Raw genomic sequence first — 57,500 nt, 5'->3', positions numbered from 1 at the left:
CGGACGGAAAACGGTTCGGTGCCGGCACCAGGCGGCCGTAGGCGTCCATCGCCAGCTGCGCATCCTTGCGGTACTCATAGCCGTTGGCGCCCGGCTCGTACCACTGGATGTCCACCGTGAACACGTCGTAGCCGAACGGCAGCAGCTGCCGTGCCAGGATGCGTGCATTCTCCAGTGCCTGCGCTTCGTTGATCGTGGCGCCGAACGAGTTCCAGCTGTTCCAGCCCATCGGCGGGCGCAGTGCCAGGGCAGCGGTGCTGCCTGATGTGGCGGCGCGCGTCGACAACGGCAGCTGGGCGGCTGCGGCCGAGACGAGCGATGCGGCCAGCAGGCGTCGGCGGGTGTTGTTCATGTCAGTCCTTTCGTGGCAGCGCGACCTGCCGGATGCGGCCGTCGGCCTCGTAGTCGAGCGGCGCGATCGCGATGGCGCGCCGGTGGCTGCCGCCGCCCGGCAGCAAGTCGTCATGGTAGAACAGCCAGGTCTTGCCCTCATGCTCGAGGATGGCCTGGTGGTTCGTCGAAATCTTCAGGTAGTCCACCACCACGCCGCGATACGTGAACGGCCCGAGCGGCGAGCTGCCCGTGGCGTACACGATCTGGCCCGGCCAGCCGGTGGAGAACGTGAAGTAATAGATACCACCTTTCTGATGCAGGAACGGCGCCTCGCCGTACTTCTTCTTCGGGTCGGCGGCCGGCAAGCCGTCGATCGCGACATTGCGGATCGGCCCATCCAGCGTGATCATGTCCGCCTTCAGCTTGACCACCTTCGGCACGCGCGTGCCGAAGTAGAGATAGGCCTGGCCATCCTTGTCGACGAAGACGGCCGGGTCGATCGGTTCATCGCCGGCGTTCACGTCGCGCGCCTTGTCCACCAGCGCGTCGCCGCGCGCATCGCGGAACGGCCCGGCCGGGTGGTCGGCCACCGCCACGCCGATCCGGTCGCCACCGACAGGCGCATAGAAATAGTACTTGCCGTTGCGGTAGGCCGCTTCCGGCGCCCACGCTTTCGCATCGGCACGTGCCCACTTGAACACCGTCACGTCCAGCGGCACGCCGGCGTCCGTCCACATCTTCATGTCGCTTGACGTGTACAGGCGCCACGCCACCGAGTCCCAGTATTTGCCGGAGTTCGACGCGTCGTCCGTCGCGTACAGGTAGAACTGGCCGGCGAAGTAATGCGGCGACGGGTCGGCCGCGAAGCGCCGTGCGATCGGCGCGGCTGTGGTGCGCGTATTCGTGACCGGCTCGCCGCGGTCGCCGGGCTGGAACGGCGCGGCCAGCGGGTCCATCGGGATGATGGCGCCAGCCGCATCGAACGTCATCCGCGCCAGCACCGTCTCGCGCTGGTAGCCATTCCCCACCGGCAGCGCATGGCGGTGGTAGGCTGCGTACCAGCGGTCCGTGCCGGGCACGTTGACGACGCTGTGGTGCGCCGTCGCCACGGCCGGGCCATGCCGTTGCAGCACGATGAAATCCTTGTCCGGCGACGTCACGGGCCCCAGCGGCGAGTCGCCGACACCCCAGCCGACCCGGTAATCCGGGCTGCGTGCATCGTCGATCGACCACATGAAGTAATACCGGCCGGCGCGCTTGAACACGACGATGCCTTCGCGGTGCTCCTTCAGGGCGATCGTGCGCGGCGGACCGTCCAGCGTGATCATGTCGGCCTTCAGCTTGTAGACGTTGGCGACGTTGCCGTTACCGTAGTACAGATAGGCCTGGCCATCGTCGTCGATGAACGGGTACGGATCGATCGTGTTGGTGTCGATGCCCGTGCCCTTGGCGACGAGCGGCTTGCCGAGTGCGTCGACGAAGGACCCGAGCGGCGAAGGCGCCGTGGCGACGCCGATATTGCCCTCGGCGCAGAAGTACATGTAGTAGCGGCCGTTGCGCTCGATGACGTCCGGTGCCCAGGCCTGCACGTGCGCCCACTTCAGGTCGTGCGCCACGTCGAGCACCATGCGTTCCTTCTTCCAGTCGACCAGGTTCCTCGACGACCACACGGAAAAATCTGTCGTCTGCCAGTGCGGCTTGTCCGACGTCGGGTAGATGTAATACGTGTCGCCGAACACGCGGATCGCCGGGTCGGCCGTGTAGCCGCCCAGGATAGGCGGCGGTGCCGGCACAGGCTCCGTTGGCGGCCCGGGCACCGCCGTGGCAAGGTCCGCGGCCAGCCACGCGGGCAGACGCAGTACGCTGCCGTGGCGCTGGCCCGGCGCCGTCGTCACTTGCGCCGACACGTCCGTCCACGTGTGCCAGTCCGTCGTACGCCAGGCGCCGTAGCGGCCACCGGCATAATAGTCGGCGTACAAGGTCGCCACGCCATCCCGAACCAGCACCGTGGGACCTTCCGCCCGCTGCCCGGCGACGAGCGGCTGCGGCATCAGGCGGTACGGTCCCAGCACGTGGTCGGCCACGGCCCAGCGCAGCGCGCCCCACTTGCCTTCCTGCTGGCGGTCGCCTTCCTTGAACACGGCGATGTAGCGGCCACCGTCGCGCACCAGCGTCGTGTCGATGTGATCGAAGCCGGGGTCGAACAGCAGGCGCGGTTCGCTGAACGTGACGAAGTCCTTTGTCGTCACATAGTACGTGCGGTTGTTCATCCTGCCGGTGGACTTCGTCTCCGGGAAGCGCCCTTCGATATCGGCCGAGACGGTGATCACGTACTGGCCGTTTTCGTCGTCGTGGAACGTCTCCGGCGCCCACGCGTTGCCGGCGCCGGGCACGTTGTCGAAGATGGGCAGGTAGCGCTGCGGCGACCACGTCACGAGGTCCGTCGATGCCGCGTAGCCGATGCCCTTGTCCTTCCAGCCGGTGGTCCACACCATGCGGAACACGCCGTCCGGCCCCCGCAGGATGTGCGGGTCGCGCAGCAGGCCGCTGCCGACGGACGGCTTCAGGAACACCTTGCCCAGGTCCCGCCACGCGTTGCCGTCGGTGCTGGCGGCCAGGTGCAGGCCGTCGCCCTTGCCGCGGAAGGACGTGAACAACCACGTGTCGTCGGGCCACCGCGGCGCCGCCGTGGCGGCGGCATGGACGAGCAGCGCGCCGGCGAAGGCGCGGATAAGCGTATGCTGCGGCATGTATCTCCTCTGGGTTCGGCCCCGCGCTGGCGTGGGCGGCCTAACTTAGCATGGAGAATGGACAACCGCGCGGCACCCGGCCACTTCGCTCAACCGATTGATCGATATGGGAGCCGCGCACGGAACAAGGAGAACACGATGACGACCCGCACATGGGACTACGACACGATCACCGCCAGCACGCTGCGCACACTGACGGCGATCGCCACCGATGCGCGCCAGGCCGGGCCGGAGACGGCCGAGCCGCGCTGGGCGATGGCGGCCGGCGTGCTGCGCGGCTGGTGCGACCTGATGGGCGACGATGCGAAAGACGAGGACCGCGCGATGATGGAGGAACTGTTCGAAGGCATGCCGCTGCCGCCGGAACACGAGGATTGCGGGGACGGCACCGGGCCGGGCTGGCATTTCAGCTCTGTCCTCGTGCTGCGCCCGGCCCGGCCGCGGACGGCCTGAATCAGCACTTCATCGACTCAGCACTTCACAGACTCAGCGTTTCATCACTCAGCGCTTCAACACGTTCAGCACCGCGTAGCTCATCGCCTGCGCGGCCGTCTTGATCGACGGTTCCGGCACCGGCGCATAGAACGGCGAGTGATTGAACGCGACCGGCTTGCCGCCGGGGCGCTGCGCCTCGGCCACGTCCTTCGGATCGTACACGCCGGTGAAGAAGAACATCGACGGGATGCCCTGGTCGACGAATTGCGAGAAGTCCTCGCTGGCCGTCATCGGCGGCATCCGCTGCGCGTTGGTGGCGCCGAACGCGTCCTGGAACACGGCTTCGGTGCGCTTGACGAGTTCCTCGCTGTTGACGATCGCCGCACCGCCGGCAATCAGCTGCACGTCCGGCGCCGGTGCGCCCGCCATCGCGGCCGCGCCATTGGCCACGCGCCGTACGCCGTCCAGCAGCTTCGCCCGTACTTCAGGGCTGTACGAGCGGATCGTGCCGCGCACCTGCACGGTATCGGGAATGATGTTGCCGACCGTGCCGCCCTGGATCGCGCCGATCGTCACGACGCCGAATTCCTTCGGGTCCTTCTCGCGGCTGACGACCGTCTGCACGTCGACGACGAAGCGCGCCGCGATCGCGATCGGGTCCAGCGCCTTGTCCGGCGCCGAACCATGCCCGCCGCGGCCCTTGAAGACGATCTCGATCGCATCGGAGTTCGAGGACACGGGGCCGCCGTTGTAGCCCACGGTGCCGTACGCCAGCGGCCACGAATGCAGCGCGAACGCGTAGTCCGGTTTCGGGAAGCGCTTGAACAGGCCGTCGTCCAGCATCGCCTTCGCGCCGGACACCGTTTCTTCGGCGGGCTGGCCGATGAACACCAGCGTGCCCTGCCACTTCGATTTCAGCTCGACCAGCGTGCGGGCGGCGCCCAGCCAGGCGGCCATGTGCACGTCGTGCCCGCAGCTGTGCGTGACGTAGCTTTCGCGGCCGTCGCTCTGCGTGCGGGCGCGGCTCGCATACGGCAAGCCGGTCTTCTCTTCCATCGGCAGGCCGTCCAGCTCCGTGCGCACGAGCACCGTCGGGCCGGCGCCATTGCGCAGCACGGCCACGATGCCCGTCTTGCCGACCTTCTCCGTCACGTCGAAGCCCAGCTTGCGCATCTCGGCGGCCAGCTTGCCGGCCGTGCGCACTTCCTGGAACGCGATCTCCGGATGCGCGTGCAAGTCCTTGTACACCGTATCGAGCCACGGATACATCGCATCGACGCGGCTCTTCACGTCGTTCTTCATCGGGGCCTGCTGGGCCTGGGCTGCAAGCGCGGCACCGCACGCCAGTGCGACGGCGGCGCGGGAAAAGACTTTATTCAAGGGACCCTCCTGTTCGAATGGGAGGCTTGAATATAGCAGACGATGCGGCCCTAGCGGGCCCCGTCCAGCACCGGCTGCGCGTCACCGAGGCCACCGGGCGCCAGCGGCGACTGCGTAACCAGCAACGTCACGCCGGGCATCAGGATCGGCGCCACCTGCGCGTAGAACGCCGGCGGGATCTGCACGCGGTTGCGCACCGCCTCGTCGAGCGGGCGCCCGTCTTCGTCATCGTGGCCGGACACGCCCACATAGATCCAGGTGGGCGCGCCGCCGGCCTTGGCGGCCAACGTCAGCACGTGGGTAGCGTCGCTGTTGGTCGGGATCACGGCATGCGAGCGGCCGATCTCGACGCCGTTACGCAGCACGGCCACGGCCTGGTCGCTGCGCGACATGACGATCGTGACGGGGCCGGACGGCGACTTCTCCGGCGCCCAGTAGTCGCCTTCGACAACGCCGCCTGACGCGGTCGGCGCCAGCACTTCGCCATCGTCCTGCGTGACAGGGTGGCGCGCGTTGCCGGCCACGATGACCGTCGTGCCGCGCTTTGTCGTGCCGAACAGCTCCTTCGCGAAACCGTACGGAAGTCGCACGCAGCCATGACTGTCGGGCTTCCCGGGCAACGAGCCCGCGTGCAGCGCCACGCCGTCCCACGTCAAGCGCTGGTGATAAGGCATCGGCGCGTTGTCGTACAGGTTCGAATTGTGCGTGACGTTCTTTTCAAGGATCGTGAACACGCCGACGGGCGTATCGTGGCCCGGCTTGCCCGTGGAGATCGTCGACACGCCGATGCGCACGCCGTTGCGGTAGACGGTGGCCAGCTGCTGCGACAGGTCGACGTACACCAGCACCGGCCCCTGCGGCGCGATGCGCGGCGCCCACACCCACTGCCCCGCCTTCAGCCGCGCCGCGTGCCGCGCCAGCTCGACCGACGACGATACCTTCGCGCCCGGCCCGGCCGACGCGGCGCCCGGCAGCAGCGCCAGCGCCAGCACGGCCGCCCCGATCACCCGCGCAGCCCGATACCGCCGCCCTTGTTGCCTGTCCATGCCCGCCTCCGTTGTCCAGCGCGGAACAGTACCACAGCGGCGCGGAAGCGATGCGTAAACGGGCGGCCCTGCCGAGCCGTCAGCCCGCGACCGTGCGCCGCTCGCGCACCGCGGCACGCAGCGCGCAGCCGTAAGCGACCAGCGTTGCGGCGACGATCGCGCCACCGAACGCCTGGTGCGTGCCTTCGTCCAGGCCGCACGCGGGGCACCACAGTTCGACCAGCATGACGGCGGCGCTGGCGACGCACAGCGCGACGATGGGCAAGCCCAGCCGGCGGCGGAAGCGGCGCATGCGCTCCGGCGATCCGGTCGCCAGCATGCGCGACGCGATCATCCCGTCGATGCCGTCCGTGATCGCCATGCCGGCCGTGAACACCGCCGCGACGAGCAGTGCCGCGCCCGGCGAGCCGGCCGCCCCGGCCGCATAGCCCCAGGCGATGGCCTGCAAGGCGCTTTCGAAGCCGATCGCGAACAGGGCGCCGGTCATCGCCGCGGCGCGCAGCGTGGCCATCCGCGGCAGCCAGCGTTCGAGCGCAGGACGGCCCGCGCCCTGCTCCACGGGCCGCAGCAGCTGGCGCGCGTTCAACGCGGCCAGCACCAGCAGGAACACGGGCGGCGCGTAATCGATCCAGCGCACCAGCGCCTGGTACGGCGCGACCCAGCTGGAAGTCAGCGACGCCGCCGCCACGATCGCCAGCACGACAAGCGCATGGCCGCACGCGAACATGGCGCCCATCCACGGCGCATGGCGCGGACGCTGCGCGGCGGCGCGCGCCGTCAGCGCATCGACGACGGCCAGGTGATCCGGCGCGAGGCCATGGCGCAGCCCCATGACGAGGGCCAGCGTGAGTCCGGGCAGGACGGCGTCGACGGTGTGCTGCATGATGACCTTTCGCCGCGCGGCGGCTGTATGCGGACGGTCATTGTAGGGCTGAGCCACCCTTTATTGCAAGTGAGTTGCGTTAGATGCCGAGCTTGCTGCTGAGCTTGCGCCCGCCCGACCAGTGCTCGGACTGCTAAGCGCCGGGGAACGTCCGAATGGTTGAGCTTGTGTCCCCTGGTGCCAGGCACCAAGGGACATCACCGTCGAGCCCGTGTCCCCTCGTGCCAGGCACCAGGGGACATCACCGTCGAGCTCGACAATAGTCAGGCGTACGCCCGATACCGGAAATTACGGAACCGCGCCTCGCCCTGCCCCGCCGCATACAGCGCGGGCTTCAGCGACATGAACCCGCCGCGCACGTTGTGGTGATAGCCGGAGACCTCGTAGCCGCGCGGGCCGCGCTGCCATGTCTTGCCGTCGCCGGACAGGTGGATGCTGACGATGTGCTTGCGGTTTCGGATGCGGATGAACATGCGCTTGCCGAACGCATGGTCCGGCCGGCCATGCTCGGTGCCGTAGCGGTGCAGCACCAGCTGCTTCGCATCGAACCCCAGGCCGCAGTACAGCTGGTGGTCGTAGAACAGCAGGAGGCCGGCGCGTGTGCCGGGGTCCACGTCGATCTCGCATTCGAACTCGTAATCGTGGTCCGGCGCGACGAACACGAGCGGCGACGAATTCGATGGCGCGTCGCCGCGCGAGCGCAGGTGCAGCACGCCATCGCTGCGCGCCAGCCGGCTCGCCTCGTCCGGCGCCGGCCGGAAGAAGTTCCACTGGATGCCGTATTTGTCGCTGCCAAAATCGTCCGACAGCGGCATGCCGTGCGAACCCGGCTTGCCGCCGGCCGGCTTGCGAATCGGTTGCGACAGGTCGCCGCCGCCAAACTCCGGCCAGCCGTCGTTCGACCACGTGACGGGTGCCAGCAAGGCCTGCCGGCCCAAGGTAAAGAAGCCGTTCTCGTAGCCGTGGTAGACGCCCCACCAGTCGCCCGCAGGGCCCTGCACCAAGGTCGCGTGCCCGCGCGACCACCATTTCTCGGCCTCGCTCTGCGTGCGCACCAGCGGGTTGCGCGGGTGGTGTTCCCACGGCCCGTGGATCGACTTCGACCGGGCCGCGATCACCATATGGCCCGTCGGCGGGCCGGAGGTGCCGCCCACCGCCAGGATCAGGTAGTAGTAACCGTTGTGCCGCAACACCTTCGGCCCTTCCGGCGAAAAGGCTTCCACCTCCCAGTCGTCCGGATAGCGCCACGGCTCGTACACCCGCTCCGGCTTGCCGATCGTCGACAGGCCGTCGTCGGCCAGGCGCACCCGGTCGACGCCGGACAGGAACAGCCAGCGCGACCCATCCTCGCCCACCGCGTGGCCGGGATCGATGTGGCGCGGCAGATCGAGGTCGATCGGCTCCGACCACGGCCCGCGGATGTCGTCCGCCCAGATCACCCACGACGTCGTCTTTGAGCCGGGAACGGCCGTCTGCTTGGTCGGGATGTACAGGTAGTAGCGGCCTTTGTGCTTGCACAGTTCCGGCGCCCACACCGAGCCGATGTTCCGGCGCAGCGCGGCCACCAGCGGCCGCCAGTTGACCAGGTCCTGCGAGTGCCAGATCGTCAGGCCCGGGTACGCATCGAACGTGGAGAACGTCATGTAGTAGTCCGCGCCGTCCTTCAGGATCGACGGGTCGGGCCGGTCGCCCGGCACGATCGGGTTCAGGTACGTGCCGTCGCCCCGATCGGCCTTGCGCTGCCCTTCGTGCCCGCGCCCCCACGCGGGAGGCGCGGCAGGAACGGCAGCTGGCGCCGCCACCACCCCGGCGGGGGCGGCGCCCAGCAGCAGCGCCGACTTCAACGCATCGCGTCGCGACGTCATGCTCAGAACTTGTAGCGCATGCCGAGCAGGTACTCGCGGCCCGTCACATTGTGCGTCATGACGCTGTTGCGGGCGCGGCCCACGAACTGGTCGCTGGCCTCGTTGGTCAGGTTGACGCCTTCGAACGTGACTTCCAGCTTGTCGTTGATCTTGTAGGACAGCGACAGGTCCACGTTGGTCGTCTCGTTCTTGCCCTGCACGTCATTGTTGTTCTGCGCCGGCACCACCTGCAGGTAGCCGGAGCGATACGCACCCGTCAGGCGCGCGCTGAACTTGCCGTCGTCATAGTACAGCGTCGTGTTCCACGAACGGGGCGACAGGTTCACCAGGTCGTCGCGCACCGTGCCGCTGTTGGCGACGTTGGCCGAGATGATGTAGTCGATCTTCGACGACACCCGCGTGTAGTTGGCGATCAGGCCGAAGTTGCGCCCCCACGCCGGCAGGAACGTGAACGGTTGCTGGTAGTTCAATTCCACGCCGCGCAGCTTGCCGCCGGGGGTGTTCATGAAGCTCGTCACGTCGAACATCTCGGTGCCCGTGAAGTTCGCCGGCAGCAGCGACAGCGGCAGGCCCGTCTGGTTGTACGGCATAGCCTGGCGCACGGCCTGCACGTAGTTCGAGATGTTCTTCTGGAACAGGCCCACGCCGAAGAACGCCTTGTTCGGGAAGTAGTATTCGAACGACGCGTCGAACGTCTTCGCACGGAACGGCGCCAGCAGCGGATTGCCGGTGGAGACGCCCAGCGCGCCGACGGTGGACAGGCTGCCGCCCGGGCTCAGGTTGCCCAGCTGCGGGCGCGACATCACCTTCGCCGCGGCGAAGCGGATCAGGAAGTCGTTCGTCACGTTGGCCGTCACGTTCAACGCCGGCAGGAAGTCGTGGTAGTCGTTCTCCGCCGTGACCGGGGTGCCGCCGCCCGACGCCAGGTAGCCCAGCGCCTCCAGCTCCGTCTTCACGTAGCGGCCGCCGACGTTGCCGCGCAGCGGCACGCCGAATGCCTCCATGTCGAAGTCGCCCTGCAGGTAGAAGCCCTTGTCCTTCTCTTCGATCGCCCGGTTGTTGCCGCGCGCGCTGGAGTTGGTCAGCGACGTCAGCGTGTAGTCGCCGGGGCCGTTCGCGGCGCCCGTCTTCAGGCAGTTGCAGTAGGCGTCATACAGCGCCGTGATCGCGCGCACGTCCGGCACCACCCACGCCGTCGCATTCCCGGCCGGCATATCCTGCCCCGTGCCGAAGCCGGACAGCAGCTTCGTCAGGCCCGACACATCCGTGCCGGCCGGCAGGCCGTAGACCGTTTCGGCCGTGTTCGCGCGGCGGAATTCCCACGTGTTGAACTTGTAGCGCTTCAGGTTCAGGCCCGTCTTGAACGTCCACGTGTCGGAAGCGCGCCACGACAGGTCGGCACTGGCCACGTCGTTGATGTTCGTCGTGCCCTGCGGGCGCACGCGGATCTCGCTCGGCAGCGAGTTCGCCGCCGCCGTCGCGCCGGCCGGCACGCCGTAGATGTTCAGCACCCCGGCCTTCGTCACGTCGAACGGATACGTGATCACCGGCAGGCGGTCGTTCTGGCGGAAGTCGATCGTGTAGCCGTTCACGTTCGGCGCGTCGAGCGTGACGGTGGTCTGGATCGGGTTGTCGAACGTGGACTTGGCACGGCCGATCGCCGCATTGATGCGCCAGTCCGGCGTGATCTGGTGCGAGATCGTCAGCGTAGGCTGCGTGAACTTCGTCTGCATCTCGTCGTAGCGCGATTCGGAGCGGATATCGACACCGTTGTACACGCCGTACTGCAGCCGGCCCAGCGCGTCGTACTGCGCGTTCACGACGGAGGTCTGCGGCTTGCCGCCGGAGCTCAGGTTGCGCGAGAACGAGAACGCTTCCAGGTAGTTTTCCTCGCGGGTCGCATCCAGGTCGGCATACAGCATGTCGAACGAGATGCGCGTGCCGCGCTGCGGCTTCCATTCGAACGACGCGGTGATGCCGAGGCGGTCCTGCTCATGCACCATGCGGCCGTAGCGCGGCAGGCGGGGATGGTAGTTGGCCACGTTGCTGGCCGCGTTGTAGGCGGCGATGTTCTCCGGCGTACCGGGCAGGCGCGTGGCGGCCGGGAAGCCCGGCGCACTCGTGCTGCAGTTCGGCGACGTCGACGTGCCCACGCCCATCGGCGCGCACCAGCCGCCGACCGACGGGCCGTTGTCCCAGCGGCCCGTCGAGAAGCCGTCCTCGTACAGCTTGCGGCGCCCGTAGGCAACGGAGACCAGGTAGCCCATCGTGTTGTTGTTGAACGTGTCCGAGATCATGAACGCGCCGCGCGGGTCCGTCTTCTTGGACAGGTCGTTGTAGCGGCCCTTGATCATCGCGGTGGCGTTGAAGCCGCGCTTGGCGAGGTCGAACGGGCGCATCGTCTGCAGGTCGACGGTGGCACCCAGCGAGCCCTCCTCCACTTCGGCCGCGGAGCTCTTGCGCACGGTGAGGGACGAGAACAGCTCGGAGGCGAACACGTTGAAGTCGAAGCCGCGGCCGCGGTTGTTGCCGCCGCTGTTGTCGCTGCCGCCCGTCGTCGCCAGCGCCTCGATGCCGTTGATGCGCACCCGCGTGAAGTCCTGGCCCAGGCCGCGCACGGTGATGCTGCGGCCTTCGCCGGCATCGCGGTCGATGGCCACGCCGGGCACGCGCTGCAGCGACTCGGCCAGGTTCGTATCGGGGAATTTGCCGATGTCCTCGGCCTTGACGACGTCGACGATGCTGTTCTCGGTGCGCTTCGCATTCAGCGCGCTCTCCAGCGACGCGCGCAGGCCCGTCACCACCACGGTCTGCGGCTCGGCCGCTTCCTGGGCTTGCACATTGCCGATCAAAGCGAGGGCCGAGGCCAATGCGGTCAGCGTCAGGGTCTTTCTCTCATCCATCAGGGTCTCCGTTCTTTTGCGTTGTATTGCGATACCACCTTGCCACTTGCGATACCGGGCGCCGCCGTCTTGGCGGCGTACTGCTACTGACGGCGCAATGATGCGTGAGCGTGTATGTTCGAGCAAATAACGAAAACTTAACGGAAAACCGGAAGTCGATAAAAATTATTAAACGCGGCCCACAATTGCTGACATTTGCTTCCATCTGCGCCGATCTTCAGCTGCCTAAACTCGTCTGTAGGACAAAGTCTGGTCCGGCCAGTAGGAAACCTGGCAGACCAGTGACGCAAGAATGCAACAATTGGTCAGGCCACAAGAAAAGGCGGACCGGCCACCGTAATGCCGGCGCTATGCCGCTTCGTGATAGCGCAACGCAGAAATGGAATAGCAATGACGTTTCCACAACGTCTATAGTTTCGCTATCACAATCATACGGAGACTTCATGCAACCGCTGCCACGCCTCGCTGCCCTTGCCGCGTTCTGCCTCGCCGCGCTGCCGGCCGCATTTTCAGCCGCTGCCGCCGACGGCCCCCGCGAACGCCTGTCGTTCAACGCCGACTGGCGCTTCCACAAGGGCGAGCCCGCGGCCGGCAAGGCCGACGACGGCGCCTTCAACGACGCCGCCTGGCGCAAGCTGGACCTGCCCCACGACTGGGGTATCGAAGGTCCGTTCAAGCAGGAATACGCGGGAGAGACGGGCAAGCTGCCGTGGTGGGGCGTGGGCTGGTATCGCAAGCACTTCACGCTGCCGGCGGACGATGCGGGCCGCCGCATCTACCTGGACATCGACGGCGCGATGTCGAATGCCACCGTGTTCGTCAACGGCCGCGAGGTCGGCGGCTGGCCGTACGGTTACGCATCGTGGCGCGTCGACCTGACGCCCCATGTGAAGGCCGGGGGCGAGAACGTGGTGGCCATCCGCCTCGACAATCCGCCTGATTCGTCGCGCTGGTATCCGGGCGGCGGCATCTACCGCAATGTGTGGCTGGTGAAGACGGCGCCCGTGCACGTGGCGCACAACGGCACGTACGTGACGACACCGCAGGTGGCGAGCGACAGCGCGCTGGTGAACGTGCAGGTCACCGTCGACAACGACGGCGCCGACACGGACGTGCAGGTGGCCACCGAGATCTATGCGCTGGACAAGGCTGGCCGCCGGACCGGGGCCGCGGTGGCGCGCCAGGACGCGACGGCAGCCGCCAAGGTCGCCGCCGGCAAACAGGTGCAGCTCACGCAGGCGCTCGCCGTGCCGAACCCGCGGCTGTGGAGCACCGAGGCGCCGCAGCGCTACGTGGCCGTCACGACCGTCACGAGCAAGGGCCGCGCCGTGGACCAGTATGAAACGCCGTTCGGCATCCGCACGATCGCGTTCGACGCGCAGCGCGGCTTCCTGTTGAACGGCAAGCGCGTGCCGATCCAGGGCGTGTGCCAGCACCACGACCTGGGCGCGCTGGGCACGGCGATCAACGTCCGCGCGCTGGAACGGCAGCTGGAGATCCTGCGCGAGATGGGCGTCAACGCGATCCGCACGAGCCACAACCCGCCGGCGCCCGAACTGCTGGACCTGGCGGACCGGATGGGCATCCTGATCGTCGACGAGGCGTTCGACATGTGGGGCGAACAGAAGACGCCGAACGACTACCACCGCGCCTTCCCCGCCTGGCATGAGAAGGACTTGCGCACGATGGTGCGGCGCGACCGCAACCACCCCAGCGTGATCGCCTGGAGCATCGGCAACGAGATTGTCGAACAGGGCAAGCCGGAAGGCTGGAAGGTGGCGGCGCACCTGGCCGAGATCGTGCGCGGCGAGGACCGCACCCGCCCGACGACGGCCGCGTACAACCACGTGAGCTCCGGCTACAACGGCTTCCAGAACGCGATCGACCTGTTCGGCTACAACTACAAGCCGCACGAATACGGCAAGTTCCACGCATCCGCGCCGCACATCCCCATGTACGGCAGCGAGACGGCATCGACGGTGAGCTCGCGCGGCGAATACTTCTTCCCCGTCAGCGACGAGAAGTCGAAGGGCCTGGCGAACTTCCACGTCAGCAGCTACGACCTGTCCGCACCGCCATGGGCGACGGCGCCGGACGTGGAATTCAAGGGCCAGGACGACAACCCGTTCGTGGCCGGCGAATTCGTCTGGACGGGCTTCGACTACCTGGGCGAGCCGACGCCATACAACGCCGACACGACCAATGTGCTGAACTTCACGGACCCCGTGCAGCGGGCGAAAATGGAGAAGGACCTGGCGGACCTGAAGAAGATCGCGATCCCGTCGCGCAGCTCGTACTTCGGCATCGTCGACCTGGCCGGCTTCAAGAAGGACCGCTTCTGGCTGTACCAGGCGCGCTGGCGCCCCGAGCTGCCGATGGCGCACCTGCTGCCGCACTGGAACTGGCCGGAGCGCGTGGGCCAGGTGACGCCGGTGCACCTGTACACGTCCGGCGATGAGGCCGAGCTGTTCCTGAACGGCCAGTCGCTGGGCCGCAAGAAGCGCGGCCCACGCGACTACCGGCTGCGCTGGGACGACGTCAAGTACCAGCCCGGCACACTGAAGGCCGTCACCTACAGGAACGGCAAGCCATGGGCCGAGGACACGGTACGCACGGCGGGCGCGCCGGCGAAACTGGCCCTGTCGGCGGACCGCGACAAGCTGCAGGCCGACGGCGCCGACCTGGCCTTCGTCAGCGTGACAATCGCCGACAAGGACGGCGTGCCCGTGCCGCGCACGCACAACCGCATCCGCTTCAGTCTCACCGGCCCGGGCGAGATCGTCGTCACGGACAACGGCGATCCAAACAGCTTCGAGTCGTTCCAGTCGAAGGAGAAGAACGCGTTCAACGGCAAGGTGCTGGCAATCGTGCGCACCCGCGCGGGGGCTGGCGGGAAGCTGGTGCTGACGGCGACGGCTGACGGGATGCAGGCGGCGAAGGTAGTGCTGGAGAGTACTGCGGCGCAGGGTCGCTGATACGCCGAGCCGTAACGAGCAACGTACCGCGGCTCAAAGGCCGCGGTCGCGTTTGACCGGGGCGTCGTCCCCCATCATGACGGGGCGGCCATCCTGCCACACAACCGCATATTGGCCCAGCTTACGCTTGCGCTCCAGCGCCTGCGTAACGGCATCCTGCAAAGCTTTGAGCATCGCCGCCGCTTGTGGAGAAGGGTTGCCCGATGTGTTCTTCATGCCCTTGATCCCTTGAGTAACATCTGATAATACTCCTCATGCATTACTGCGCGCCGTTCGCCTTGCTGCTCAAAGATCAGCTGCGGTACGGGGCCACTATTCATGAAGCACCTGCATGCGTCAACTGCGGAACTGAAGTGGTCCAGCAAGTTACGCAGGCTGCGGGCAAACCGCCGATCGATATCCGCTGCCGGAATGCTATGGCCGCCGTGCGCAACACGCTCGGCTACGCGGAGATGCGACATCTCCTTACTTGGGAGAGCGAGGTAAATCAGCTCCACTCTCCAGCCCGACGCTCGCAGATCCCGCACGAGCTTTATGTAACCTCGGCCGGCCAGCGTTGTTTCGAAAGCAAAATCCCTTTGTTGCCTGATGCACGAATCGATCTCAGCAAGAAAAATCCGGCTCGCCGCCGCTAGCTCCTGCTCAGGCGCTAAAGGCGACAACCCGGCAGCAATCATATCCGCGTTGACAAAGCGATAGCAATTTGCCACATCAGGCAGGTACGCCAGTGCGAAAGTAGTCTTTCCACCTCCATTTGGTCCTGCGACGATCCAGCAAGTGGGCATCGTAACTGTGCCTCCAGCGATGACGCGGCAAAAAGGCCGCGCCGACCGACCAAAGTTTACCATGGCACTGCAGACCGCATAGGCTCACCGAGCCGCACCGCCACGCTACAATCGCACCTTTGCCCGGAGCCGCCGTTGAACTGGGACTTCCCCACCCCGCACATCCACCCCGTCACGCCGCAGCTTGCGGACATCGACGGCCTCGATCACACCAACAACGCCGTCTACGTGCGCTGGTGCGAACAGGCCGGCTGGGCGCATTCGGAAGCGCTCGGCCTCGACTTGGCGGCCTACCGCCGGCTGAACCGGGCGATGGCGATCCAGGGCGCGGCGTACGACTACCTGCTGCCGACGGGCCTGGGCGACGAGCTGTTGTTGGGTACGTGGCTGACGGCCACCGATGGCCGGCTGACGATGGAGCGGCGCTTCCAGCTGGTCCGCGCCGGCGACGGGGCCACCGTGATGCGGGGCCGCTGGCAGCTCGTCTGCATCGAGATCGACAGCGGCAAGCCGCGGCGGATGCCTGCCGAGTTTTGCGACGTGTACCTGCCGGCGGTAGTGGGAACAGAACGGCCGGCGTGACACCGGCCGCGGGAGCGCTCAGCGCACCAGGCAGGGCTTCTTGTTATCGAACTTCCAGCCCGGCACAAGGAACTGCATCGCCACCGCGTCGTCGCGCGCGCCCAGGCCCATGTTCTTGTAGGCCTGGTGTGCCTTTTCCAGTTCCGCTTCATCCAGCTCGATGCCGAGACCCGGCCGCTGCGGGATCCTGATGAAGCCGCCCTCGATCTTCAACGGATCCCTGGTGAGGCGCTGGCCGTCCTGCCAGATCCAGTGCGTGTCGATCGCCGTCACCTTGCCCGGCGCGGCCGCGCCCACGTGCGTGAACATCGCCAGCGAGATGTCGAAGTGGTTGTTCGAATGCGAACCCCACGTCAGGCCGAACATCTGGCACAGCTGCGCCACGCGCACGGAGCCCTGCATCGTCCAGAAGTGCGGGTCGGCCAGCGGGATATCCACCGATTGCAGCTGGATCGAATGGGCCATCTGGCGGAAATCGGTGGCGATCATGTTGGTGGCCGTCGGCAGGCCCGTCGCGCGGCGGAATTCGGCCATCACTTCGCGGCCGGAGAAGCCGTTCTCGGCGCCGCATGGGTCTTCCGCGTACGCGAGGATGCCGTGCTTGTCGCGGCATACGCGCACCGCTTCCTGCAGCGACCAGGCGCCGTTCGGATCGAGCGTCACGCGCGCCTCGGGGAAGCGCTCGTGCAGCGCGACGATGGCTTCCATCTCGGCGTCCGCCGACAGCACGCCGCCCTTCAGCTTGAAGTCGTTGAAGCCGTAGCGCTCGCGCGTCGCCTCGGCCAGGCGCACCACGGCCTCCGGCGTCAGCGCTTCCTCGTTACGCAACCGGAACCAGGCGTCGCTCGCATCCGGTTCGGCGCGGTAGTCCAGGTTCGTCTTGTTGCGGTTGCCCACATAGAACAGGTAGCCCAGCATCTCGACGGCATCGCGCTGCACGCCTTCGCCCAGCAGCGCGGCGACCGGCACGTTCATGAACTGGCCCAGCAGGTCCAGCAGCGCCGATTCGACGGCGGTCACGGCGTGGATCGTCGTGCGCAGGTCGAAGGTCTGCAGGCCGCGGCCGCCCGCATCGCGGTCGGCGAAGGTCTGGCGCATCGTGTTCAGCACGTTGTTGTATTCGCCGAGCGTCTTGCCGACAACCAGTGCACGGGCATCCTCCAGGGTCTGGCGGATCTTTTCGCCGCCCGGCACTTCGCCGAGGCCCGTGTTGCCGGCGCTGTCGGTCAGGATCACGATGTTCCGGGTGAACCAGGGGCCGTGGGCACCGGAGAGGTTCAGCAGCATGCTGTCCTGGCCGGCGACGGGGACGACGCGCATGCCGGTGACGACGGGGGCGGAAGAGACGTAGTTGGTCATGATGTGGTTTCGGTTGATTACTTGATCAAGGAGTTCGTCAAGGTCACGCGCTTGATGTCGCCGACGATGAACAGGTAGCAGAAGATCGCCACGGCCGCGTTGGCGCCGACGTAGACGAGCGCACCGGCGAACGAACCGGTATTCTGCACGATGTAGCCGATCACGATCGGCGTCGTGATGCCGGCCGTGTTGCCGAACGTGTTGAACAGCGCGCCGGACAGGCCGCCCGCTTCCTTCGGCGACGTGTCGGAGACGACGGCCCAGCCCAGCGCGCCGATGCCCTTGCCGAAGAACGCCAGCGACATCACGGCCACGACCAGCATGTCGGCCTGGATGTAGTTACAGGCGATCATGCTCATCGACAGCAGCATGCCGACGACGATCGGTACCTTGCGTGCGACGGACAGCGAGTGGCCACGCTTGCTGAGACGATCCGACATCCAGCCGCCGGCGATCCCGCCCAGGAAGCCAGCAATGGCGGGCAGCGAAGCGACGAAGCCCGCCTTCAGGATCGTCATGCCCCGTTCCTGCACGAGGTAGACGGGGAACCACGTGAGGAAGAAATAGGTCAGTGTCGTGATGCAGTACTGCGCCACGTACACGCCCAGCAGCATGCGGTTCGACAGCAACTCGCGAATCGCGGCCAGCGTGTTCACCTGCGCGGCGGGCTTCCCGGCGCCGCGCTGTTGCCCCTGGCCGCTTTCCAGGTCGACGAGCGCGCCGCCCTGCTGGATGTATTGCAGCTCGCCCTGGTTGATGCCGGGGTGCTGGCGCGGCCCGTGGATCACCTTCAGCCACAGGAACGCCATCAGGATACCGAGGCCGCCCATCACGTAGAACACGCTGGGCCAGCCATACGAGTGCACCAGCCAGCCCATGATCGGCGCGAACAGCACGGTGGCGAAGTACTGCGCCGAATTGAAGACGGCGGCCGCCAGGCCCCGCTCGTGGGTGGGGAACCAGGCCGACGCGATGCGGCTGTTACCGGGGAACGAAGGCGCTTCGGCGGCGCCGACCAGGAGGCGCAGCGCGATCAGCAGCGCCACGGCGGCACCGCCGGTAAAGAAGCCCACGGCGCCCGTCATGACCGTGAACAGCGACCACAGGAAAATGCTGAAGAAGTACGTGATCTTCGAACCGAAGCGGTCCAGCAGCCAGCCGCCCGGCAGTTGCGCCAGCACGTAGGACCAGGCGAACGCGGAGAAGACAAAGCCCATCTGCACGGAATCGAGGCCCAGCGCACTCTTGATGCCGGGTCCGGCGATCGAGATCGTCGCCCGGTCCGCGTAGTTGATGGTGGTGACGGCGAACAGCATCGCGAGGATGCTCCAGCGTGCGCGCGTCTGGACGCCGGCCGATGCGGCGGCAATGGATGGTGCGTGTTCCACGGTTGTCTCCTGTTGTTGTCGTCTGAGGACGCAGGAAAATCATATGCCCGTATGGCTCACCCGACAAACCAATCACTGTACTGATCGATACAGGAATTGAATCGACTAACGTGCCCGGAATGTCGGCAGCACCTCGTCGCGGAACAGCCGCAGCACGGGATTGTCGTTGTCGCGCCGCCATGTGCACACCGTTTCGACAGGCTCCGTCGCCATCCGGCGCATCACGATGCCGTCGAACTGCAGGCGCGACGCGCCCTCGGCGATCAGCGCCGCGCCGATCCCCGCGCGCACCAGCGCCAGCATCGTGTGCACCTGGCCGATGTGTTCGACGATGTCCGGCACCACGCCGGCCCGCTCGAAGCGCTCCGTCAGCATCTGGTAAAACGGGCGTGCCTCGTACGGCGAGTACATCACGAACGGCTTGCCGTGCAGGCTCGCCAATGTCGGGGCCTCGGGCCACAGCGCCGCCTCGCGGGCGGGGATCGCCAGCATCAGCGCCTCGGTCGTGATCAGCGTGCTGTCCAGTTCCGGGTTGATCGGGTGCGGCCGCATCAGGCCCAGGTCCAGCTGGCCCGCGTTCAGCGCCTCGACCTGCATCGTGCTGACCAGCTCCTTCAACGTCAGCGCCACGCCGGGCGCGCGCTCGCGCAGCCGGCTCACCACTTCCGGCAGCAGGCTGTAGCCGGATGCGGACGTGAAGCCGATGGCCAGCGTGCCCTGCTCGCCCTTGGCGGCGCGGCGCGCCGTGAACACCGCCTCGTCGGCCATGCGCAGGATGCGCGCCGCTTCGGGAAAGAACGCCTTGCCGGCGACCGTCAGGCGCACGGTGCGGCTGTTGCGCTCGAGGAGCTGGGCGCCGACATGGTGCTCCAGCAGCCGGATCTGGCGCGACAGCGGCGGCTGCGTCATGTTCAGGCGTTCCGCCGCGCGCGAAAAATGCAGTTCCTCGGCGACGGCGACAAAGCAGCGGAGCTGGCTGATCTCGAACATGGGTCTCTGGAGCGATGGGCAATGCGCCATTCTGACGGCCCGGCGCCCAGGCCGCAATGGCCGCGGCACTATCGGTCGGGTTGACTGATTGACTATAATTCCGCACACCCGACAACAAGGATAACGATGAACGCCCTCCCGACGACCTTCTGGCCCCTGGCGGCCACGTGGCTGCTTGCCGTGCTCTCGCTGTGGTGCCCGCCGTTTGGCCGCGTGCCCGCATGGGCGCCCTGCCTCGCGCTGGCGGTCGTCGTGGCGGTAGCGCTGGGCGCAATCGGCCCGGTGGGCGTGCTCGCCCTCGTCGTGTTGGCCGCATTGTGCCTGCTGTGGCAGCGCGCGTCCGGCCGGGCCGCCAAGGGACTTGCGCTGGCGGCGATCGTCGTGCTGTCGCTGGCGCTCGCGCTGCATCTGGTGCCAGGGTTCGCCAATCCCCTGTTGCTGGACAAGGTGACGATCGGCGCGGGTGCCAAACCCGTGTCGCTGTACTTCAACCTGGACAAGACGGCCGCCGGCATCCTGCTGTGCGCCACGTTTGCCGCGCCCGCGCGCTCGCTGGCCGGCTGGCGCGGCGTGGGCCGCGCCTACCCCATCATCGTGCTGACGCCCGTGCTCGTGCTGGCGGCGGGATGGGCGATCGGCGTCGTCGGGCCGGACCCGAAGTGGATCGACGCGGCGCCCCTGTTCCTCGCGCTGAACCTGTTCACCACGTGCCTCGCGGAGGAAGCGTTCTTCCGCGCGTTGATCCAGGCGCGGCTCAGCGATGCGCTCGCAGCGCGCCGGCATGGCAGTGCGATCGCGATTGGCGCCGCCTCCGTGCTGTTCGGGATCGCGCATGGGTATGGCGGCGCGCCGCTCGTCGTGCTCGCGACATTGGCTGGCATCGGCTATGGCCTGGCCTATCGGCGTGGCGGTATCGAGGCGGCGATCCTGACGCACTTCGCGCTCAATGCGGCGCATTTTTTGCTGTTTACGTATCCGGCGTTGCGGTGATCGGCCGTCCCTTGCGGGCGAATGAATGACTGCCGTAGACTGCGACCGATGGCGAACTCCCGACAACGTGCAACCGATTGGCTAAGCTTCCTGCTGACCCAGGACCTGCCTTTTGGCGAAGCATTGCGCAGCCAGATTGCCGCCGGTTCTGTCCGAGAGCTTTGCGAGTGTGGGTGTGAGGGGTTTGCGTTTGCCGTACCGGTTGAGGCCAAGGTCCAGCGGCTGCAGGATGGCGCCGGCGTGTTTTACGAAGTAGCGTTCACGTCCAACTATCCGGAAGAGATCGACATCCTGTTGTTTACCGACGAACGTGGCAATCTGAGCTGGGTAGACGTAACGTACGGCGCGTCGAACATCGGGCCGATGCCCGCTGACATCGTGCCAGATTCAAGAATCGGTGGCTGGCCCGCGACCCCGACGGATCTGCCCGCGGTGCCCGAGCCCGCTGCGGATGCGACGCAGCGCTGGTGGGAATTCTGGCGCTGATCACGCAGCCAGGCACCTGACCATACGGCCCGGAGAACCGCCCGACTAGTCGGGTTGGCTGCCGCAGCCACAGCATCGCCTCCACGCATACCAACTCCATCTGCGATCCCAAGGGCGGACTATCCGCGCAAAAAAAAAGCCGGCTAGAAGCCGGCTGAATTCCAATTCTCGGAGAGGATTGGAGGAGACAGGTGAATCATCCCATGCCGCCTCCCCTCGCGCCACTTTATTTCCAGCATGCCTGTGATCAACTTTGTGAATATCTGGAAACAATCCGTACGTCAGACCGTACTGCGGACCTTGCCGTCCTGGTCCTTGATCAGCGTACGCAGACACTCGATCCCCATCGCCAGCAGGAAGCTTGGCCACTCGATCCGCTTTTCGACGAAGTAACAGATCACCGCGCCGGCGATCCCCGCGAACGCCAGTGCCAGCAGCACGGCGGCGGGCAGCTTCCTGTATTGTTCTCCCGGCACGGTATAAAACCATCCCATTACCGCGATGCCGGCCGCATAACAAGCCGCAACCACCACGATCAGCGAAATGGTCGGATCCACGAACCAGCCCGCGCACGCAACGGCCACCAACGTCCCATACAGCCAGCGCAAACGATACCGAGTGTGTGTTGTCACGGCTTGCATTCTCCCAGTCAGACGACAGGCACGGCGATAAAGAATGCCGATGTTAGCACGCGTGCATCGTGCGCACGCCCTCCCTATTCCCGTCGCTGGCCGCGTCCGCCACGGACCAGGACCGTGCCGGCCGTCCGCACCGTCAATACCGTTAGCGCAACCAACAACATCAGATAAGCTTTCCCGCGCGACCACAAATGCGCTAAGATAAGGCAATGGTTGCGCTATTCATTTTGCTGCGGTGCGGTGTTCTCTAACATCCCCGCAGCGACAAGCGGCCAACCCCGATAACGATAAAGCGAGACATCATGACCAACACGACAGACAGCGCCAACGCGCGGCTCTCGGTCACGGAAAAGGTTGGGTACTGCCTGGGCGACCTGGCCGCGAACCTGATCTTCCAGACCCTGCTGACCTTCATCGCGTTCTACTACACGGACGTGTTCAAGATCTCGGCGAACGCCGCGGCCACGATCATCTTCGCCGGCGGCATCGTCGGCGCCTGCTTCAATCCCATCATGGGCCTGATCGCCGACCGCACCGCCACGCGCTGGGGCAAGTTCCGGCCGTGGATCCTGTGGACGGCCGTGCCGTTCGGCCTCGTCGCGATCCTTGCCTTCAGCACGCCGGACTTCGGCAACCAGGGCAAGATCATCTACGCCACGCTGACCTACGTGCTGCTGATGCTGATCTACTCGGCCAACAACCTGCCCTACTCCGCGCTGTCCGGCGTGCTGACGGGCAGCATGAGCGAGCGGAACAGCCTGTCGTCGTACCGCTTCGTCGCCGTGATGGTCGCGCAGTTCATCATCCAGGTGCTGCTGCTGCCGCTGGTGCTGATCCTCGGCGGCGGCGACAAGGTGGCCGGCTTCCAGAACACGATGATCGTGTTCGCGATCGCCGGCACCGTGTGCTTCCTGATCACGTTCTTCACGACGCGCGAACGCATCGTGCCGACGGCCGAGCAGCGCTCGTCGATCGGCCAGGACATCGCCGACCTGCTGCGCAACAAGCCGTGGGTCGTGATGCTCGTCGTGACGATCCTCGTCTTCGTCACGCTCGCGCTGAAGGGCGGCATGTACATCTACTACTTCCGCAGCTACCTGTCGGCGCCGCACCTGGCAGCGTTCCTGCAGGACGTGGGCTTCAACGGTTTCATCGCCGGCTTGAACGGCGCATTGGCGGGAATGGGCCTGACCGCGTTCCAGTGGCCGGAAGATGCGCCGACGTCCGCGTTCAGCGTGTTCAACGCGATCGGCATCGTGATGATGATCATCGGGATCGGCTTCTCGCGCCCGCTGGCGGACCGCTTCGGCAAGCGCGAGGTGTTCGGCATCGCGCTGTTCATCTCCACGCTGTTCATGCTGGCGTTCTACTTCTACGCGCCCACGTCGATCGGCATCGTGTTCCTGTCGCAGCTGCTCCACGGCTTCTTCTACGGCGTCACGATCCCGCTGCTGTGGGCGATGATCGCCGACGTGGCCGACTACTCGGAATGGAAGAACAACCGCCGCGCCACCGCGCTGCTGTTCTCCGCGATGATCTTCGGCCTGAAGGCCGGCCTGTCGACCGGCGGCGCCCTTGTCGCCGCACTGCTGTCGGGCTTCGGCTACGACGCGGCGCTGACGACGCAGGCCCCGCGCGTCGTCGACGGCATCCGCCTGGCGGTCAGCGTCTACGCCGGCATCCCGTTCCTGCTGGCGGTCGCCTGCCTGGCGTTCTACGAGATCAGGAAGTCGACGGAGCGCACGATCGAACATGAACTCGGCCTGCGCCGCGCCGCCGCGCAACGCTGACCCCATTTCAACACAAGGTATCCCATGGCAGAGAATCCGAACCAGGCCCGCGTGCAGCAGTTGAAGGCGCACGCGATCTCGCAACCGCTCGTCACGCACATCTATACGGCCGATCCGTCGGCCCACGTGTTCGACGGCCGCATCTACATCTACCCTTCGCACGACATCGAAGCGGGCATCCCGTTCAACGACAACGGCGACCACTTCGCGATGGAGGACTACCACGTGCTGTCGATGGACCGCCCGGACGGTGAAGTGGTGGACCATGGCGTGGCGCTGCACGTGAAGGACGTGCCGTGGGCAACCCGCCAGATGTGGGCCCCGGACGCGGCCCGCAAGGACGGCACGTACTACCTGTACTTCCCCGCCAAGCGCGCGGACGGCATCTTCCAGATCGGCGTCGCCACGTCGAACAGCCCGGCCGGCCCGTTCACGCCGGAGGCGCTGCCGATCGAAGGCAGTTATTCGATCGACCCGGCAGTGTTCGAGGACGCCGGCGTCCATTACATGTACTTCGGCGGCATCTGGGGCGGCCAGCTGCAGAAGTACCGCGACAACCGCTTCGATGCCGCCAACGAGGAGCCGAGCGCGCACGAACCGGCGCTGACCGCGCGCGTGGCCCGCCTGGCCGACGACATGAAGCAGTTCGCGGAAGCGCCACGCGCCGTCGTCATCCTCGACGAAGACGGCAAGGAACTGCTGGCCGGCGACCACGAACGGCGCTACTTCGAAGGCCCGTGGATGCACAAGTACCGCGGCAAGTACTACTTCTCGTACTCGACCGGGGACACGCACTTCCTGTGCTACGCCACCAGCGACAGTCCGTACGGCCCGTTCACGTACCAGGGCAAGATCCTGACCCCGGTGATCGGCTGGACGACGCACCACTCGATCGTCGAGGTGGATGGGCGCTGGTACCTGTATTACCACGACAGCAGCCTGTCCGAAGGCGTGACGCACCTGCGTTCCGTGAAGGTGACGGAGCTGTTTTATGACGACGACGGGCGCATCGTCACGCTGTATCCGTATGGGGAAGCGAACCAGGACGTGGATATCGCCTGAGGCGGTGCCCCCGTTGTGGCGGCGCGACGTCACCATGCCGGTCGCCGTTGACTGCCCGCCTCGCACAGCTTAGCGTGTACGGATAGCCACTTCGCCGGCTGCGGCATCGTCCGGCGCAGTGGCCGCGCCCGGCCTGCGTGCCACGCACACGGGGCGCTCATCCGGGAGACGCCATGAAGCCACTGTGTTTTGTCCTGATGCCGTTCGGCAGGAAGGCCGATGCGCATGGGCGGACCATCGATTTCGACGCCGTCTACCGGCAGGCGATTCTGCCGGCGATCACGGCGGCCGGGATGGAGAGCCTGCGGGCCGACGAGGAAGCGGCCGGCGGCATCATCCACAAGCCGATGTTCGAACGCCTGGTGCTGTGCGATTTCGCGATCGCCGATCTCACCGGCGCGAATGCGAACGTGTTTTACGAGCTGGGCGTACGCCACGCCGCCCGCCCGCACACGACGATCCTGCTGTTTGCCGAGGGCGGCATGCTGCCGTTCGATGTCGCGGCGCTGCGCGCGCTGCCCTACCTGCTGCAGGCCGATGGCACGCCGGCAGATGCGGCCGGTACATCGCAACGCATCGGCACGCTGCTCAGGAACAGCCGCCGCCCGGTGATCGACAGCCCCCTGTATCAGCTGCTGAACGACTACCCGGACATCCAGCGCGACAAGACGGATGTCTTCCGCGGCCGGGTCGCCTACTCGCAGGGAGTCAAGACCCGGCTGGCATCCGCCCGCCGCAACGGGCGCGACGCGGTGTGGCAGGTGGAACGCGACATCGATGCCGAGCTGCGGCAGCAGGGTACTACCGGACTCGCCGATGCGGAAGCCGGCATCCTGGTCGACCTGCTGCTGTCCTACCGCGCCACGGAAGCGTGGCACGACATGCTGCGGCTTGTCGAATTGCTGCCCGCTCCGCTCGACCGCACGGTACTCGTGCGCGAGCAACAAGCGTTCGCGCTGAACCGCGCGGGCGACGACGACGCCGCCGAACGGATGCTGCGCGACCTGCTGCGCGAACGGGGCCCGAACAGCGAAACGTGCGGCTTGCTGGGCCGTGTGTACAAGGGGCGCTGGCAGCAAGCCGCCGCGCAAGGCCGCGTGGCCGAGGCGGATGGCTGGCTGCGCGCCGCCATCGACGTCTACCGGCAGGGATTCGAATCCGACTGGCGCGACACCTATCCCGGCATCAACCTGCTGACGCTGATGGAGTGCGCGGCGGAGCAGGACGCGGAGCGTGCCGAACTGCTGCCAGTGGTGTTGTATGCGGCAAGGCGGCGCCTCGCCGCCGCGCCGGAGGATTACTGGAACCATGCCACCATGCTGGAATTGCACGTGCTGCGGGACGACCGGCCCGCCGCGCAGCGTTGCATGGGCGCCGTCCTGAACCGGGCGCGCGAGGCATGGGAACCGGATACCACGGCGGCCAATCTCACCTTCATCGCCGACGCGCGGCGAGCCATTGGGCGCGCGCAGCCGTGGTACGCGGACCTCATTGCGCAACTGCGCGCCAGGAGCGCGGCGCTACGTACCGGGTCCCGCTGACGCGCCGCGGTGCCCCTTCCTTCCACCGCTGCCTCAGGAGCACGTGATGGCGACCGACACCCCCGCAATGCGCGCCCTGCTGGCGACACTCAAACCCATGCTGGAAGCGAAGGCGCCTTGGCCAGCGTCCGTCGGCGGCGTGACGGCGCTGCTCGCGCAGCTGAAGGCCGAGCATGAATTCGGTCTCGGCGCGGCGCTGTTGAAAGGCGCGCTGGCCTGCGGCCAGTACCCGGAACACACGCCGGCGCTGCTGCGCGAGCAGGCGATGTGCACATACAAGAACGAGCACTTGCCGCCGGCCGAGCGCTTCGACACGGCACTGGGGCTGCTGCGCGAACTCGGCCTCGACAAGGAGGACCAGCGCAATACGGAAACACTGTGCCTGGCCGCCGCGATCCACAAACGCCGCTTCGAGTTCGCCGGCCAGCCGCCGGACCTGCTGATGGCATGTCACTATTACGCGGCGGCGTGGCAGCGCGATCCGGAGCAGGACCGCGGCTACGGCGGCGTCAACGCGGCCTTCGTGCTGGACCAGCTGGCGGCACGGCTGGACGACCCCGCCCGCCGGGAGCACGCGGCGGCGCTGCGCCACGCCGTGATCGCACGTCTGGAACCGCTTGCGGAACACAGCGCGCCGGACTACTGGCTGTACTGCACGCTGGCCGAAGCGCACTGGGGCCTCGGCAACGATACGGCGGCAGCCGGCTGGCTGGCCCGCGCGGCCGCCACCGGCCCCGCCGAATGGCAGCTGCGCAGCACGACCGAACAGCTGGTGAAACTGGCGCGCCTGCATGGCACGCCACTGCCGCCGCGGGACGTGCCGCCCGGCCAGTGGCCGCCCGTCTGGAAGCCGCTGCATCGCCTGCTCGGGCAGCGCGCCGCCGGCGCCCTCGGCGCCTATCGCGGCAAGGTGGGACTGGCGCTGTCCGGCGGCGGTATGCGCGCCGCCTTCTACCACGTCGGCGTGCTGGCGCGGCTGGCTGAGCTGGATCTGCTGCGGCACGTGGAAGTCATCTCGTGCGTGTCGGGCGGCTCGATCGTCGGCGCGCTGTACTACCTCGAACTGAAAAAGCTGCTGGAAGCGCGGCGCGACGACATGGTCGGGCGCCAGGATTACATCGACCTGGTGGACACCGTGCGCAAGCAGTTCCTGGCCCGTACCGCGGCGAACCTGCGCATGCGCGTGTTCTGCAGCCTGGCCGGCAACGTGCGCATGCTGTTCCAGTGGCCGATGGGGAAACACCGCACGGCCAGGCTGGGGGCGCTGTACGAGCGCTACCTGTACCGGCCGGAAGGCGGCAAGGCGGCCGCGCTGCCGATGCGCGAGCTGCTGATCAAGCCGAGCGGCGAAACCGCCGACTTTTCTCCGGCCTTCGACAACTGGCGCCGCGCCGCCAAGGTACCAGCGCTGCTGCTGAACGCCACCTCGCTGAACACCGGCCATGCGTGGCACTTCACCGCCAAGGGAATGGGCGAACCGCCGGCCCTCGTCAGCGAACACGCGGACCGGCGGCGGCGCTATCGCCGCCTGTACTACACCGACGCACCCACGCCGCAGCTGCGTGACGTGGGGCTGGGCGCGGCCGTCGCCGCGTCGTCCGGCGTGCCGGTGCTGTTCGCGCCGCTGGAACTTGCGGGGCTGTACCAGAAACGCGTGCTGCGCCTCGTCGACGGCGGGGTGTTCGACAACCAGGGCGTGCGCAGCCTGCAGGTGGAAGGCTGCACGTTCATGCTGTGCAGCGACGCCTGCGGCCAGATGGAGGAGCAGACACGCCCCTGCTCCCTCTGGTTCATGGTGTACAGCCGCTCGACGAAAATCATGATGGAGCGCGGGCGCGAAACGACGTACCAGCATTTCGCCGCGCTGCAGGACCACCACGCCGTCGACGGCTTCCTCGCCGTCCACCTGAAGAAGGACCTGACGCGCGACGAGCTGGCCTGGATCGGCTGCCCGGACATGCCGCCGGCGCTCGCACAAAGCGGCAACCTGCCATACGGGATCGCGCCGGACATGCAGCGGCATCTGGCCGCGGTCCGCACCGACCTCGATGCGTTCTCCGAGGTCGAAGCGAATGCGCTGATGCTGTCCGGTTACCTGATGACGGAGCACGCCTTCAAGACCGAGTTGCGCAACAGCGCCGGCACGCTGGGACTCGATGTGGACACCGCGCGCTGCCCGTGGGACTTCCTGCGCCTGGAACAGCTGATGGCCAGCGCGGCCGATCCGGCCAACCCGGCGCGCGAAAGGCTTGCCACGATCCTCGCGCGCGGCAAGTCCATGTTCAGCAAAGCCGTGTTCCTCGCCCCGTTCCGGTCGCTGCTGATCGCGGCCGGCGGCGTGGCGCTCGGATTCCTGGCGTGGCGCGGCGCGCTCGCGCTGGCCGGCTGGCTGGAACGCGGCGGCGCCCCGGCCTGGGTGACAACCTTGCTGTGGGCAGCGATCGCCGCTGGCGCAGCCGTGCTGGGCTTCACGCTGTTCATCAACGCGCATCTGTACCTGCTGGACCCGGTCTACCTGAAGCACGGCCGGATGGACGAGATGCTGGACCGGCAGCCGCCGGATGCCGCGGTGACGGACGGGGGCGGGCGGCAGCCGGCATGAAGAGGTGACGGCATAAAACAGGCCTGCCGATAGGCCTGCCGATGCCGCTGACAAACCGCCGCGCCACATCGACGTCTACGCGCTTGCGGCGCTGTCGGGGATGTCGGGGATGTCCAGCATGAACTGCAGGCGGTCCGCCCACGCGATGGGATCGGGGCCCGGAAGATCCGTTATCGCCCATTGACGGGCGCCGGCCAGGTACTTGAAGATCGCTCCCGCCGGCCGGTACACCGGCAGGTCCAAGCCCAGCTTGCTGCACGCTTCCTGGGTCCTGGCCCAGTGGTCCGCTTCGTCGCCCCTCATCGTGTACAGCGAACCGTCGGAGGGCGGCATGATGAAGAGAGTCTTGTCGAGGTGCCCATCGTCGACGATACGTGCGATCTCCCACAGCGTGCCGGGCGTCCGGGCCGGCAGGAGTATCAGTACCGAGCTACGCACCAGCAAGCCGGCGACTTTCGCCTGCCAGTGCTCGTCCGCGAGTTCCGCTCGCCCTGCCCCGCGATGCTCGCCCGGCTTGCCGAGAGCGAGAAAGATGCCCGTGCGCTCGAGTGCTCTCGACAGTAATCGTTCGATATCGTCGAACCCGTCGCGCTCCCAGAGCTCGGCCGAAAACAGGGTCAGGCTGGTGTCCCGGATCCGGTACACGTTGGTGCTGTCGAACGGGCGTAAGTAAAGGAAAACGACATGCTCCGATGCCTGCGCGTCCGCGATGGCCTGTGCAAGCCTGTCCAGGTCGACCTGGACGCCGCCGTTGCTCATGCTGACCAGCCATGAACCGATGAGGAAAAACGGGGCGCCGAAGGCCACGTGAAGCAGGAACGAACCGAAGGAGTATTGCTGGCTGCCGAGACTGCCGGCGTAGACCGCATAGAGGCCCAGCCAGATCAGTATATTGCCGAGCAATTTCATTGCGTCTCCCTCCGCATGTCGGCAATGCCGCGGTGGCGGCCGCGCCGTTCGGTCAATCGCCGAAGAAGCTGGCGATGATCACCAGGGCCAGCACGACCAATCCTGCCCGCATCAGGTCGGCGCCCGGTTTGCGCGGCCGCTTCAATCGTACGCGCTGCCTGGGCCGCTCCGCCGCCGCATCGTGTTCGTCGTTCCACATACCGGCACTCCCTGTCCGCGACCTTGCTGGACGCCTCCCAGGCCGCGCAGGCGGCACGAAGGCAACCATCAACAGGCATCTTAGACTGGATAATTGCGCGTTTGTCCCGAATTTGTAAGCTGTTGCGAACGGGGTACGAACGCGTTTCGCTCATGTGGCGGAATCACCGGCACGGCCTTCCGCCACGGCCTGCCGCGGGCACGCAACCCGATGGGAACGCCCCGGCCGTGGCGCCGGCGGACGCGTCAAACACTCGCGAGAGGCCGCGCCATGTACACGGCGCCGGCGCCATAACTGGCCAGCCGCGCGCGCTCCTCCTCGTCAAGCAGCGACTGCGGCACGTAACCATGCCGTGCCCAGAAGCCTTCCGTGTCCTGCACGGACACCAGCGCGGTATGCCGCAACCCCCACGCCCTGCCTTGCTCCCATAGCCGTTCAAGCAGCGCCTGCGCCAGGCCCTGCCCCGCATACGCCGGCAACACGGCCATGTCGTGCAGGTACAGCGTGTCGGGCGTTCGCTCCGAAGGCTCGAATTCGCCGTGCAGCGGGGTCACCTTGCCATGCACCGACCGGTAGGCCGCCAGGTACGCGCAAACCGCCCCGGCACGCTCGCACACCAGCGAACAGTTGACGGCGCTCGCCAGTCGGCGTGCGTACACGTCGGCGCTTTCGATGAAGTCCGGGCCATAGCAGGCCAGCTGGATGTTCAACAGGTGCGGCAGGTCGCCTGGCGCGAGCGCGCGCAGGGTGAGCGGTGCGAAGACGGTGTTCGACATGCGTTGAGGCGTTGCTGCGGGGCGCCGATTATAAACCGTCCACCGGGACGCACGCTCGCGCGCCCCGGTCATTCCCGGATCAGAACCGGTAAGCTTCACCGTCAGCCGGCACCAGCACCCGCTGCGCATCCAGCCCCTTCTCCGCGACGTAATCCTTCAAGTCCTGGCGCGTCTGCGTGAGGTGGTTCAGCGCCTCCATGTGGCTGCCAATGATGGTGGCCTGCGGCGCCGCATGGTATGCCCGCTCGACGTCTTCCTTGCCCATGATGATCGAGCCGTCGAAGGCCTTTAAGCGGGCGTACCCGGTGTTCAGCACGATCACGTCCGGCCGGTATTGCGCGATGGCGCCGGCCACCTGCGGCGTCCAGATCGTGTCCCCGGCGATATACACCGTCTTGTGGCCCGGCTGGCGGAACACGATGCCGACCGTCTTGCCGAGGCGTTCGCCCAACGCGGCCATGATCTGGTCGGTGCCGTGCTGGCCCGTGACGGGTGTCAGGCGCACGCCTTTGAATTCGCTGTCGGGGCCCAGCACGCGCACGTCCGTGAAGCCGGCCTTGCGGATGCTGGCGGCATCCTCGTCGTTCTGCGCGAACAGCGGAATGTGCTTCGGCAGCGCGGCCTTCGCGCCATCGTCCCAGTGATCCAAGTGGGTATGCGTGACGATGACGGCATCGGCCCGCATCACATCCTCGAGCGGCAGCGGCAGTTCGACGGTCGGGTTGCGCAGCTCGCTGTGGTACGTGCCCTGGAAGGCCGGATACGACCCCGCCTTCGCCAGCATCGGGTCGACGAGGAACGTCGTGCCGCCGTAGGTGATCTTGACGGTGGCGTTACGGATCTGCTGGAAGCCGACGGAGCCGGCGGTGGCGGACGTGGCAACGGTTGCGGCAAGTGCGGCTGCGATGGCGAGCTGCTTGGCGATTCGGGTCATGGCGTTCTCCTGTGGTGTCGTTGATGAGACGCATTGTGCTGGTCGAAGGCCAGCGGCAAAAGCGGCCCGAAGGCCAACCTTCAGTATAATCGGGCCATGATGAGCAAATCACTCCGCGTGGCCGTCGTCGCATTCGACGGCATGACGCCCTTCCACCTGTCCGTACCCTGCCTCGTGTTCGGCGGCGCGTTCGACGTGATCGTCTGCGCCGCGGAGAAGACGCCGCTTGCCACCTCGGCCGGTTTTTCGATCGCCGTCGATCACGGCCTGGAAGCGCTCGACGGTGCGGACATCGTCGCGATGCCTGCCTGGTACATCGACTTCCGCCCGGCGCCCCCTCCCCTGCTGGACGCGCTGCGCCGCGCCCACGCCCGCGGCGCGCGCGTCGTCGGCCTGTGCCTGGGCGCGTTCCCCGTGGCGGAGGCGGGCCTGCTGGACGGGAAGAAGGCGACAACGCACTGGGAACTGGCCGACGCGCTGGCGTCGCGCTATCCGCAAGTGAAGGTGGATCGGGAAGTGCTGTACGTCGACGAAGGCGACGTGCTGACGTCCGGCGGCGTCGCCGCGGGACTGGATTGCTGCCTGCACCTGCTGCGTGAACTGCGCGGCGCGGACGTGGCGAACAAGGTCGCGCGCCGGCTGCTGATCGCTCCGCACCGCCAGGGCGGCCAGGCGCAGTTCATCGAGCACCCGGTGCCGTCGAACCCCGCCGAAGGGCGCTTCTCGGAGGTGCTGGGCTGGGTCGCCCGTCACCTGCGCGAACCGCACAGCATCGACGCGCTGGCCGCCCGCGCGGCGATGAGCCGGCGCCACTTTACCCGCCACTTCCGGCAGGCCACCGGCACGTCGTTCAAGCAATGGCTGCTGGGCCAGCGGCTGGCCCACGCGCGCCGCATGTTGGAGAGCAGCGACGCGTCGATCGAGCTGGTGGCCACCGAGGCGGGGTTCGGCACGGCGCTGTCGCTGCGCCAGCATTTCCGCACGGCGCTGCGCACGACGCCGACGGAGTATCGGCGGCAGTTCCGGATTGGCGGAATGGGCGTTTAGGGAAGTGGTCGCGGGTCGGCGGCGCAAGCAACAACCCACGGCAGAAGCCGGGGTCAGTATCGGCGGCAGTTCCGGATTGGCGGAATGGGCGTTTAGGGACGTGGTCGCGGGTCGGCGGCGCAAGCAACAACCCACCGCAGAAGCCGGGGTCAGACCCGGCGGGTCTGACCCCAGGTTTTGCAGTTGGGTCGAAATTGAGCGCCGCCGGCGCCTTGACATTACATCCCGATCACCCCGCCATCCTCGCGCGTGATGACCACCGTGGTCGAACGCACGACGCCGCCCTGCGCGACGGGGATCTTGTCCGGCCACGTCATCGCTTCGACGGGGATGTCGCGCGGCTGTTCGGTGCCCGGGTGCTGGATGTTGACGAACAGCGCGCGCCCGTCCGGCGTCAGCTGCGCGCCGCACACTTCGGCGCCGTCCGGCGCGAGCAGGAAGCGCTTGACCTGGCCCGTGCGGGTGTCCATCGCCAGCAGCATGTCGCCGCCCAGGCCCGACCAGTCGGTGCCCTTGCCCGTCCAGTCGGACGATTTCAGCGCGTCGGCCGCGTCGGAGCCGATCCACAGCCGCTGCCAGGCATCGAACATCACGCTGTCCGGGGAGCTGAACGCGTCGCCATTGATCGTGCCCTTGTTGGCCGGGTCCGGCGTGTCGCTGGTGCCGGTGCCGGCCAGCAGGACGACGTTCCAGCTGAACTTCGTGGCCGTCACGTCGCCGCCCGCATCGCGCAGGCGGATGATGTGGCCGTGCAGGTTCTTGTCGCGCGGGTTCGCCGCGTTCTTCGGCTGCGCCGCGCGCGGTGCGGCGGTGGTGCCGCCCGGCGCCGTGGCGCTGCCGCGGCCCGTGTTGTTCGACAGCGTCGCGTAGACCCAGCCGCTGCCCGCGTCGGAAGCGAGCCACTCGGGGCGGTCCATCTGCGTCGCGCCCAGCTTGTCGGCCGCCAGGCGCGCCCAGATCAGCACCGATGCCTGGTCGGGAAAGCCGTTTTCCGCCGTCAGGCCATTCTGGCCCTGGATCAGCGGCATCCACGTGCCGCTGCCGTCGTCATTGAACTTCGCCACGTACAGCGTGCCGTCGTCGAGCAGGCCGCGGTTGGCCGTGCGGTTGTCCGGGTCCATTGCCTTCGCCGTGACGAACTTGTAGATGTAGTCGAAGTTCTGGTCGTCGCCCATGTAGAACGCCACGCGCTTGTCCGCATTGACGAGGTGCGCCACGTTCTCGTGCGCGAAGCGGCCCATCGCCGTGCGCTTCACCGGCTGCCAGTTCGGGTCGTACGGGTCGATCTCGACGATCCAGCCGAAGCGGTTCGTTTCGTTCGGCTCCACCGCCAGGTCGAAGCGCTTGTCGACGAAGTGCCACGTGTAGTCGCGGTTATAGCCCGGCACGAGGCTGTAGCGCGCCCAGCGCGGGTCCTGGAAGCGCGGGTCGTCCGCCTTCATTTCGCGGGTCGCGAAGTAGTTCTTGTGGCTGTCCTCCTCGCACGTCAGGTAGGTGCCCCACGGCGTCGCGCCGCTGCCGCAGTTGCCCAGCGTGCCGCGCATCTGCGTGCCCGTCGGGTCGGCGCCGGTGCGCATCGCCGCGTGACCGCGCGCCGGGCCGCCGATCGCGATCGGCGTGTCCGCATGCACCTTGCGCGCATAGGTGGAATTGGCCTGCACCTGCCACTTGCCGGCGCTGTCGCGGTACACCTCCGCCACCGAGACGCCATGGAAGGCCTTCTGCTTGCGCACCACGTCCGGGTTCATCGCCGTCTCGCCGGCCGGGTCCAGCGTGGCCGGATCCGTCGTCGCCGTCACGCCCACAAAGCGGAAGCCGCTGATCACGTTGGCACGCGCCGCCTCGTGGTTGATGGCCAGCAGGCCCCGGTCGCTGCTCTTCGAGCCGTACGGCAGCGGGAAGTACGCCATGCCGTCGTGGTTGTCGCCGAACTGCAGCTCGGCCTCCGCGCCCGTCGTGTCGAACCGCTTCGCGGCCGTCGAGCGGAACGCCGGCGCGCCCAGCGTGCTGCCGATCGGGTCGCCCTGCTTCGTCAGCGCGCTCCACTTGTAGCCGGGTGGGACGATCAGGTCGTCGCCGGCGATCATCGGCGTGCGCGATACGCTCGTGAAGTTCAGCGTGTTGGGGGGAATTGTCGGCTCGGCCGGCGGCGTCGGGCCGCCTGGCACCGCGGGCGTGTCGATGCCGTCGCTCCCGCCGCAGCCAAACAGAGATAGCGCTACCGTACCGAGGCCGCCAACGAGGATCGTGCGGCGTTTGGCGCTGACGATATCGCCGAAATACGGGTTACCGGACTGGTTGGTGCCGAAGTCCTCGGGTTCCAGCGGGCGGGAGATCTTGCTCATGCGGGCCTTTCATTGGTTGAAAGCCCGGCATTGTAGGAAGCGCCGATGACGTCTTGATGACAATACTTATCGCAGTGGTCAGCCGTGAAGAGGCTCGGCATTTCTATCTTCGAAACACCCGATTATCGCGTGAAGGAGTACAATGGATACCATGGCTACCTCTATCAAATCACCCAAGAAAAGAGCTGCTGGGGGCGTTCAGCGCGACGGCCGCTTCAGCATGACGATCGAGCCTCAGGGCCAAGTCGTTCGCGGCACGACGGTGCGTTTTGGCGGGGTTACCGTGGTGGCCCCAAAGCCTGAGGAAAGCGCCGTAAAGAAACAACTCGCGGCCGGAAAGCGTGCTGTCAGCCAATTGAAGAAAGTGCTTGTCTCGCCTGGCGTTCGTCTCCAGAAAACTCCCGATACGCCCATATTCCGGGCCGATCCTCGCGACGCCTCACTAGTCGTTCGCGTGCTGAACGGCAGGTCAGTGCGAGGTCGCTTCATTCAGGGGCAATTTGTTCCGCTAACTGAACAGTGAAGAAAATGATCACGCCTTCCAGAGGCGCGTCGAACGTAGCACGGCAAGCCCTGCCGCAGGCGGACAAAGCGGTGCGCGCAGTCCTGAAAAATGCGGCGGAGAAACCGTTTGCTATCGTGTTGGCTGGACACAATGGCAGCGGAAAATCGACCTTTTGGTATGAACACGTCGCGGAAGACCTTCAGATCCCGCTGATCAATGCAGATCGCTTAATGTTGTCCATCCTGCCTGAAGCGGGCGCGGATGGAAAGCTGCGGCCCTGGGCGCAGCAGCTCAGAGACAAGGATACCTCCTGGATGGCCGTTGCACAGCAAGGTGTTCAGGGCTTTATCGCCCAAGCAATCAGCCAGAAAGTTCCTTTCGCTTTTGAGACAGTATTCTCGTACTGGAAAAAGCTGCCGAATGGGCGCCATGCCAGCAAAATCGACATCATTCGAGACCTCCAGAAGGCTGGATACTTCGTGCTGCTGATCTTTGTCGGGCTGACAAGTGCCGAACTCTCCATCGGACGGGTGATGACTCGCGTTTTCAAGGGCGGGCACGATGTGGATGAGGAAAAGCTGCGCGAGCGATATCCGCGTACACAACAGGCGATCAATAAGGCCATCTTGGTGTCTGACGCGGCAATCCTCCTGGACAATAGTAGGACAGAGAACCTCGCGTTCACTCCGGTACACATCCGAAGGAAGCGAACGGTCGACTTCGATATTCGCGCGGTGCCAGCTGCCCTAAGGATACCCAAGGAAATTACCACTTGGCTGGACGTCGTCGCGCCGCGGAATTAGAGTAAGGCTGCGTGACAGCGGTCCCGCAGGCTAGGGCACGCTGTGCTCAGCCCTAACACTCTCTCTACATGCCCTTCCTTGGCGACTCCTCCAGCTTCTTCACCACGATATTGCGGAAGAACGCCTCCGCCCCCTCGGACTGGATCGAGAACTTGCCGCGCGTGAGCGGCACGAATTGGCCATCCACCTTCTGCCGCGAGTTCTCGGCGCGCAGCACCTCGTGGCCGTTGACGATGTGGATCAGCGTCGTGCCGTCGGCGATCACTTCCATCGTGTTCCATTCGCCGGCCGGCTTCTCGTAGCTGCCCCGCTTCAGGATGCGCGCGGCCAGGCTTGTCCGCAGCGGCAGACCCGGCTCGTAGCGGTAGAACTTCCAGTCGCCCTGGTTGGCGTCGCCCACGTGCGCGTCGACCGTCACGCCATCGAGGCTGTGGTAATCGCCGCAATCACCCTCCTGGATCTGGAACTCGTGGCTGCGCATCCAGTGCCCGCTCTGCGCCCCGTCCGGGCCGACGGCGTAGTACAACAGGCCGCTGTCGCGCGGCGCTGCGAGGCGCGGGAACCATTTTTTCTCACCCCACTTCACGTCGAACTTCAGGTGGAAGTTCTCGTAGTCGCCCACCGTGGACACGGCGCCCCACTCCTCGCCGGACACCCGCAGCATGCCGTCGACGACGGAAAACACGTGCTTCGGATCGTGGTTCGCGCCGCGTACCGACGTCGGCGCCTTCATGTTGTCGGACGTCGGCTGCATGCTGACCCACGTGGTCCATCCCGTCAGGTCGCGGCCGTTGAAGAGCGTGGTCCAGCCCTCGGCGGCAAAGAGCGGTGCGGACAACGCCAGCAAGGCGGCAATGAAGCCCGTGCGGGCGATGGTGTGGATGCGGGTCATGGTCGTCTCGTTGTAAATATCGGTTATCGATGCGCGGCCCTGCACGGGGCCGCGGCGCCCCATCTCAAGGGCGAAACGCAATCTATCACGGCCGCGCGAACGGACGCTATCACGAAATCGGCGGGCCGCACGTTGCCGAATTCGTTATAAATTTTTCCGATTTCCTGACAATTCCAGAATTACCGGAATGCTACTATCTCCGCATAAAGAAAAAGCAGGAGACAGGCGATGAATACCATCGTACTAGGCAGGGGTGTCGTCGTTGCCCAGGGTGCGCCCGGCGAGCGGCCGGTACCCGGCAACGGCGCCGCCAGCGCAGTCACGGCGGGCTGCGCGCGCTTCTTCACGGAGCACGGCATCTCGACACCGAGCGCGCTGTTCGACACGCTGCCGGACATGTACTACTTCGCGAAGAACCGCGCCGGCCAGTTCGTCTGGGGGAACCGGCTGCTGCAGGAGCAGCACGACCTCGCTGACGTGGCCGACATCCTCGGCAAGACGGACCACGACTTCTTCCGGCGCGATATCGCCGACCGCATCCGCGCCGACGACCTCTCGGTGATGGACCGCGGCGTCACCGTCAAGAACAAGCTGGAAGTGCTGGGCGGCGAGAACGGTGAGCTGATCTGGCTGTTCACGACGAAGGCGCCGATCCGCGACCGGCACGGCGAGATCGTCGGCATCGAAGGCTTCTCGCGCGATGCCCAGCGCTCGCAGGACGTGATCGCGCCGTTCCACGAATTCAGGAAGTGCATCGAGTACCTGCAGGAGCACCTGATGGAGCCGATCAGCATCGAGCACCTGGCCAGGCTGTCGTGCATGTCGCTGTCCACGTTCGAGCGCAAGTTCAAGCAGCATTTCTCGTTGACGCCAAAGCAGTACATCCTGCACCGCAAGGTGCACGAAGCGTGCCGCCTGCTGCCGCAGGTGAACAACATCGCCCGCGTGGCGCTGGAGACGGGCTTCGGCGGCCAGAGCTACTTCACGAAACAGTTCCGCACCGTGGTCGGCATCACGCCGAAGCAGTACCAGCTGTCGCTGGCGGCCGGCCGCACTGGCCGCGCGCCCCGGCAGGAGCATCGGACATGAGCGAACCATCGCGCGACCGCCGCGCCGCGCTGCTGCGCCTGGGCGCACTGTGCGGGCTGGCCCTGGCCGGCGACGTGCTGGCCGCCGTCACCGCCGCCAAGCGGCCGGGCGCGCAGCCGCAATTCCTCACCGCCGACGAACTGGCGCTGACGGGCGTGCTGGCGGAACTGATCATCCCGCAAACGGATACGCCCGGCGCGTTGGCCGTCGGCGCGCACTACACGGCCGATCATCTGCTGCACGCCTGCGTGGCCGAGCCGGAACAGGCCGCGACGCGCGCCGTGCTGGCAAAGCTCGACAGCGCCGCGCAACGCGATGGCAGCAAGCGCTTCGTCGCCCTGCCCGCCGCCCGCCAGGTCGCCCTGCTGCACGCGCTCGACAACGGCACGGCGCCGTTCGACGGGTCCGACGGCCGCGCCTTCCGGCAACTGAAAAGCCTCGTCGCGTTCGCGTACTACACGTCGGAAGCGGGCGCGTCGCAGGAACTGGCCTACCTGCCCTTCCCCGGCGGCTTCACCGGCAACGTCAGGATCACTCCATCCACTCGCACCTGGGCTCTGTGACATGGCATCGGTCTACATCAAGGCAAGTCCCGAAACGTTCGACGCGATCGTCGTCGGCTCGGGCATCACGGGCGGCTGGGCCGCGAAGGAATTGACGGAGCGCGGCCTGAAAACGCTGATGGTCGAGCGCGGCCGGCCCGTCGAACACGGCGTCGACTACATCGGCGAGAACAAGGACCCGTGGACGATGCCGAACCGCGGCCTCGTCGACCACAAGCTGGCCGAGGAACAGTACTTCAACCAGCGCATGTGCTACGCGTTCGACGAGCACACGAAGCACTTCTTCAACAACGACCGCGACATGCCGTATTCGACGCCGGAAGGCCGGCCGTTCAGCTGGATCCGCGGCAATCAGCTGGGCGGCAAGTCGCTGATGTGGGCGCGCCAGTCGTACCGCTGGAGCGACCTGGATTTCGAGGCGAACCTGAAGGATGGCCATGGGGTCGACTGGCCGATCCGCTATGCCGACCTGGCGCCGTGGTACAGCCATGTGGAACGCCACGTCGGCATCAGCGGCACCAGCGAGGGTCTCTCGGTGCTGCCGGATAGCGAATTCCTGCCCGCGTTCGACTTCAACTCGGTCGAATTGGCGCTGAAGAAGAAATTCGACGCGAAATACGCGCCGGCGCGAATGATCATGGGCCGCACCGCGAACCTGCGCACGCCCGGCGAGACCCAGCTGGCCCAGGGCCGCGGCCAGTGCCAGGCGCGCAGCCAGTGCCACCGCGGCTGCTCGTTCGGCGCCTACTTCTCGACGCAAAGCTCGACGTTGCCCGCCGCGCTGAAGACGGGCCGGCTGAGCATCGCCACCGACAGCATCGTGCACAGCGTGATCTACGATCCGAAGACGAACCGCGCGACGGGCGTGCGCGTGATCGACGCGAATACGCTGGAGACCCGTGAATACCACGCGAAGGTCGTGATGCTGTGCGCCTCGACGCTGGCGTCGACGGCGATCCTGCTCAATTCGACGTCCGAGGCTTACCCGGCGGGCCTGGCCAATTCGTCCGGCGTGCTGGGCCACTACCTGATGGACCACCTGTTCGGTGCCGGCGCCAGCGGCAGGATCGAAGGCTTCGAGGACGACTACTACCAGGGCCGCCGCCCCACCGGGCCGTACATCCCGCGGTTCCGCAATGTGCTCGACAAGCACCCGGCGTTCCTGCGCGGCTATGCGCTGGCCGGCGGCGCGGGCCGCGAAGGCTGGCAGTCCGCGGCGCACCGGCCCGGCTTCGGCAAGGACTTCAAGGCGATGATCCGCAAACCGGGGCCGTGGCGCTTCGGCCTGGGCGGCCAGGGCGAAATGCTGCCCCGCTACGAGAACATGGTGAGCCTGCACCCGACGAAGAAGGACAAATGGGGCATGCCGCTGCTGCACATCGACTGCTCGTATTCGGACAACGACCGCAAGATGCAGGAGGATATCGCCAACACGGCCGCGAACATCCTCGAAGCCCTGGGCGTGAAGGACGTGCGCCGGCACACCAAGACGCTGGAGGAATGGCCGCCCGGCCTGTCGATCCACGAGATGGGCACGGCGCGCATGGGCCGCGACCCGAAAACGTCGGTACTGAACGGCTTCAACCAGGCGCACGACGTGCCGAACCTGTTCGTCACGGACGGCGCATCGATGGCGTCGTCCGCATGGCAGAACCCGTCGCTGACGTTCATGGCGCTCACGGCGCGGGCGTGCGCGTATGCCGTTGATGAACTGAAGGCGGGGCGGATTTGATGAGTTTTATGCGCGAGCCGTCGCGTAAGAGCCACCCCAAGTGCAAACCCTGGGGTCAGACCCGGCGGGGCTTTACCGGGGTTTTGGAGAGCATGCTCTCCGCCGGTAAAGCGGTGCAGGCTTGCATGCCTGCACTCCTTCCTGACCCCGGCTCTTGGCTTGGGGTTAAATCCACCGCTTGCGGCGCACAACTGACCACTGATCCAAAGCCGAAACGACCTGATCACGGAGTATTCATGACCACCATTCGTACCGCCACCTTCTTCGCCTTGCTACTCGCAGCTACAGCGGCCGACGCCACGCCCCGCCTCGGCGTCCAGCTGTGGTCCGTCAAGGACGAGATCAAGCAGGACTTCACAGGCACCCTGGAAAAGATCGGCGCGCTGGGCTTCCAGGGCGTCGAGTTCGCGGGCGAGTTCGGCCCGTACAAGGACAACCCCGCCGGCCTGAAGACCTTCCTGGACAAGCACCGGCTGCAATGCGCCGGCGCCCACGTGCATTTCGACCAGCTGGCGGCCGAGCACTTCGACGCCACGACGGCGTTCTACCGCACGCTCGGCTGCACGAACCTGATCATCCCGATGGATGCACGGGGCGCGAGCGCCACGGGGAGCCTGGAGATGAGCAAGCAGCTGACGGCGCTGTCCGGCCAGCTGGCCGCCAAGGGCATGCGCATTGGCTACCACAACCACGCGCAGGAACTGGCCGGCGCCGTGGGCGCCACGCCGTGGGACGTGATCGCGAAGAACACGCCGCAGGCGGCGATCCTGCAGCAGGACGTGGGCTGGACGACCTACGCGGGCAAGGACCCGGTCGCGTACGTGAAGAAGTACCCGGGACGCACCGTCAGCACGCACTTCAAGGCGAAGTTCGTCGAAGGCACGAGCGGCACGCCGATCATCGGCCAGGACAAGACGGATTGGGCGGGCCTGGCCCGCGCTGTGCGCCAGGTGGGCGGCACGGACTGGATCATCGTCGAGCAGGAGGAATACCCGAACGGCATGGGCCAGCTGGAATCCGTGGCCGCGTCGCTGAAGGGCTTGCAAGCCGTGCTGGCCAAGCTGCCGCAATGAGCCTCGCGGTCCGCTTCCAGCACATCGTCAAGGAGTTCGGCCCCGTGCGCGTGCTGCACGGCGTCGACTTCGCGCTCGAGCCGGGCCGCGTGGTTGGCCTGCTAGGCGAGAACGGTGCCGGCAAGTCGACGTTGATGAAGATTCTGGCCGGCTACGAGCGCCCCAGCGGCGGCCAGCTCGTGATCGACGGCGCCGAGCGGCGCTTTGCGAGCGCGCGCGACGCCGAAGCGCTCGGCATCGTGCTGATCCACCAGGAATTCAACCTGGCCGAGCACCTGACGATCGCGCAGAACATCTTCCTCGGCCACGAGCGCACGCGCGGCTGGCTGCTGGACCGCGCCGCGATGCGGCAGCAGGCTTCTCGCCATCTCGAACAGGTGGGGCTGGACGTGGATCCGGACACGCGCGTGGCGGACCTGATCGTCGCCGAAAAGCAGCTCGTCGAAATCGCCAAGGCGCTGGCGCGCAACGCCCGCCTGCTGATCATGGACGAGCCGACCGCCAGCCTGTCGCCGGGCGAAACGGCGAAGCTGTTCGCGCTGATGGCGCGGTTGAAGGCGGACGGCGTGACGATCGTCTACATCTCGCACAAGCTCGACGAGATGGAAGCGCATACCGACGAGGTGGTGGTGCTGCGCGACGGGAAGTTCGTGACGCGCGCCGCCACGAAGGACGTCAACCGCCAGCGGATGGCGAACCTGATGGTGGGCCGCGACGTGTCCGACATGTTCCAGCCCAAGCGCCTCGTTACGGCGGACGCGCAGGTAGCGCTGCGCGTGGCCGGCCTGACGGTGCCCGGCTGGGTGCAGGACCTGGACTTCGACGTGCGTGCCGGCGAGATCCTCGGCTTCGCGGGGCTGGTCGGCGCCGGCCGCACCGAAGCGTTCGAAGGCTTGTTCGGCCTGCGCCCGAAGCGCGCCGACCGTATCGAGGTCGCCGGCCAGCCGGTGCGCATCCGCGCCCCGCGCGACGCGATGCTGCACGGCCTCGCCTACCTGTCCGAGGACCGCAAGGGCAAGGGCCTGCACCTGGACATGACCCTCGCCCAGAACCTGACGATGATGACGCTGGAGCGCGACGCCCATCCGTGGCTCGACGTGAAAGGCGGCCGCGCCGCGCTCGATGCCGCGATCGCCGACTTCGGCATCCGCCTGCGCGACCCGCAGTGCACCGCGCGTGCCCTGTCCGGCGGCAACCAGCAAAAGCTCGCGCTGGCGAAATACCTGCGCACGAACCCGCGCGTGATCGTGCTGGACGAACCGACCCGCGGCGTGGACGTCGGCGCCAAGCGCGACATCTACGCGCTGATCCACCGGCTGGCGGCGGAAGGCCGCGCGGTGATCGTCATCTCGTCCGAGCTGATCGAGCTGATCGGCCTGGCGCACCGCGTGGCCGTGCTGCGCGGCGGGCGCAAGCAGGCGATGCTCGGGCCTGACCAACTTACCGAGGAAACGCTGATCGCCCATGCAACCGACACCCACCACTAAGCCTCTCACCCCGGCCGCCTGGCCCGCCGTTGCGCGCCTCCTGACGCACACCAAAGGCCTGGGGCCCGTGATCGCGCTGGTCCTGCTGTGCGTCGCCGGCGCGTTGATGAACCCCGACTTCGCCACGTTCGACAACCTGATGAACGTGCTGACCCGTACGGCCTTCATCGGCATCATCGCCGTCGGCATGACGTTCGTCATCGTCTCCGGCGGCATCGACCTGTCGGTCGGCTCGATGGCCGCGCTGATCGCCGGCGTGATGATCGTCGCGATGAATGCGTTGGCCACTGGCGCGAACGCGCCGTCCGCGCTGGCGATCGTCGTACTGGGCATTGCGCTGGCGCTCGCGTTCGGCGCCGCGTTCGGCATCGCCCACGGCTTTCTCGTCACGCACGGACGCATCGAGCCGTTCATCGTCACGCTCGGCACGCTGGGCATCTTCCGCGCCGTGCTCACGTGGCTGTCCGACGGCGGTGCGCTGACGCTGGACTTCAACCTGTCCGAAACCTATGGGCCCGTGTACTACCAGAGCGTGCTTGGCGTGCCGATTCCCGTGTGGGTGTTCGCGCTCGTCGCCGTGGCGGGCGCCGTGATCCTGAACCGCACGCCGTTCGGCCAGCACGTGCAGGCGATCGGTTCGAACGAGCAGGTGGCACGCTATGCGGCGATCCGCGTCGATCGCGTGAAGATGCTGACCTACCTGCTGCTGGGCGTGTGCGTGGCCGTTGCCACGATCCTGTATGTGCCGCGGCTGGGCTCCGCGACGCCGACCACCGGCATTCTGTGGGAGCTGGAAGCCATCGCGGCCGTCGTCGTGGGCGGCACGTCGCTGAAAGGCGGTGCGGGGCGCATCATGGGCACCGTCGTCGGCGCGATCCTGCTGTCCGTGATCGGCAATCTCCTGAACCTCACCAGCATCATCAGCGTCTACCTGAACGCGGCGGTGCAAGGTGTCGTGATCATCACCGTGGCCTACCTGCAGCGCGGGCGCCGCTGAACCATTCGTCTTCGAGGAAATCCAATGCGCGTATTCACCCAACTTGCCGCCGCCTGCCTGCTCGCGTGCGGCGCCCTGCATGCCGCCGCTGCCGAAAAGGTCACGCTGGGCGTGGCCATTCCGACCGCCACGCACGGCTTCACCGGCGGCATCGTCTGGTGGGCCAACCAGGCCAAGAAGGAACTGGAGGCGGCCAACCCGTCGCTGAAGGTGATCGTCAAGACGGCCGCCAGCACGCCGGAACAGGCCAATCAGGTACAGGACCTGCTGGCCGTGAACAAGATGAACGCGCTGGTGATCCTGCCGCTGGAATCGGCATCGCTGACGCAGCCGGTCGCGCAGGTGAAGAACAAGGGCGTGTACGTGACCGTCGTCGACCGGGGCCTGACGAACCCGGGCGCGCAGAACGCCTACGTGGCCGGCGACAACACGGCATTCGGCCGCCTGCCCGCCGAGTACCTGGCGAAGCGGCTGAACGGCAAGGGCAACCTCGTCGTCCTGCGCGGCATGCCCAGCACGATCGACAACGAGCGCGTGAACGCCTTCAATGCGGAGATCAAGAAGCACCCGGACATCAAGGTGCTCGACGCCAAATACGGCAACTGGAACCGCGACGACGCGTTCAAGGTGATGCAGGACTACCTGACGCGCTTCAAGCAGATCGATGCTGTCTGGGCGGCCGACGACGACATGGCGATCGGCGCGCTGAAGGCGATCGAACAGGCCAAGCGCACCGATATCCGCGAAGTCTTCGGCGGCGCCGGCGCCAAGTTCGCCGTGAAGAAGGTGCTCGATGGCGACAAGCTGGTGCAGGCCAACGTGTCGTACTCGCCGAAATTCATCTACGACGCGATCAAGATGACGGCCAACGCGCGCCTGAAGGGCGAGGCGCTGCCGGCGCGCACGATCATTCCGTCCGTGCTGATCACCCGCGCCAATGCCAAGGACTTCTACTTTCCCGACTCCCCTTATTGACCTCCGACCGAGAGACGCGCATGAAAACCATCAAGGGACCGGCGATCTTCCTCGCCCAGTTCATGGGCGCCGAGGCGCCGTTCGACACGCTGGCGAACCTCGCCGCCTGGGCCAAGGGTCTCGGCTATGAAGGCATCCAGCTGCCGACCGACAAGCGGTTGTTCGACCTGGAGCTGGCCGCCGACAGCCAGACCTATTGCGACGAGGTGACCGGCATCCTCGCCGCGCACGGCCTCGCGATCACCGAGCTGTCCACGCACCTGCAAGGCCAGCTGGTGGCCGTGCACCCGGCCTACGACAGGCTGTTCGACGGCTTCGCGGCGCCGCACGTGCGCGGCAACCCGCAGGCGCGCCAGCAATGGGCGGTGGAACAGGTCAAAGCTGCCGCGAAGGCTTCGCGCCGCCTGGGCCTTACCACGCATGCGAGCTTCTCCGGTGCGCTGGCATGGCCTTACCTGTACCCGTGGCCGCAGCGCCCCGCGGGCCTCGTCGAGGAAGCGTTCGGTGAACTGGGCCGGCGCTGGCAGCCGATCCTCGATGCGTTCGACGACGCCGGCGTGGACATCTGCTACGAGCTGCACCCGGGCGAGGACCTGCACGATGGCGTGACGTTCGAACGCTTCCTCGCCGCGGTGGGCAACCACGCGCGTGCCAACATCCTGTACGACCCCAGTCACTTCGTGCTGCAGCAGCTGGACTACCTGGCCTTCATCGACATCTACCACGCACGCATCAAGGCCTTCCACGTGAAGGATGCCGAATTCCGGCCCGACGGCCGGCAAGGCGTGTACGGCGGCTACAACGGCTGGGTGGAGCGGGCCGGCCGCTTCCGCTCGCTGGGAGACGGCCAGATCGACTTCGCCGCGATCTTCTCGAAGCTGGCGCAGTACGATTACGCCGGCTGGGCGGTGCTGGAATGGGAGTGCTGCCTGAAACACCCGGAAGACGGTGCGCGCGAAGGGGCGGAGTTCATCCGCCGCCACATCATTCGCGTGGCCGAACGGGCATTCGACGACTTCGCAGGCAGCGGCGCCGACCGCGCCGCCCTGCGGGAATTGATGGGAATCAGCTGATGGGAATCGCATGAACAACGTGACACGCAAACTGCGGCTCGGCATGGTGGGCGGCGGCGACGGCGCCTTCATCGGCGCCGTGCACCGGATCGCGGCCCGGCTGGACGATTGCTACGAGGTGGTGGCCGGCGCGCTGTCCGGCAATGCGGAGCGGGCACTGCGCAGCGGCACGGCACTGCGCCTGGCGCCGGAGCGCTGCTACACGGACTTCCGCGCGATGGCGCAAGCGGAAGCCGCGCGTGCGGACGGCATCGACGCCGTCGCGATCGTCACGCCGAACCACCTGCATGCGCCGGTGGCCACGGCGTTCATGGAAGCGGGCATCCACGTCATCTGCGACAAGCCGCTGGGCATCTCGACGGCGGAAGGTGTCGCGCTGGCGGCGCTGGCGCGCGACAGGAACCTCGTCTTCGCGCTGACGCACACGTACACCGGCTACCCGATGGTGCGGCATGCGCGCGAGCTGGTGGCATCCGGCGCCATTGGCGACGTGCGGCTCGTCCACGTCGAATATGCGCAGGACTGGATGGCCGAGGCGGCCATGCAGAGCGACGAATTCCAGCGCACCAATTGGCACAACGACCCGGCCAAGGCCGGCCCGACGGGCTGCACCAGCGACATCGGCACGCATGCGTTCCACCTGGTCGGTTTCGTGGCCGGCATGCAGCCCAGCGAGCTGCTGGCCGAGCTCCATGCGTTCACGCCGAACCGCACGCTGGACGATCACGTACAGGTGATGCTGCGCTACCCGAACGGTGCACGCGGCATGCTGTGGTCGAGCCAGATGGCGACCGGCTGCGAGAACGCGCTCAAACTACGCGTGTTCGGCACGAAGGCCAGCCTCGCGTTCGACCAGGAAAACCCGAACGAACTGTGGCTTACGCCGCAGGGCGGCTGCGCGCAGCGGCTGACGCGCGGCCGCGTCGTCGGCGCCGCGGCCGAACACGCGACGCGGGTACCGTCCGGCCATCCGGAAGGTTACCTGGAGGCGTTCGCGCAGCTGTATCGCGATGCGGCGGCACGCATCCATGCGCTGAAGGCCGGCCTGCCCGTTCCGGAAGAGACGGCCGACCTGCCGACGGTGGACGACGGCGTGGCCGGCATGCGCTTCATCGATGCGGTGCTGGCGAGCCACCGGGCGGGGTCGCGGTGGACGGCGCTGGAGAGGTGATCACCGCGTTGATCACTTCACAGCCGCGTTGCCGCCATCCGCGAACAGCCCCGTGCCGGCGACGAAGCTGGCCAGCGGGCTGACGAGAAAGCCGATCGCCGCCGCGATCTCGTCCGGCCGGGCGATACGCTTCAACGCATGCAGGCCGGCGGCCCATTCCTTCTGCGCCGCGTCGCCACCCATCGGCGTGTCGACGCCGCCCGGCAGCACGGCATTGGCGCGGATGCCGTGTGCCGCGTAGTCGGCCGTGATGCCTTTCACGAGCCCCATCAACGCCGCCTTCGATGCGCCATACGCCGCCATGCCGGGGACGCCGGCGCTGGTGCCGACAAAGGTCGACGTGAACACGAGCGCCCCGCCGCCCCGCTCCAGCATTGCGGGAATCTGGCTGCGCGCGCCCAGGAACGCGCCCGTCAGGTTGATCGCGAGGACGTCGTGCCACTCGTCCAGCGACACCTCGGCCAGCGGGCGATACGGGCCGGCCGTGCCGGCGTTGTTGACGGCGATATCGAGCCCGCCGCATTCGCGTGCGGCGGCAACGAGTTTGTCGTGGGTGGCGGGATCGGCGATGTCGCCGGCGACGGCCAGTGCACGGCCGCCGTCCGCGCGGATCGCTTGCATGGTCTCTTCGAGCGGCCCGGCGCGGCGCGCGTTCAACACGACGGTGGCGCCGCTTCGCGCCAGCAGCAGCGCCGTGGCGCGGCCGATGCCGGACGATGCACCCGTGACGATGGCGACCTTGTCATTCAAATCGAACATGGGAACTCCTTGGTGGGTTGGGATGGCGGCACTGTAGCCCCGCCCTGGCCGCCCGGCGCTCCGGTTCTTGCGTTCGAATTGACGGAAGGGCTACAGTAGCGCTTTCGCAAGGAGACACGCATGCACGGCCCTGACCCGAAGAACCCCTTCCCGATGCCCGGCTTCCCGCAGGTTTGCTACCTGAGGAACGTGATCGACGACGCGCAGATCGAGATCGGCGAGTACACGTACTACGACGACCCGGATGGCCACGAGAATTTCCGCCGCAACGTGCTGTACCTGTTCCCGTTCATCGGCGACAAGCTGCGCATCGGCAGGTTCTGCGCGCTGGCGCGCGGCGTGAAGTTCATCATGAACGGCGCGAACCACCAGATGAGCGGCATCTCCACGTACCCATTCTCGATCTTCGCCACCGGCTGGGAAAGCGCGCAACCGACACCGGGCGAGCTGCCGTACAAGGGCGACACGGTGATCGGCAACGACGTGTGGATCGGCTACGACGTATTGGTCATGCCGGGCGTGACGATCGGCGATGGCGCGATCGTGGCGGCACGCTCTGTCGTGACGGCCGACGTGCCGCCGTATGCGATCGTCGGCGGCAATCCGGCCAGGGTGCTGAAGAAGCGCTTCGACGACGAGACGATCGCGCGGTTGCTGGCGATCCGGTGGTGGGATCGGCCGGCTGAGTGGGTCACGGCCAACCTGGAAGTGATCCGGGGCGGCGATGTGGAGGCGCTGGAGCGGGTGGCGCGCTGACGCGAGCCTGGCCTGCCACCCGCGTGCCGTAACCTAGCCAGCCTTGGCGGCCTTCACGCCGGCCTGCTGGCCAGCGCTTTGCACATTCCCCTGGAACGACGCCGCGTCTGCGCCGCCGCTGCCATTGCCGGCATGCTGCATCGTCCCATGCGCGGCCATCTCGCCGCGCCATGCGCCCTGTTGGAACGGGTCGCGGAAGTTCTTCAGCGTTTCTTCCTGGTGGCGCAGGCTGCGGTCCGTTTCCTCGGCCGCCACGCGTGCCACTTCATCGGCCAGGGTGCGCGCCGTCTTCGCGGTTTCCTGGATGTGCTGCTCGGCGACGCGCGAGATGTCGACCTGCGCATCGGCCGCCATGCGGGCCAGGTGCTGGCCGTAGGCACGCAGTTTTTCCGATGCCGGCTGGGCGCGCGATGCGGCGATCGAGAACGCTTCGTTCGGACGGTCCGTCGCCAGCAGCTGGTGGCCGGCGATCGTGCTTTCTTCCAGCAGGGTCTGGCCCAGCTGGATGTTCAGCTGGCACAGCTCCTGATAGGCGCGCGACAGCGACTTGTTCATATCGTTCAGGAAGGCAGCCTGCGCGTTCAGGTGCGAGCGCACGGCGGGCGTAACGGAGGGCGAGAACAGGAACATGGCATACCTCTGACAGTGTGGTGGTGGAAAACGGCCACGCCAGGCGTTCTTCCGTTGGCGCCGTGACGGGCCAGCATGCGGGACCGCGGGGGGCGGCGACGCGGGTCATACGCTATGCCCGATTTATGACAGGCGTTTGACATGGCGCCCGTCGCACCATGCAAGCCGCTCCCCCCAACCGCCGGCACTGCGCGCTAAGCCGGGCAGGCCCCGACGGTGCGCAGCGCGTCCTCCAGCACCGCTGCCGCGTTCACCGGGAAATCAACCGATCGCCAGGCGATGATGCCGTCGGGCCGTATCAGCACCGCACCGCCGGACGATACGCCAAAGCACTCGTCGAACGGTACGTCCGCAGGGAACGTGACGTCGCTGCCGACGCGCACCGCCTTGAATGGCAAAGGCAGCCGGGCCGCCGCGGTGCGTGCGGCGTCGGTCCACCGGCCGTCTCCCGTCAACAGCACCAGCTCATGCGCGAACAGGTCCAGCGTGGACAAGCGCTGCCCGTCCCGCTGGATCCATACGTGCGGCGCCCGGGTTCCCGGCTGCCCGGCCCACTCGGCCGGACTGGCGGCGGGCGGTAACTCCGCCCCTGCGCCGATGACCGAGAACGAACGGTGCAGCTGGCCCAGCTCCATCGCTTCGTTGGCATATAGCGTCTCGCCCTGCAGTGCGTCCCCCGCCCAGCGCGCGTAGTCGGGACGGGCAAATGTCTGCTGGTGCCGGAGCCAGCCGATGGGCTGCCGTTCCGCGTCATAGGTATCGAGCAGGCGTGACGAAGAATGCCCCTGCAGCACCCATGCGAGCTTCCACGCCAGGTTCCACGTATCGTCGATGCCGGTGTTCGCACCGAAGCCGCCGCGGGTCGGCGGCAGCTGATGCGCCGCGTCGCCGGCAAGGAAGATCCGCCCTGCCCGGTAACGCTCCGCGATGCGGCCCGCCATCTCCCAGCGGCCCGCTGCCAGCATCTCGACGGCAAAGGGGGAGCCCAGTGCCTTATGAACTAACTCGTGCGGATCGGCCGCGCGGTACGCTTCGGTATCGTCGAACATCAGCACCCAGCGGCCATCGCCGTACGTCGTCAGGAAGGCGCGCAAGTCCGGTTGCTCGATATTGAACTGCTGGATGCCTTTTGCCAGCACGGGATCGGCTTCCGGGCACCGGAACAGCAGGCTGCGCAACGTGCGCAGGTGTCCGACGCCCCGCCGCGCGATGCCGAGCGTTTCGCGGATCGCACTGTCGGCGCCATCGGCCGCGATCACATAGTCGGCCATGACGCGATGGATCTGTTGCGTGGCGCGGTCGCGCACATCGACCGGGACACCATCGTCCAGCTGCTCGAAGGCGAGCATTTCCACGCCCAGGCGCAGCTCGGCCCCATGCGCGGCGGCGGCCGTGCGCAGGATGGGTTCGAGCCTGTCCTGGGCAAGCGCCGCGCCGGTGCAAGGCGACGCCACCGCATGCGCGCCATCCTGCCCCGGAGTCCAGTCCGATTCGCCGTGCCAGTCGCCCGTCAGGCTGGTCGCGCGCACGCGCCGCAGCCGCGTGCCCGGCGGGACTTGCGGGATGCGGTCGGCGATGCCCACCGCCCGGTAGAACTCCAGCGTGCGCTCGGTAAAACCGATGGCGCGCGGGTGCGGCGAACTGGCCGTGTGCTTTTCGATCACGACGGGCCGGATGCCGCGCCAGGCGAGGAACAATGCGGCGGAGAGTCCGACCAGGCTGCCGCCAATGATCAGGACCGGGATGCGCTCGGTAGTTGAAGTGATAGTTGAAGTGGTAGTTGAAGTATTCGACATGATTCGTCCTTGTGGATGGTGCCGGGGCACGGCGAAGGACGAACGAAGCTTCTCGATACGCGGAGCGTGGATGCACAGGTGGCCAGCCCCCGACGAGAAGACGACGCACGTCCGCCTCTCGTCGTGGTCCGCGGCCCCCACGGGCTGGATTGTGGCTCCGCTGGCGCGGGCGCTGACCGGGGCTTACCAAACCGGTCCACCATTTTCGACGCGCCAAGCATAAAGCATCAACGTGCGCCGTGCAAGGAAGCCCCCAGGCCGGCGTGGCATGTAATCAGGATGTCATACATAAGTCATAACATTTCCGTTTTCTTGAAACACCAAGCAATTCCAGCCAGGGAGAAAGAGAATGCAGAAAGACAGCGGCGACATCCGCCACGTCGTGGACCATGACGACATCGACACCAACACGTCCGGCAACGACAGCTTCCAGACCGTGCTGCAGGCGAACCTGAAGCGCCGCGCGGTGCTGAAGGGCGGCATGCTGTCCGCGGCCTCCGCGCTGTTCGGCGGCATGGCCCTGACGGCCTGCGGCGGCAGCGACGACGATCCGGCACCGGTGACGCCGCCGACCACGCCGACCACCCCGCCCGTCCAGGGCGAGAAGCTGCTGGGCTTTACCGCCGTGGCGAAATCGCTGGCCGACGCTGTCGTCGTCCCGGCCGGCTACACCGCGAAGGTCGTGTATGCGCTGGGCGATCCGCTGACCGCCGGCACCGCCGCATTCAAGAACGACGGCACCGACGAGAGCTTCGAAAACCGTGCCGGCGACCACCACGACGGCATGGAGTTGTTCGGCCTGTCCGCGACCGGTGCGCCGTCGACGGAGTCGAACGATCGCGTGCTGCTGGCGATGAACCACGAAGCGACGACGGACCAGACGCTGTCGTCGTTCTTCCTGCATGCGAACGGCGGCACGACGAAGCTGCCCCGCCCCGCGGCGGAAGTCGACAAGGAAGTGGCAGTGCACGGCGTCTCCGTCGTGGAAGTGAAGAAGAGCGGCAGCGACTGGAAGTATGCGCAGGATTCCGCCTTCAACCGCCGCGTCACGCCTTTGACCGATATCGAGATCGCCGGCCCGGCGCGCGGCAGCAAGCTGCTGGTGACGAAGTACTCCACCAATGGCACGCGCACCCGCGGCACGCTGAACAACTGCGGCACCGGCAAGACGCCGTGGAACAGCTTCCTGACGGGCGAGGAAAACTGGGTCAACTACTTCACCCGTTCGGCCACCGATGACGCGGCACGCAACGACAAGAGCGTCGTCGCGCTGCAGCGCTACGGCAAGACGCAGGGCGCGGCCTCGCGCCACGGCTGGGAAACGGCGGGCACGGACGACAAGTACGCGCGCTGGAATATCAGCAAGAGCGGCGCTTCGGCGGACGGCAGCGACGACTATCGCAACGAGATGAACGGCATGGGCTTCGTCGTCGAGATGGACCCGTACGACAAGACGAAGACGCTGAAGAAGCGCTCCGCGCTGGGCCGCCTGGCGCACGAGAGCGCCGCGTTCGGCCCCGCCACGGCCGGCCAGCCGCTGGCCGTGTACATGGGCGACGACTCGCGCAACGAGTACATCTACAAATTCGTATCCGCCATCAACTGGGTCGCCGCGGACGCGAACCCGGCCGACCGCCTGGCGACGGGCGACAAGTACCTCGACAGCGGCACGCTGTACGTGGCGAAGTTCAACGCGGACGGCAGCGGCGAATGGCTGCCGCTGACGATGGCGAACAGCGCCGTGTCGGGCTACACGAAGTACAAGTTCGACGACGCGGCCGACATCGCCGTCAATACCCGCCTGGCCGCCGATGCCGCCGGTGCGACGAAGATGGACCGCCCGGAATGGTGCTCGGTGAACCCGGCCAACGGCGAGGTGTACTTCTCGCTGACGAACAACAGCAACCGCCGCGTCGAACCGTCCGGTTCCAGCCAGAGCGCGCCGGACGGCGCCAACCCGCGCGCCTACACGGACATGAAGGCCAGCTCTTCGCAAGCGGGCAACGTGAACGGCCACATCATCCGCATCAAGGAAGGCACGGGCGGCACGGGCGCGACGAGCTTCAAGTGGGACGTGTTCCTGTTCGGCGCCGAGTCGGGCGCGGACCAGGCGCTGGTGAACCTGTCGAAGCTGTCCGCCGACCAGGACTTCTCCAGCCCGGACGGCCTCGCGTTCGCCCGCAGCACGGGCCTGTGCTGGATCCAGACGGACGACGGCGCCTACACGGACGTCACCAACTGCATGATGCTGGCCGCGGTGCCCGGCACCGTCGGCGACGGCGGCAAGGTCACGCTGAACTACGCGAAGTCGGCCGGCGGCACGGTGGCGGTGGACACGTATGTCGGCAAGGCCGCCAGCGCCGATACGCTGAAGCGCTTCCTCGTCGGCCCCGCGGGCTGCGAGATCACGGGCCTGTGCGAAACCCCGGACGGCAAGACGATGTTCATCAACATCCAGCACCCGGGCGAGAACACGGACCAGGCCAACCTGGCCGACCCGTCGAAGTACACGAGCCAGTGGCCGTCCAACGCCGGCTACGGCGCCGGCAAGCGCCCGCGCTCGGCCACGATCGTGATCACGAAGAACGACGGCGGCCGGATCGGTACCTGATCCACCGCGGCAGCACGGTCCAGCCCCCCGCCAAGGGGGGATGCCGTTCAGTTAGCATTTGAAGCGCGCCGTCACTGCGTGCATTCACCCCGGCAAAGGCTGGGGTCAGACCCGCCGGGTCTGACCCCGGGGGTTCGGGTCTAGGGTTTGCCTTTACTGAACGGCATTACCGCCGCGGTGCCCTCTTCTTGTCACGCGCTGCCGGCCAGCGGTATTCGCTCGACCAGCGGATCTGTCACGGCCGGGGTACCGCAGCTGTCGACGGCATCGAAGCGGCCGAACCCGTGCGGGGCGGCGCGGCGTGCGGTGGGCACGTGACGCTGGCCGGACTCGGCGAGGCTGGCCTGCTGTAGCGGCATGCCGCGTGGCGCGCCGGCGGCACACCTGCTATGCTGCCGGCATGACTACGAATTCCGACATCGAACTCTCCGGCCCGTTCAAGGCCACCGACAGCGGCGGCCAGGCGCACGACGTGAAGGCCATCCGCATCTTCGACGAAGGCTACGGCATCATCGACGTGTACGTGGACTTCGCCAAGCCGCTGGCCGGCGCGAACAAGGACCCGGCGCTGCTGCGCCAGATCGTCGAACGGCTGCGCTCACTCGGCTACAAAGGCCCGGACTTCGGCCTGGGCGACCCCGGCCTGCAGGAAGCGCGGCTGATCGTGCTGGAAGCGCCGGAGGAATTCGCAACGTTCGCCAAGAGCCGCGGCTGGAAGAACCTGGCCGAGGATTTCGACGAGTAAGCCTGCCCGGCAAGCCCGCCCGCAGGCCCGCGGCCGTGTCAGCGCGGCTGCACGGCGTGCGTCATCGTCAGCACGATGCGATAGCGCGGCGTGCCCGCGCGGATGCGGGCCAGCGCCTCGCTGGCCCGCTCCAGCGGCATCGTCTCGATCATCGGCCGCACCCCGGCCAGCACACTGAAGTCCAGCGTACGTTCATTGTCGTACGGAGAGCCCGTGATCGACCCGATCACCTGCCGTTCGCCGACGACCAGCTGGCCCGGCGCGACCGGCAGCGGCTCCTTGCCGGCGCCCAGCAGCACGAGCCGCCCCGTTGGCGCCAGACCGGCCAGCAGCGGCGCAAGCGCAGCGGCTGTACCCATCGTGCTGACGATGGCTTGCGCACCGCCCAAACTTTGCAATACCGCCGCCGCATCCTCGCTGTGCGTGTCGACGTAGCGGTGCGCGCCCAGCGCCAGCGCGTCGTCCGCAGGCGCCGTGCCGCGGCCGACGGCAATCACCCGGAAGCCCATCCGCCGCGCATACTGCACGGCCATGTGACCGAGACCGCCGATGCCGGCAATGGCGACCGTGTCACCCGCCTGCGCGCCGCACTTGCGCAGCGCATTGAACGTGGCGAGGCCGGCGCACAGGATCGGTGCCGCTTCGTGCGCATCCAGCTCGTCCGGTATCGCGACCAGCGCATTGCAGCGCGCCACCATCATTTCCGCATAGCCGCCATCGCAGGTACTGCCGACGAACGGCTGGTCGGTGCACAGCTGGAACCGGCCTTGCCGGCATTGCGGGCACACGTTGCAATGCCCGCCGAGCCGGCCGACGCCGACGCGCTGGCCCGCCTGCCACAGCGCCGGCACGCCGGCACCCAGCGCGACGATCCTGCCGACCACCTCGTGACCGGGCACACGCGGCGGCGGCGCGCTGTCGACATCCGCCACATCGGCGCCGCAAACGCCGCACGCCTCGACCGCGATCAACACCTCGCCGGGGCCCGGCACGGGTACGCTCCGCTCGACCAGTTCCACCTCGCCCGGCCTGGCGATCTGCATCGCCCGATAAGTCATCTGCCGCATGTGCTCTCCGTGGTTGAAAGATTGGCGACGCCCAGCGCGGCGGCCTCGATCGCGCCGGCCAGGTAGCCGGGAAAATGGGGCGACCACTCGCTGGCGATGCCCGTGATGCGGCCATGCCACGGGCCGGACGGCGCGGTGGCCGGCGGTGCGGCGGCGTGCGCCGCGGCCCCTTGCAGGTCGTCAGCGGTTGCCGTGTGCGGGTCCACCGCCCAGTCCTGGATGAAGTCCGCAACCGGCAGCGCAGCCCGCGCACCGAACAGCCCCCCGAGCTGGGCGCGGCATTGCGCGCGCAGCTGGTCAGGGTCGATCGCGCGCCTGCCGGCAGCCGGCAAGCCGAAGAAGCCGAACAGCGCGCCGCTGCAGCCGGGAGTGGACGCATCGTGGATCTCGGCCAGAGGCCCGCACGCGCTGCGCGCCCCGCCGGACAGCCCTTCTGCGCGCCAGAACGGTTCGTCGTAGACAGCCACATATTTCGCATGGGGCGCCATCCACGTGGCCGTCCGTTGCCACTGCCGGCCCAGCGCCGGCGGCAGCGCCGGCTCGCACGCCACGCGTTCGATCAGCAAGCGGGGCGGCAGCGCCAACAGCACGTGGCCGGCGTGCCATGCGACTTCGGCCGTCTCGATCGCCACGCAGTCGTCCAGCGCGCGCAGCCGGAGCACGGTTTGGCCGGTGACGATGCGCCGCGCATCGATGCGTCCACGCAGCGCGTCGACCAGTGCCGTCATGCCGCCGGCCAGGCGCATCGACGGGGGCACGCTGGCAAAGCCGCGCACCCGTTCCGGTGCCGCATGGGGCGAGCGCTCCAGCAGCAGGTCGCCCGCTTCGGGTTGCCGGAAGCGCTGCAGTCCAAGCTCACGCACGAGCCGGTCCAACTCGGGCTGGTGATCGGGCCAGAACCACGTGGCGCCGAGGTCGAACCGGTCCGGCCCATGCGATGCTGACGCGATGCGCCCGCCGGGTATCGCGCGCGCCTCGATCAGCATGTAATCGATACCGCGCCGCTCCAGCAGGGTGGCTGCATACAGGCCGCTCAGTCCCGCGCCGACGATGGCGATGCTTGTGCTGCGCATCCGTGTTCCTCCTTGGTGGCGGCGGCCAGGTGGCCGGTCTTCAGATAAATGGTCGTGCCCTGCTCCGCCGCGGCCAACGCGGCGTGCCGGCCAGGCGGCAGGCGTATCCACGTGCCCCGTTCCCAGCGCTGGCCTGCCGCGTCGATCGCGCCATCCAGCACCAGCACTTCGGCGCCCGCCACCGGTGCCGCAAAGAGCGGCGTGTGCGGCGGCAGTCGTTGCAGGCTGACCTGCTCGGCCACGCCCGCAAAAAGTGGGCAGATCTCCCGCCCCGCTTCCCATCGCCAGGCGCTGGCCTGCCGCGTATCGACGCGCACCGCGTCCCGCTCGTCCGCCGCCATCTGCCGCAGCTTGACGAACAGCAGCGCGCCGATCGCGCTGGACGGTGCGTGGCCGGACCCGGGCGGATTGCGCAGGTACCAGCCGGCCGGGAAATGCTGCCCGCCTTCGGAAAAGGTCCCTTCCAGCACGAGGATTTCCTCGCCGCCGGGATGGGCGTGCGCAGGGAAGTGCGATCCGGGCGCGTAGCGTACGAGGCTGGTGGCGCGGGCGTTCTCGCCACCCAGCCGGTCCAGCATCACGCGCTCGACGCCGGCTTGCGGCGACGCGACCCACACGTGGTCCGCTGGCGCGACGACGGCGCGCCGGGTGAAATCGGCATTGACGAGCATCGTGTCCTCCTGTTCGAACGAATTGCCGGCCGCACGCTG

At 67.2% G+C, this 57,500-nt stretch carries 50 protein-coding genes (1 of these 50 running past the window's edge); 24 read left to right on the top strand and 26 right to left on the bottom strand.

Annotated features, from left to right (window positions below; translation table 11 throughout):
- On the bottom strand, positions 1-352 hold the 5' end (the start) of the coding sequence (locus IP92_RS08160; RefSeq protein WP_145874009.1) for a glycoside hydrolase family 27 protein. The gene continues 1,001 nt to the left of window position 1, outside the view; 352 of the gene's 1,353 nt are visible here — the first part of the coding sequence; its start codon is at positions 350-352; the stop codon falls past the left edge of the window.
- A 1-nt stretch (position 353) separates the two neighbouring features.
- Positions 354-3,083 (bottom strand): family 43 glycosylhydrolase, encoded by a 2,730-nt coding sequence (locus IP92_RS08155; protein WP_199271882.1) that lies wholly within the window; start codon positions 3,081-3,083, stop codon positions 354-356.
- 138 nt (positions 3,084-3,221) lie between these two features.
- Between IP92_RS08155 and IP92_RS08150 the strand changes: the two genes are divergently transcribed.
- The gene (locus IP92_RS08150; RefSeq protein ID WP_145874008.1) at positions 3,222-3,536 is read left to right on the top strand and encodes a hypothetical protein; all 315 of its coding nucleotides are present in this window, start codon (positions 3,222-3,224) and stop codon (positions 3,534-3,536) included.
- Positions 3,537-3,584: 48 nt separating this feature from the next.
- On the opposite strand, the gene IP92_RS08145 is transcribed toward IP92_RS08150, so the two are convergent.
- The 5 genes from IP92_RS08145 to IP92_RS08125 form a co-directional block, all read right to left on the bottom strand.
- Complete coding sequence (locus tag IP92_RS08145; RefSeq protein WP_145874095.1) at positions 3,585-4,820, bottom strand: amidohydrolase; 1,236 nt, start codon at positions 4,818-4,820, stop codon at positions 3,585-3,587.
- Between the two features lie 128 nt (positions 4,821-4,948).
- Positions 4,949-5,944, bottom strand: a complete 996-nt coding sequence (locus IP92_RS08140; RefSeq protein WP_145874007.1) for a L,D-transpeptidase family protein — start codon at positions 5,942-5,944, stop codon at positions 4,949-4,951.
- 79 nt (positions 5,945-6,023) lie between these two features.
- Positions 6,024-6,827, bottom strand: coding sequence for a HoxN/HupN/NixA family nickel/cobalt transporter (locus tag IP92_RS08135; RefSeq protein ID WP_145874006.1), 804 nt, complete (start codon positions 6,825-6,827; stop codon positions 6,024-6,026).
- A 263-nt stretch (positions 6,828-7,090) separates the two neighbouring features.
- Positions 7,091-8,692 carry a family 43 glycosylhydrolase gene (locus IP92_RS08130; RefSeq protein ID WP_145874005.1) on the bottom strand — a complete coding sequence of 534 codons (1,602 nt, stop codon included), beginning with the start codon at positions 8,690-8,692 and terminating at the stop codon, positions 7,091-7,093.
- Between the two features lie 2 nt (positions 8,693-8,694).
- A complete protein-coding gene (locus IP92_RS08125; protein WP_145874004.1) occupies positions 8,695-11,595 on the bottom strand; it encodes a TonB-dependent receptor in 2,901 nt (966 codons plus the stop codon).
- A 443-nt stretch (positions 11,596-12,038) separates the two neighbouring features.
- Here IP92_RS08125 and galB point away from each other — a divergent pair, with 443 nt between their 5' ends.
- Entirely contained in the window at positions 12,039-14,570 is a 2,532-nt protein-coding gene (galB, locus tag IP92_RS08120; protein WP_145874003.1) for a beta-galactosidase GalB, read from the top strand.
- Positions 14,571-14,603: 33 nt separating this feature from the next.
- On the opposite strand, the gene IP92_RS08115 is transcribed toward galB, so the two are convergent.
- Positions 14,604-14,786, bottom strand: coding sequence for a hypothetical protein (locus IP92_RS08115; protein WP_145874002.1), 183 nt, complete (start codon positions 14,784-14,786; stop codon positions 14,604-14,606).
- On the bottom strand, positions 14,783-15,355 hold the full coding sequence (locus IP92_RS08110) for an ATPase (RefSeq protein WP_145874001.1): 573 nt from the start codon (positions 15,353-15,355) through the stop codon (positions 14,783-14,785). The genes IP92_RS08115 and IP92_RS08110 overlap by 4 nt, the downstream gene beginning before the upstream one ends.
- Positions 15,356-15,490: 135 nt before the next feature.
- Between IP92_RS08110 and IP92_RS08105 the strand changes: the two genes are divergently transcribed.
- Complete coding sequence (locus IP92_RS08105; RefSeq protein ID WP_145874000.1) at positions 15,491-15,937, top strand: acyl-CoA thioesterase; 447 nt, start codon at positions 15,491-15,493, stop codon at positions 15,935-15,937.
- Positions 15,938-15,955: 18 nt separating this feature from the next.
- On the opposite strand, the gene gudD is transcribed toward IP92_RS08105, so the two are convergent.
- The 3 genes from gudD to IP92_RS08090 all read right to left on the bottom strand — a co-directional run bounded on the left by gudD (position 15,956) and on the right by IP92_RS08090 (position 19,674).
- The gene (gene gudD / locus IP92_RS08100) at positions 15,956-17,296 is read right to left on the bottom strand and encodes a glucarate dehydratase (RefSeq protein WP_145873999.1); all 1,341 of its coding nucleotides are present in this window, start codon (positions 17,294-17,296) and stop codon (positions 15,956-15,958) included.
- A 17-nt stretch (positions 17,297-17,313) separates the two neighbouring features.
- Positions 17,314-18,612, bottom strand: a complete 1,299-nt coding sequence (locus IP92_RS08095; protein WP_145874094.1) for an MFS transporter — start codon at positions 18,610-18,612, stop codon at positions 17,314-17,316.
- 177 nt (positions 18,613-18,789) lie between these two features.
- The gene (locus IP92_RS08090; protein ID WP_145873998.1) at positions 18,790-19,674 is read right to left on the bottom strand and encodes a LysR substrate-binding domain-containing protein; all 885 of its coding nucleotides are present in this window, start codon (positions 19,672-19,674) and stop codon (positions 18,790-18,792) included.
- Between the two features lie 126 nt (positions 19,675-19,800).
- Here IP92_RS08090 and IP92_RS08085 point away from each other — a divergent pair, with 126 nt between their 5' ends.
- Both IP92_RS08085 and IP92_RS08080 read left to right on the top strand, forming a co-directional pair.
- Positions 19,801-20,664: a CPBP family intramembrane glutamic endopeptidase gene (locus IP92_RS08085; protein ID WP_145873997.1), complete on the top strand. Its 864-nt coding sequence runs from the start codon at positions 19,801-19,803 to the stop codon at positions 20,662-20,664.
- A gap of 48 nt (positions 20,665-20,712) precedes the next feature.
- The gene (locus IP92_RS08080; protein WP_145873996.1) at positions 20,713-21,150 is read left to right on the top strand and encodes a hypothetical protein; all 438 of its coding nucleotides are present in this window, start codon (positions 20,713-20,715) and stop codon (positions 21,148-21,150) included.
- Positions 21,151-21,431: 281 nt separating this feature from the next.
- On the opposite strand, the gene IP92_RS08075 is transcribed toward IP92_RS08080, so the two are convergent.
- Positions 21,432-21,707, bottom strand: a complete 276-nt coding sequence (locus IP92_RS08075; protein ID WP_145873995.1) for a hypothetical protein — start codon at positions 21,705-21,707, stop codon at positions 21,432-21,434.
- Between the two features lie 383 nt (positions 21,708-22,090).
- Between IP92_RS08075 and IP92_RS08070 the strand changes: the two genes are divergently transcribed.
- From IP92_RS08070 to IP92_RS08055, 4 genes are all read left to right on the top strand, one after another.
- Positions 22,091-23,578 (top strand): MFS transporter, encoded by a 1,488-nt coding sequence (locus IP92_RS08070; protein WP_145873994.1) that lies wholly within the window; start codon positions 22,091-22,093, stop codon positions 23,576-23,578.
- Positions 23,579-23,602: 24 nt separating this feature from the next.
- Complete coding sequence (locus tag IP92_RS08065; protein ID WP_145873993.1) at positions 23,603-24,640, top strand: glycoside hydrolase family 43 protein; 1,038 nt, start codon at positions 23,603-23,605, stop codon at positions 24,638-24,640.
- 173 nt (positions 24,641-24,813) lie between these two features.
- Entirely contained in the window at positions 24,814-26,181 is a 1,368-nt protein-coding gene (locus tag IP92_RS08060; protein WP_145873992.1) for a TRAFs-binding domain-containing protein, read from the top strand.
- Between the two features lie 46 nt (positions 26,182-26,227).
- Complete coding sequence (locus tag IP92_RS08055) at positions 26,228-28,783, top strand: patatin-like phospholipase family protein (RefSeq protein WP_145873991.1); 2,556 nt, start codon at positions 26,228-26,230, stop codon at positions 28,781-28,783.
- Positions 28,784-28,858: 75 nt separating this feature from the next.
- On the opposite strand, the gene IP92_RS08050 is transcribed toward IP92_RS08055, so the two are convergent.
- From IP92_RS08050 to IP92_RS08040, 4 genes are all read right to left on the bottom strand, one after another.
- The gene (locus IP92_RS08050) at positions 28,859-29,692 is read right to left on the bottom strand and encodes a hypothetical protein (protein WP_145873990.1); all 834 of its coding nucleotides are present in this window, start codon (positions 29,690-29,692) and stop codon (positions 28,859-28,861) included.
- A gap of 52 nt (positions 29,693-29,744) precedes the next feature.
- Positions 29,745-29,891 carry a hypothetical protein gene (locus IP92_RS29855; protein WP_158206669.1) on the bottom strand — a complete coding sequence of 49 codons (147 nt, stop codon included), beginning with the start codon at positions 29,889-29,891 and terminating at the stop codon, positions 29,745-29,747.
- Between the two features lie 245 nt (positions 29,892-30,136).
- Complete coding sequence (locus IP92_RS08045; RefSeq protein WP_145873989.1) at positions 30,137-30,667, bottom strand: GNAT family N-acetyltransferase; 531 nt, start codon at positions 30,665-30,667, stop codon at positions 30,137-30,139.
- A gap of 79 nt (positions 30,668-30,746) precedes the next feature.
- Entirely contained in the window at positions 30,747-31,601 is an 855-nt protein-coding gene (locus IP92_RS08040) for an MBL fold metallo-hydrolase (protein ID WP_145873988.1), read from the bottom strand.
- 96 nt (positions 31,602-31,697) lie between these two features.
- Between IP92_RS08040 and IP92_RS08035 the strand changes: the two genes are divergently transcribed.
- Positions 31,698-32,648, top strand: a complete 951-nt coding sequence (locus tag IP92_RS08035; protein WP_145873987.1) for a GlxA family transcriptional regulator — start codon at positions 31,698-31,700, stop codon at positions 32,646-32,648.
- Between the two features lie 218 nt (positions 32,649-32,866).
- On the opposite strand, the gene IP92_RS08030 is transcribed toward IP92_RS08035, so the two are convergent.
- On the bottom strand, positions 32,867-34,993 hold the full coding sequence (locus IP92_RS08030) for a PhoX family protein (RefSeq protein ID WP_145873986.1): 2,127 nt from the start codon (positions 34,991-34,993) through the stop codon (positions 32,867-32,869).
- A gap of 142 nt (positions 34,994-35,135) precedes the next feature.
- On the opposite strand from IP92_RS08030, the gene IP92_RS08025 reads away from it, so the two are divergent.
- Together IP92_RS08025 and IP92_RS08020 are read left to right on the top strand one after the other, a co-directional pair.
- Positions 35,136-35,516, top strand: coding sequence for a hypothetical protein (locus IP92_RS08025; protein WP_145873985.1), 381 nt, complete (start codon positions 35,136-35,138; stop codon positions 35,514-35,516).
- A gap of 5 nt (positions 35,517-35,521) precedes the next feature.
- Entirely contained in the window at positions 35,522-36,301 is a 780-nt protein-coding gene (locus IP92_RS08020; protein WP_145873984.1) for an ATPase, read from the top strand.
- A 64-nt stretch (positions 36,302-36,365) separates the two neighbouring features.
- On the opposite strand, the gene IP92_RS08015 is transcribed toward IP92_RS08020, so the two are convergent.
- Positions 36,366-37,193: a 3-keto-disaccharide hydrolase gene (locus tag IP92_RS08015; protein ID WP_199271883.1), complete on the bottom strand. Its 828-nt coding sequence runs from the start codon at positions 37,191-37,193 to the stop codon at positions 36,366-36,368.
- A gap of 228 nt (positions 37,194-37,421) precedes the next feature.
- Between IP92_RS08015 and IP92_RS08010 the strand changes: the two genes are divergently transcribed.
- From IP92_RS08010 to IP92_RS07970, 9 genes are all read left to right on the top strand, one after another.
- Positions 37,422-38,282: an AraC family transcriptional regulator gene (locus IP92_RS08010; RefSeq protein WP_145873983.1), complete on the top strand. Its 861-nt coding sequence runs from the start codon at positions 37,422-37,424 to the stop codon at positions 38,280-38,282.
- Positions 38,279-38,845 (top strand): gluconate 2-dehydrogenase subunit 3 family protein, encoded by a 567-nt coding sequence (locus tag IP92_RS08005; protein ID WP_145873982.1) that lies wholly within the window; start codon positions 38,279-38,281, stop codon positions 38,843-38,845. Before IP92_RS08010 ends, IP92_RS08005 begins: the two co-directional genes overlap by 4 nt.
- 1 nt (position 38,846) lies before the next feature.
- Positions 38,847-40,577, top strand: coding sequence for a GMC oxidoreductase (locus IP92_RS08000; protein WP_145873981.1), 1,731 nt, complete (start codon positions 38,847-38,849; stop codon positions 40,575-40,577).
- Between the two features lie 236 nt (positions 40,578-40,813).
- Positions 40,814-41,650 carry a sugar phosphate isomerase/epimerase family protein gene (locus IP92_RS07995; RefSeq protein ID WP_145873980.1) on the top strand — a complete coding sequence of 279 codons (837 nt, stop codon included), beginning with the start codon at positions 40,814-40,816 and terminating at the stop codon, positions 41,648-41,650.
- A complete protein-coding gene (locus IP92_RS07990; RefSeq protein WP_145873979.1) occupies positions 41,647-43,137 on the top strand; it encodes a sugar ABC transporter ATP-binding protein in 1,491 nt (496 codons plus the stop codon). Before IP92_RS07995 ends, IP92_RS07990 begins: the two co-directional genes overlap by 4 nt.
- Positions 43,115-44,134: an ABC transporter permease gene (locus IP92_RS07985; RefSeq protein WP_145873978.1), complete on the top strand. Its 1,020-nt coding sequence runs from the start codon at positions 43,115-43,117 to the stop codon at positions 44,132-44,134. The genes IP92_RS07990 and IP92_RS07985 overlap by 23 nt, the downstream gene beginning before the upstream one ends.
- A 24-nt stretch (positions 44,135-44,158) precedes the next feature.
- Positions 44,159-45,109, top strand: coding sequence for a substrate-binding domain-containing protein (locus tag IP92_RS07980; protein WP_145873977.1), 951 nt, complete (start codon positions 44,159-44,161; stop codon positions 45,107-45,109).
- Positions 45,110-45,129: 20 nt separating this feature from the next.
- On the top strand, positions 45,130-46,182 hold the full coding sequence (locus IP92_RS07975; RefSeq protein ID WP_145873976.1) for a sugar phosphate isomerase/epimerase family protein: 1,053 nt from the start codon (positions 45,130-45,132) through the stop codon (positions 46,180-46,182).
- Positions 46,183-46,192: 10 nt separating this feature from the next.
- Positions 46,193-47,353, top strand: coding sequence for a Gfo/Idh/MocA family protein (locus IP92_RS07970; RefSeq protein ID WP_229418677.1), 1,161 nt, complete (start codon positions 46,193-46,195; stop codon positions 47,351-47,353).
- 12 nt (positions 47,354-47,365) lie between these two features.
- On the opposite strand, the gene IP92_RS07965 is transcribed toward IP92_RS07970, so the two are convergent.
- Positions 47,366-48,112, bottom strand: coding sequence for an SDR family oxidoreductase (locus tag IP92_RS07965; protein ID WP_145873975.1), 747 nt, complete (start codon positions 48,110-48,112; stop codon positions 47,366-47,368).
- Positions 48,113-48,232: 120 nt separating this feature from the next.
- Here IP92_RS07965 and IP92_RS07960 point away from each other — a divergent pair, with 120 nt between their 5' ends.
- Positions 48,233-48,868: a CatB-related O-acetyltransferase gene (locus IP92_RS07960; RefSeq protein WP_145873974.1), complete on the top strand. Its 636-nt coding sequence runs from the start codon at positions 48,233-48,235 to the stop codon at positions 48,866-48,868.
- Between the two features lie 33 nt (positions 48,869-48,901).
- On the opposite strand, the gene IP92_RS07955 is transcribed toward IP92_RS07960, so the two are convergent.
- Positions 48,902-49,498 (bottom strand): phasin family protein, encoded by a 597-nt coding sequence (locus IP92_RS07955; RefSeq protein WP_145873973.1) that lies wholly within the window; start codon positions 49,496-49,498, stop codon positions 48,902-48,904.
- A gap of 194 nt (positions 49,499-49,692) precedes the next feature.
- A complete protein-coding gene (locus IP92_RS07950; RefSeq protein WP_145873972.1) occupies positions 49,693-51,294 on the bottom strand; it encodes an FAD-dependent monooxygenase in 1,602 nt (533 codons plus the stop codon).
- Between the two features lie 349 nt (positions 51,295-51,643).
- On the opposite strand from IP92_RS07950, the gene IP92_RS07945 reads away from it, so the two are divergent.
- The gene (locus IP92_RS07945; RefSeq protein ID WP_145873971.1) at positions 51,644-53,905 is read left to right on the top strand and encodes a PhoX family protein; all 2,262 of its coding nucleotides are present in this window, start codon (positions 51,644-51,646) and stop codon (positions 53,903-53,905) included.
- A 191-nt stretch (positions 53,906-54,096) separates the two neighbouring features.
- On the opposite strand, the gene IP92_RS29850 is transcribed toward IP92_RS07945, so the two are convergent.
- On the bottom strand, positions 54,097-54,264 hold the full coding sequence (locus IP92_RS29850) for a hypothetical protein (RefSeq protein WP_158206670.1): 168 nt from the start codon (positions 54,262-54,264) through the stop codon (positions 54,097-54,099).
- Between the two features lie 41 nt (positions 54,265-54,305).
- On the opposite strand from IP92_RS29850, the gene IP92_RS07940 reads away from it, so the two are divergent.
- Positions 54,306-54,650, top strand: a complete 345-nt coding sequence (locus tag IP92_RS07940) for a hypothetical protein (RefSeq protein ID WP_145873970.1) — start codon at positions 54,306-54,308, stop codon at positions 54,648-54,650.
- A 38-nt stretch (positions 54,651-54,688) separates the two neighbouring features.
- Here the strand turns inward: IP92_RS07940 and IP92_RS07935 are convergent, their stop codons facing one another.
- From IP92_RS07935 to IP92_RS07925, 3 genes are read right to left on the bottom strand one after another with little or no spacing between them, the layout of a single operon-like run.
- The gene (locus IP92_RS07935; protein ID WP_229418676.1) at positions 54,689-55,717 is read right to left on the bottom strand and encodes a zinc-binding dehydrogenase; all 1,029 of its coding nucleotides are present in this window, start codon (positions 55,715-55,717) and stop codon (positions 54,689-54,691) included.
- A complete protein-coding gene (locus IP92_RS07930) occupies positions 55,705-56,790 on the bottom strand; it encodes a flavin monoamine oxidase family protein (protein ID WP_145873969.1) in 1,086 nt (361 codons plus the stop codon). The genes IP92_RS07935 and IP92_RS07930 overlap by 13 nt, the downstream gene beginning before the upstream one ends.
- Complete coding sequence (locus IP92_RS07925; protein ID WP_145873968.1) at positions 56,751-57,461, bottom strand: cupin domain-containing protein; 711 nt, start codon at positions 57,459-57,461, stop codon at positions 56,751-56,753. Before IP92_RS07925 ends, IP92_RS07930 begins: the two co-directional genes overlap by 40 nt.
- Positions 57,462-57,500: the final 39 nt, after the last annotated feature.

It is taken from the genome of Pseudoduganella flava (assembly GCF_007830495.1).
GTDB lineage: Bacteria > Pseudomonadota > Gammaproteobacteria > Burkholderiales > Burkholderiaceae_D > Rugamonas > Rugamonas flava.
This window is presented reverse-complemented; position numbering and strand designations above follow the sequence as displayed.

Coding starts and splice junctions, on each gene's coding strand:
- IP92_RS08155 (WP_199271882.1), bottom strand. CDS start 3,083: ATGCCGCAGCATACGCTTATCCGCGCCTTCGCCGGCGCGCTGCTCGTC.
- IP92_RS08150 (WP_145874008.1), top strand. CDS start 3,222: ATGACGACCCGCACATGGGACTACGACACGATCACCGCCAGCACGCTG.
- IP92_RS08145 (WP_145874095.1), bottom strand. CDS start 4,820: ATGAAGAACGACGTGAAGAGCCGCGTCGATGCGATGTATCCGTGGCTC.
- IP92_RS08140 (WP_145874007.1), bottom strand. CDS start 5,944: ATGGACAGGCAACAAGGGCGGCGGTATCGGGCTGCGCGGGTGATCGGG.
- IP92_RS08135 (WP_145874006.1), bottom strand. CDS start 6,827: ATGCAGCACACCGTCGACGCCGTCCTGCCCGGACTCACGCTGGCCCTC.
- IP92_RS08130 (WP_145874005.1), bottom strand. CDS start 8,692: ATGACGTCGCGACGCGATGCGTTGAAGTCGGCGCTGCTGCTGGGCGCC.
- IP92_RS08125 (WP_145874004.1), bottom strand. CDS start 11,595: ATGGATGAGAGAAAGACCCTGACGCTGACCGCATTGGCCTCGGCCCTC.
- galB (WP_145874003.1), top strand. CDS start 12,039: ATGCAACCGCTGCCACGCCTCGCTGCCCTTGCCGCGTTCTGCCTCGCC.
- IP92_RS08115 (WP_145874002.1), bottom strand. CDS start 14,786: ATGAAGAACACATCGGGCAACCCTTCTCCACAAGCGGCGGCGATGCTC.
- IP92_RS08110 (WP_145874001.1), bottom strand. CDS start 15,355: ATGCCCACTTGCTGGATCGTCGCAGGACCAAATGGAGGTGGAAAGACT.
- gudD (WP_145873999.1), bottom strand. CDS start 17,296: ATGACCAACTACGTCTCTTCCGCCCCCGTCGTCACCGGCATGCGCGTC.
- IP92_RS08095 (WP_145874094.1), bottom strand. CDS start 18,612: ATGCTGTTCGCCGTCACCACCATCAACTACGCGGACCGGGCGACGATC.
- IP92_RS08090 (WP_145873998.1), bottom strand. CDS start 19,674: ATGTTCGAGATCAGCCAGCTCCGCTGCTTTGTCGCCGTCGCCGAGGAA.
- IP92_RS08085 (WP_145873997.1), top strand. CDS start 19,801: ATGAACGCCCTCCCGACGACCTTCTGGCCCCTGGCGGCCACGTGGCTG.
- IP92_RS08080 (WP_145873996.1), top strand. CDS start 20,713: ATGGCGAACTCCCGACAACGTGCAACCGATTGGCTAAGCTTCCTGCTG.
- IP92_RS08070 (WP_145873994.1), top strand. CDS start 22,091: ATGACCAACACGACAGACAGCGCCAACGCGCGGCTCTCGGTCACGGAA.
- IP92_RS08065 (WP_145873993.1), top strand. CDS start 23,603: ATGGCAGAGAATCCGAACCAGGCCCGCGTGCAGCAGTTGAAGGCGCAC.
- IP92_RS08060 (WP_145873992.1), top strand. CDS start 24,814: ATGAAGCCACTGTGTTTTGTCCTGATGCCGTTCGGCAGGAAGGCCGAT.
- IP92_RS08055 (WP_145873991.1), top strand. CDS start 26,228: ATGGCGACCGACACCCCCGCAATGCGCGCCCTGCTGGCGACACTCAAA.
- IP92_RS08050 (WP_145873990.1), bottom strand. CDS start 29,692: ATGAAATTGCTCGGCAATATACTGATCTGGCTGGGCCTCTATGCGGTC.
- IP92_RS29855 (WP_158206669.1), bottom strand. CDS start 29,891: ATGTGGAACGACGAACACGATGCGGCGGCGGAGCGGCCCAGGCAGCGC.
- IP92_RS08045 (WP_145873989.1), bottom strand. CDS start 30,667: ATGTCGAACACCGTCTTCGCACCGCTCACCCTGCGCGCGCTCGCGCCA.
- IP92_RS08040 (WP_145873988.1), bottom strand. CDS start 31,601: ATGACCCGAATCGCCAAGCAGCTCGCCATCGCAGCCGCACTTGCCGCA.
- IP92_RS08035 (WP_145873987.1), top strand. CDS start 31,698: ATGATGAGCAAATCACTCCGCGTGGCCGTCGTCGCATTCGACGGCATG.
- IP92_RS08030 (WP_145873986.1), bottom strand. CDS start 34,993: ATGAGCAAGATCTCCCGCCCGCTGGAACCCGAGGACTTCGGCACCAAC.
- IP92_RS08025 (WP_145873985.1), top strand. CDS start 35,136: ATGGATACCATGGCTACCTCTATCAAATCACCCAAGAAAAGAGCTGCT.
- IP92_RS08020 (WP_145873984.1), top strand. CDS start 35,522: ATGATCACGCCTTCCAGAGGCGCGTCGAACGTAGCACGGCAAGCCCTG.
- IP92_RS08015 (WP_199271883.1), bottom strand. CDS start 37,193: ATGACCCGCATCCACACCATCGCCCGCACGGGCTTCATTGCCGCCTTG.
- IP92_RS08010 (WP_145873983.1), top strand. CDS start 37,422: ATGAATACCATCGTACTAGGCAGGGGTGTCGTCGTTGCCCAGGGTGCG.
- IP92_RS08005 (WP_145873982.1), top strand. CDS start 38,279: ATGAGCGAACCATCGCGCGACCGCCGCGCCGCGCTGCTGCGCCTGGGC.
- IP92_RS08000 (WP_145873981.1), top strand. CDS start 38,847: ATGGCATCGGTCTACATCAAGGCAAGTCCCGAAACGTTCGACGCGATC.
- IP92_RS07995 (WP_145873980.1), top strand. CDS start 40,814: ATGACCACCATTCGTACCGCCACCTTCTTCGCCTTGCTACTCGCAGCT.
- IP92_RS07990 (WP_145873979.1), top strand. CDS start 41,647: ATGAGCCTCGCGGTCCGCTTCCAGCACATCGTCAAGGAGTTCGGCCCC.
- IP92_RS07985 (WP_145873978.1), top strand. CDS start 43,115: ATGCAACCGACACCCACCACTAAGCCTCTCACCCCGGCCGCCTGGCCC.
- IP92_RS07980 (WP_145873977.1), top strand. CDS start 44,159: ATGCGCGTATTCACCCAACTTGCCGCCGCCTGCCTGCTCGCGTGCGGC.
- IP92_RS07975 (WP_145873976.1), top strand. CDS start 45,130: ATGAAAACCATCAAGGGACCGGCGATCTTCCTCGCCCAGTTCATGGGC.
- IP92_RS07970 (WP_229418677.1), top strand. CDS start 46,193: ATGAACAACGTGACACGCAAACTGCGGCTCGGCATGGTGGGCGGCGGC.
- IP92_RS07965 (WP_145873975.1), bottom strand. CDS start 48,112: ATGTTCGATTTGAATGACAAGGTCGCCATCGTCACGGGTGCATCGTCC.
- IP92_RS07960 (WP_145873974.1), top strand. CDS start 48,233: ATGCACGGCCCTGACCCGAAGAACCCCTTCCCGATGCCCGGCTTCCCG.
- IP92_RS07955 (WP_145873973.1), bottom strand. CDS start 49,498: ATGTTCCTGTTCTCGCCCTCCGTTACGCCCGCCGTGCGCTCGCACCTG.
- IP92_RS07950 (WP_145873972.1), bottom strand. CDS start 51,294: ATGTCGAATACTTCAACTACCACTTCAACTATCACTTCAACTACCGAG.
- IP92_RS07945 (WP_145873971.1), top strand. CDS start 51,644: ATGCAGAAAGACAGCGGCGACATCCGCCACGTCGTGGACCATGACGAC.
- IP92_RS29850 (WP_158206670.1), bottom strand. CDS start 54,264: ATGCCGCTACAGCAGGCCAGCCTCGCCGAGTCCGGCCAGCGTCACGTG.
- IP92_RS07940 (WP_145873970.1), top strand. CDS start 54,306: ATGACTACGAATTCCGACATCGAACTCTCCGGCCCGTTCAAGGCCACC.
- IP92_RS07935 (WP_229418676.1), bottom strand. CDS start 55,717: ATGCGGCAGATGACTTATCGGGCGATGCAGATCGCCAGGCCGGGCGAG.
- IP92_RS07930 (WP_145873969.1), bottom strand. CDS start 56,790: ATGCGCAGCACAAGCATCGCCATCGTCGGCGCGGGACTGAGCGGCCTG.
- IP92_RS07925 (WP_145873968.1), bottom strand. CDS start 57,461: ATGCTCGTCAATGCCGATTTCACCCGGCGCGCCGTCGTCGCGCCAGCG.